The sequence below is a fragment of the Nocardiopsis sp. NPDC058789 genome, assembly GCF_042745575.1.
Classification (GTDB): Bacteria; Actinomycetota; Actinomycetes; order Streptosporangiales; family Streptosporangiaceae; genus Nocardiopsis; species Nocardiopsis eucommiae.
The window spans coordinates 228654-286324 of sequence record NZ_JBHYOW010000009.1; the positions used below are offsets into that span (position 1 = coordinate 228654).

52 protein-coding genes and 3 tRNA genes (1 of these 55 only partly in view) are annotated in these 57671 nt (G+C 71.7%); 18 read left to right on the plus strand and 37 right to left on the minus strand.

All coding sequences use genetic code 11. From position 1 onward, the window contains the following. Positions 1-20: 20 nt before the first annotated feature. The 9 genes from ACFW3L_RS15860 to recG form a co-directional block, all read right to left on the minus strand. Positions 21-212 carry a hypothetical protein gene (locus ACFW3L_RS15860; protein ID WP_017545948.1) on the minus strand — a complete coding sequence of 64 codons (192 nt, stop codon included), beginning with the start codon at positions 210-212 and terminating at the stop codon, positions 21-23. Between the two features lie 371 nt (positions 213-583). Continuing rightward, complete coding sequence (locus ACFW3L_RS15865) at positions 584-871, minus strand: acylphosphatase (protein ID WP_017545947.1); 288 nt, start codon at positions 869-871, stop codon at positions 584-586. 125 nt (positions 872-996) lie between these two features. Further along, on the minus strand, positions 997-1854 hold the full coding sequence (gene mutM, locus ACFW3L_RS15870; RefSeq protein ID WP_378740913.1) for a bifunctional DNA-formamidopyrimidine glycosylase/DNA-(apurinic or apyrimidinic site) lyase: 858 nt from the start codon (positions 1852-1854) through the stop codon (positions 997-999). A gap of 3 nt (positions 1855-1857) precedes the next feature. Beyond that, positions 1858-2610, minus strand: a complete 753-nt coding sequence (gene rnc, locus ACFW3L_RS15875; RefSeq protein ID WP_378740915.1) for a ribonuclease III — start codon at positions 2608-2610, stop codon at positions 1858-1860. Between the two features lie 349 nt (positions 2611-2959). Next, positions 2960-3136 carry a 50S ribosomal protein L32 gene (gene rpmF / locus ACFW3L_RS15880; RefSeq protein WP_013151268.1) on the minus strand — a complete coding sequence of 59 codons (177 nt, stop codon included), beginning with the start codon at positions 3134-3136 and terminating at the stop codon, positions 2960-2962. A 132-nt stretch (positions 3137-3268) separates the two neighbouring features. Beyond that, positions 3269-3814 (minus strand): YceD family protein, encoded by a 546-nt coding sequence (locus tag ACFW3L_RS15885; RefSeq protein WP_378740917.1) that lies wholly within the window; start codon positions 3812-3814, stop codon positions 3269-3271. Positions 3815-4038: 224 nt separating this feature from the next. Next, positions 4039-4527: a pantetheine-phosphate adenylyltransferase gene (gene coaD / locus ACFW3L_RS15890; protein WP_378740919.1), complete on the minus strand. Its 489-nt coding sequence runs from the start codon at positions 4525-4527 to the stop codon at positions 4039-4041. 208 nt (positions 4528-4735) lie between these two features. Continuing rightward, the gene (gene rsmD, locus ACFW3L_RS15895) at positions 4736-5302 is read right to left on the minus strand and encodes a 16S rRNA (guanine(966)-N(2))-methyltransferase RsmD (protein WP_378740921.1); all 567 of its coding nucleotides are present in this window, start codon (positions 5300-5302) and stop codon (positions 4736-4738) included. A gap of 288 nt (positions 5303-5590) precedes the next feature. Then, entirely contained in the window at positions 5591-7798 is a 2208-nt protein-coding gene (gene recG, locus ACFW3L_RS15900) for an ATP-dependent DNA helicase RecG (RefSeq protein WP_378740923.1), read from the minus strand. Between the two features lie 374 nt (positions 7799-8172). On the opposite strand from recG, the gene rpmB reads away from it, so the two are divergent. Next, positions 8173-8358, plus strand: coding sequence for a 50S ribosomal protein L28 (gene rpmB / locus ACFW3L_RS15905; RefSeq protein ID WP_013151263.1), 186 nt, complete (start codon positions 8173-8175; stop codon positions 8356-8358). A gap of 120 nt (positions 8359-8478) precedes the next feature. Here rpmB and ACFW3L_RS15910 read toward each other — a convergent pair whose 3' ends face one another. Together ACFW3L_RS15910 and ACFW3L_RS15915 are read right to left on the minus strand one after the other, a co-directional pair. Next, the gene (locus ACFW3L_RS15910; RefSeq protein WP_378740925.1) at positions 8479-9135 is read right to left on the minus strand and encodes a cellulose binding domain-containing protein; all 657 of its coding nucleotides are present in this window, start codon (positions 9133-9135) and stop codon (positions 8479-8481) included. Positions 9136-9334: 199 nt separating this feature from the next. Then, entirely contained in the window at positions 9335-10321 is a 987-nt protein-coding gene (locus tag ACFW3L_RS15915; RefSeq protein ID WP_378740927.1) for a thiamine-phosphate kinase, read from the minus strand. A gap of 150 nt (positions 10322-10471) precedes the next feature. Between ACFW3L_RS15915 and ACFW3L_RS15920 the strand changes: the two genes are divergently transcribed. Beyond that, positions 10472-10705, plus strand: coding sequence for an Lrp/AsnC family transcriptional regulator (locus ACFW3L_RS15920; protein WP_378740929.1), 234 nt, complete (start codon positions 10472-10474; stop codon positions 10703-10705). A gap of 31 nt (positions 10706-10736) precedes the next feature. Beyond that, entirely contained in the window at positions 10737-11198 is a 462-nt protein-coding gene (locus tag ACFW3L_RS15925; RefSeq protein WP_378741045.1) for a DUF3515 domain-containing protein, read from the plus strand. Between the two features lie 99 nt (positions 11199-11297). Here ACFW3L_RS15925 and ACFW3L_RS15930 read toward each other — a convergent pair whose 3' ends face one another. After that, positions 11298-12071: a DUF3105 domain-containing protein gene (locus ACFW3L_RS15930; protein WP_378740931.1), complete on the minus strand. Its 774-nt coding sequence runs from the start codon at positions 12069-12071 to the stop codon at positions 11298-11300. An 89-nt stretch (positions 12072-12160) separates the two neighbouring features. On the opposite strand from ACFW3L_RS15930, the gene ACFW3L_RS15935 reads away from it, so the two are divergent. The 6 genes from ACFW3L_RS15935 to ACFW3L_RS15960 all read left to right on the plus strand — a co-directional run bounded on the left by ACFW3L_RS15935 (position 12161) and on the right by ACFW3L_RS15960 (position 20335). Further along, complete coding sequence (locus ACFW3L_RS15935; protein WP_378740933.1) at positions 12161-12883, plus strand: DUF305 domain-containing protein; 723 nt, start codon at positions 12161-12163, stop codon at positions 12881-12883. Positions 12884-13184: 301 nt separating this feature from the next. After that, positions 13185-14630 (plus strand): cytochrome ubiquinol oxidase subunit I, encoded by a 1446-nt coding sequence (locus ACFW3L_RS15940; protein ID WP_378740935.1) that lies wholly within the window; start codon positions 13185-13187, stop codon positions 14628-14630. Between the two features lie 12 nt (positions 14631-14642). Next, positions 14643-15713, plus strand: a complete 1071-nt coding sequence (gene cydB, locus ACFW3L_RS15945) for a cytochrome d ubiquinol oxidase subunit II (RefSeq protein ID WP_378740937.1) — start codon at positions 14643-14645, stop codon at positions 15711-15713. 190 nt (positions 15714-15903) lie between these two features. Beyond that, entirely contained in the window at positions 15904-17649 is a 1746-nt protein-coding gene (cydD, locus tag ACFW3L_RS15950; RefSeq protein ID WP_378740939.1) for a thiol reductant ABC exporter subunit CydD, read from the plus strand. Continuing rightward, positions 17646-19409 (plus strand): thiol reductant ABC exporter subunit CydC, encoded by a 1764-nt coding sequence (gene cydC / locus ACFW3L_RS15955; RefSeq protein ID WP_378740942.1) that lies wholly within the window; start codon positions 17646-17648, stop codon positions 19407-19409. The genes cydD and cydC overlap by 4 nt, the downstream gene beginning before the upstream one ends. Before the next feature lie 107 nt (positions 19410-19516). Then, positions 19517-20335, plus strand: coding sequence for an EI24 domain-containing protein (locus tag ACFW3L_RS15960; RefSeq protein ID WP_378740944.1), 819 nt, complete (start codon positions 19517-19519; stop codon positions 20333-20335). An 84-nt stretch (positions 20336-20419) separates the two neighbouring features. Here the strand turns inward: ACFW3L_RS15960 and ACFW3L_RS15965 are convergent, their stop codons facing one another. Genes ACFW3L_RS15965 through ACFW3L_RS15980 form a run of 4 tightly spaced genes read right to left on the minus strand, consistent with a single transcriptional unit; the run spans position 20420 to position 24724 of the window. Next, a complete protein-coding gene (locus ACFW3L_RS15965; protein WP_378740946.1) occupies positions 20420-21544 on the minus strand; it encodes a D-alanine--D-alanine ligase family protein in 1125 nt (374 codons plus the stop codon). Positions 21545-21603: 59 nt separating this feature from the next. Continuing rightward, the gene (locus tag ACFW3L_RS15970; protein WP_378740948.1) at positions 21604-22821 is read right to left on the minus strand and encodes a trans-sulfuration enzyme family protein; all 1218 of its coding nucleotides are present in this window, start codon (positions 22819-22821) and stop codon (positions 21604-21606) included. An 11-nt stretch (positions 22822-22832) separates the two neighbouring features. Then, entirely contained in the window at positions 22833-23897 is a 1065-nt protein-coding gene (locus ACFW3L_RS15975) for an NAD(P)H-dependent glycerol-3-phosphate dehydrogenase (protein WP_378740950.1), read from the minus strand. Next, positions 23894-24724 carry a lysophospholipid acyltransferase family protein gene (locus ACFW3L_RS15980; protein WP_378740952.1) on the minus strand — a complete coding sequence of 277 codons (831 nt, stop codon included), beginning with the start codon at positions 24722-24724 and terminating at the stop codon, positions 23894-23896. Before ACFW3L_RS15980 ends, ACFW3L_RS15975 begins: the two co-directional genes overlap by 4 nt. A gap of 196 nt (positions 24725-24920) precedes the next feature. On the opposite strand from ACFW3L_RS15980, the gene cofC reads away from it, so the two are divergent. Beyond that, a complete protein-coding gene (gene cofC, locus ACFW3L_RS15985) occupies positions 24921-25625 on the plus strand; it encodes a 2-phospho-L-lactate guanylyltransferase (protein ID WP_378740954.1) in 705 nt (234 codons plus the stop codon). Between the two features lie 132 nt (positions 25626-25757). Here cofC and ACFW3L_RS15990 read toward each other — a convergent pair whose 3' ends face one another. The 3 genes from ACFW3L_RS15990 to leuC all read right to left on the minus strand — a co-directional run bounded on the left by ACFW3L_RS15990 (position 25758) and on the right by leuC (position 28420). Then, positions 25758-26039, minus strand: a complete 282-nt coding sequence (locus tag ACFW3L_RS15990) for an HU family DNA-binding protein (protein WP_014910144.1) — start codon at positions 26037-26039, stop codon at positions 25758-25760. Positions 26040-26388: 349 nt separating this feature from the next. Then, the gene (gene leuD, locus ACFW3L_RS15995) at positions 26389-26985 is read right to left on the minus strand and encodes a 3-isopropylmalate dehydratase small subunit (RefSeq protein WP_378740956.1); all 597 of its coding nucleotides are present in this window, start codon (positions 26983-26985) and stop codon (positions 26389-26391) included. A gap of 28 nt (positions 26986-27013) precedes the next feature. After that, complete coding sequence (gene leuC / locus ACFW3L_RS16000; RefSeq protein WP_378740958.1) at positions 27014-28420, minus strand: 3-isopropylmalate dehydratase large subunit; 1407 nt, start codon at positions 28418-28420, stop codon at positions 27014-27016. 179 nt (positions 28421-28599) lie between these two features. Here leuC and ACFW3L_RS16005 point away from each other — a divergent pair, with 179 nt between their 5' ends. From ACFW3L_RS16005 to ACFW3L_RS16030, 6 genes are all read left to right on the plus strand, one after another. After that, on the plus strand, positions 28600-29286 hold the full coding sequence (locus ACFW3L_RS16005) for an IclR family transcriptional regulator (protein WP_281387326.1): 687 nt from the start codon (positions 28600-28602) through the stop codon (positions 29284-29286). Positions 29287-29467: 181 nt separating this feature from the next. Beyond that, positions 29468-30343, plus strand: coding sequence for a M24 family metallopeptidase (locus ACFW3L_RS16010; RefSeq protein WP_378740960.1), 876 nt, complete (start codon positions 29468-29470; stop codon positions 30341-30343). Beyond that, entirely contained in the window at positions 30340-32073 is a 1734-nt protein-coding gene (locus ACFW3L_RS16015) for an SDR family oxidoreductase (RefSeq protein ID WP_378740962.1), read from the plus strand. Before ACFW3L_RS16010 ends, ACFW3L_RS16015 begins: the two co-directional genes overlap by 4 nt. A gap of 58 nt (positions 32074-32131) precedes the next feature. Then, positions 32132-33091, plus strand: coding sequence for a metal-dependent hydrolase (locus tag ACFW3L_RS16020; RefSeq protein WP_378740964.1), 960 nt, complete (start codon positions 32132-32134; stop codon positions 33089-33091). A gap of 131 nt (positions 33092-33222) precedes the next feature. Then, positions 33223-34230 carry a PDR/VanB family oxidoreductase gene (locus tag ACFW3L_RS16025; protein WP_378741048.1) on the plus strand — a complete coding sequence of 336 codons (1008 nt, stop codon included), beginning with the start codon at positions 33223-33225 and terminating at the stop codon, positions 34228-34230. Between the two features lie 171 nt (positions 34231-34401). Further along, positions 34402-35004 carry a TetR/AcrR family transcriptional regulator gene (locus ACFW3L_RS16030; protein ID WP_378740966.1) on the plus strand — a complete coding sequence of 201 codons (603 nt, stop codon included), beginning with the start codon at positions 34402-34404 and terminating at the stop codon, positions 35002-35004. A gap of 73 nt (positions 35005-35077) precedes the next feature. On the opposite strand, the gene ACFW3L_RS16035 is transcribed toward ACFW3L_RS16030, so the two are convergent. From ACFW3L_RS16035 to ACFW3L_RS16060, 6 genes are all read right to left on the minus strand, one after another. Further along, positions 35078-35153: transfer RNA gene (locus ACFW3L_RS16035), tRNA-Glu, on the minus strand. A gap of 123 nt (positions 35154-35276) precedes the next feature. Beyond that, positions 35277-35352: transfer RNA gene (locus tag ACFW3L_RS16040), tRNA-Glu, on the minus strand. A gap of 51 nt (positions 35353-35403) precedes the next feature. Then, positions 35404-35475, minus strand: a tRNA-Gln gene (locus tag ACFW3L_RS16045). A 130-nt stretch (positions 35476-35605) separates the two neighbouring features. Then, complete coding sequence (gene gltX, locus ACFW3L_RS16050) at positions 35606-37054, minus strand: glutamate--tRNA ligase (protein ID WP_378740968.1); 1449 nt, start codon at positions 37052-37054, stop codon at positions 35606-35608. A gap of 86 nt (positions 37055-37140) precedes the next feature. Then, positions 37141-38223, minus strand: a complete 1083-nt coding sequence (locus ACFW3L_RS16055) for an SGNH/GDSL hydrolase family protein (RefSeq protein WP_378740970.1) — start codon at positions 38221-38223, stop codon at positions 37141-37143. A gap of 82 nt (positions 38224-38305) precedes the next feature. After that, complete coding sequence (locus tag ACFW3L_RS16060; RefSeq protein WP_378740973.1) at positions 38306-39106, minus strand: fumarylacetoacetate hydrolase family protein; 801 nt, start codon at positions 39104-39106, stop codon at positions 38306-38308. Positions 39107-39605: 499 nt separating this feature from the next. Between ACFW3L_RS16060 and ACFW3L_RS16065 the strand changes: the two genes are divergently transcribed. Continuing rightward, on the plus strand, positions 39606-40388 hold the full coding sequence (locus ACFW3L_RS16065; protein WP_378740975.1) for a DUF3152 domain-containing protein: 783 nt from the start codon (positions 39606-39608) through the stop codon (positions 40386-40388). 224 nt (positions 40389-40612) lie between these two features. Next, on the plus strand, positions 40613-41038 hold the full coding sequence (locus ACFW3L_RS16070) for a Rieske (2Fe-2S) protein (protein WP_378740977.1): 426 nt from the start codon (positions 40613-40615) through the stop codon (positions 41036-41038). 63 nt (positions 41039-41101) lie between these two features. Here ACFW3L_RS16070 and ACFW3L_RS16075 read toward each other — a convergent pair whose 3' ends face one another. From ACFW3L_RS16075 to serA, 12 genes are all read right to left on the minus strand, one after another. After that, a complete protein-coding gene (locus ACFW3L_RS16075; RefSeq protein ID WP_378740979.1) occupies positions 41102-42505 on the minus strand; it encodes an ABC transporter substrate-binding protein in 1404 nt (467 codons plus the stop codon). A 30-nt stretch (positions 42506-42535) separates the two neighbouring features. After that, positions 42536-43432, minus strand: a complete 897-nt coding sequence (locus ACFW3L_RS16080) for a carbohydrate ABC transporter permease (protein WP_378740981.1) — start codon at positions 43430-43432, stop codon at positions 42536-42538. Further along, on the minus strand, positions 43429-44376 hold the full coding sequence (locus ACFW3L_RS16085; protein WP_378741050.1) for a carbohydrate ABC transporter permease: 948 nt from the start codon (positions 44374-44376) through the stop codon (positions 43429-43431). The genes ACFW3L_RS16080 and ACFW3L_RS16085 overlap by 4 nt, the downstream gene beginning before the upstream one ends. Before the next feature lie 359 nt (positions 44377-44735). Then, a complete protein-coding gene (gene cimA, locus ACFW3L_RS16090) occupies positions 44736-46346 on the minus strand; it encodes a citramalate synthase (RefSeq protein ID WP_378740983.1) in 1611 nt (536 codons plus the stop codon). Between the two features lie 356 nt (positions 46347-46702). After that, positions 46703-47818: a branched-chain amino acid aminotransferase gene (locus tag ACFW3L_RS16095; RefSeq protein WP_378740985.1), complete on the minus strand. Its 1116-nt coding sequence runs from the start codon at positions 47816-47818 to the stop codon at positions 46703-46705. Between the two features lie 201 nt (positions 47819-48019). Continuing rightward, positions 48020-49084, minus strand: coding sequence for a 3-isopropylmalate dehydrogenase (locus tag ACFW3L_RS16100; protein WP_378740987.1), 1065 nt, complete (start codon positions 49082-49084; stop codon positions 48020-48022). Between the two features lie 642 nt (positions 49085-49726). Further along, a complete protein-coding gene (locus tag ACFW3L_RS16105; protein ID WP_378740990.1) occupies positions 49727-51346 on the minus strand; it encodes a glycosyltransferase family 2 protein in 1620 nt (539 codons plus the stop codon). A 16-nt stretch (positions 51347-51362) separates the two neighbouring features. Then, complete coding sequence (locus tag ACFW3L_RS16110; RefSeq protein WP_378740992.1) at positions 51363-52979, minus strand: glycosyltransferase family A protein; 1617 nt, start codon at positions 52977-52979, stop codon at positions 51363-51365. Then, positions 52976-54817, minus strand: a complete 1842-nt coding sequence (locus ACFW3L_RS16115; RefSeq protein WP_378740994.1) for a glycosyltransferase — start codon at positions 54815-54817, stop codon at positions 52976-52978. The genes ACFW3L_RS16110 and ACFW3L_RS16115 overlap by 4 nt, the downstream gene beginning before the upstream one ends. Further along, complete coding sequence (locus ACFW3L_RS16120; RefSeq protein ID WP_378740996.1) at positions 54814-56667, minus strand: glycosyltransferase; 1854 nt, start codon at positions 56665-56667, stop codon at positions 54814-54816. The genes ACFW3L_RS16115 and ACFW3L_RS16120 overlap by 4 nt, the downstream gene beginning before the upstream one ends. Further along, positions 56664-57041 carry a hypothetical protein gene (locus ACFW3L_RS16125; protein ID WP_378740998.1) on the minus strand — a complete coding sequence of 126 codons (378 nt, stop codon included), beginning with the start codon at positions 57039-57041 and terminating at the stop codon, positions 56664-56666. The genes ACFW3L_RS16120 and ACFW3L_RS16125 overlap by 4 nt, the downstream gene beginning before the upstream one ends. 331 nt (positions 57042-57372) lie before the next feature. Then, positions 57373-57671 carry the end of a phosphoglycerate dehydrogenase gene (gene serA, locus ACFW3L_RS16130; protein WP_378741000.1) on the minus strand. Its footprint extends 1291 nt past the window's final position, so only the last 299 of its 1590 coding nucleotides appear in the window; its start codon lies off the right edge, out of view; its stop codon occupies positions 57373-57375.

The window sequence follows — 57671 nt, forward strand, 5'->3', positions numbered from 1 at the left end:
GCCCTCACGACGTCACGGTGTCAGGCGAGCGCGGGCTCGCGGTCGGTCGCGCTGGCGGCGACGTCGGTGACGGCCATGCTGAGCTGGTCGTTCTTCGCCTGAAGACGGCTGATCTCGTCCTCGAGGTCGCGTACCCGCTTCTGAAGCCGTCGCATCTCCGAGACCATACGAGGGTCGGAGCCGCCGACGTGGCCAAACAGAGCCTTCGCCATGATGTGGGTCCTCCACACTGAGTGACCAGTTGGGATGCGCGCATACGTGTCCCCGTGTGTACTCTTCGACCCGGGTTACTCAGGGCCGACGCCACGGTCGGAAGTTGCGCGGTGTGCCTTCCAGAGTCTCACTCCGCGCGCCGCTGGTCAAGATTGGATTACAACAGTCCGTAACGACCACACCCCGGGCCGAAACCACCCGGGCACGTGGCACCGCACGGTCAGAACGTGATCCACCCCCCGGCGGTGACGCCGGTAGCGCGGCCCTCGAACGGCTCGCGCGGTGATCCCCGTGGCTCCCGGCGCCCGTCTGTCGCCCGGTCGCGCCGCCCCACGGTCAATGTTCCTACCGCGTTACCGTTCCAGCATACTCACCGCTCGACGAAACCGTCGAAGGAACCCCCGGGCGGAGCCCAGCGTTCGACCACGGAGTCCACTCTTCCGGGGGTTTCGCCGCTTCTCAGGTGTCCCAGCAGCCTCTCACAGCTCTCCCGTGACCCCTCCGCGACGACCTCCACCCGGCCGTCGTCCAGGTTGGTGGCGGCACCGGTGAGCCCGAGTTCCAGCCCCCGAGCCCGCGTCCACCAGCGGAAACCCACGCCCTGGACCCGCCCCCGCACCCAGGCGGTCAGTCGGATCGGCTCTCCCTCTTGCCCCACGGCCCCGAACTCTCCCTTACCTCACGGAGACACTTTGCTCACCGACACGCCACGTGAGACCACAGACGTATCAAAAAAGGGACGAAATATTACGTTCCGCTCCCCCGGACGGCGACGAACGCGGCTCAGGAGCGGGCGGCGCGCGGCGCACGCTGACAGCTCGGGCAGCTGAACGAGGAGCGGTTCATGAAGGCCTCACGCACGATCAGGGTGCCGCAGCGGCCGCACGGCCGGTCCCGCCGCCCGTAGGCGTTGAGCCCCCGCTCGAAGTACCCGCTCTCACCGTTGACGTTCACGTACAGCCCGTCGAACGTGGTGCCGCCGACCGCCAGGGCCTCGGTCATCACGTCGGTGACGTGTCCGAGCAGTTCCAGGGCCTGGGCGTTGGAGAGCCCCCGCGTGGAACGGGCCCAGTGCAGCCGGGCCCGCCACAGCGCCTCGTCGGCGTAGATGTTGCCCACACCGCTGATCAGTGACTGGTCCAGCAGTGCCCGCTTCACCTCCGTCCGCTTGGCCCGCAGCGCCCTGACGAACGCCTCGGGGACGAACGCGGCGTCCAGCGGATCCAGGGCGATGTGGTCCACCGACGACGGCACCTCGGCGCGCTCGCCCTCACGGTCCAGCAGCAGGTGCCCGAAGGTGCGCTGGTCGACGAAGCGCAGTTCGTTCCCGTCGTCCAGCGGAATCCGCACCCGCAGGTGCCGCTCGTCCGGCTTGCCCTGCGGCTGCACCAGCATCTGCCCGCTCATGCCCAGGTGGGCCAGGAGCATGTCGCCGCTGTCCAGCACCAGCCACATGTACTTTCCGCGACGGCGCACCGCCGTGGGGGTCTGCCCGCCGAGCCGCGCCGCGAAGTCGGCGGGGCCGGGCACGTGACGGCGGACCGAGCGCGTGTGCAGCACCTCGACGGCGCCGATCCGGCGCCCCACGGCGTGCTCGGCCAGACCGCGCCGGACCACCTCGACCTCGGGGAGTTCGGGCACGCCTCAGCCCCGCCCGCTACCGCTGGAGCCGTCCCTGGCCTGCTCGGCGGCGCGGTCCGCGCGGGCCCGGATGGCCTTCCACGCGGACTCCGCGGCCTGCTGCTCGGCCTCCTTCTTGCTGCGTCCCTCGCCCAGGCCGTAGCTCTCGCCCGCGACCCGCACGGTGGCGCGGAAGGTCTTCTGGTGGTCGGGGCCGCTCTCGTCCACGTGGTACTCGGGCACACCCAGCATCTCGGCGGCGGTGAGCTCCTGGAGCGAGGTCTTCCAGTCCAGCCCGGCGCCCAGCCCGGAGGCGGTGGCGATCAGCGGGTCGAAGAGGCGGTGCACGAACTCCGAGGCGGTGTCCAGGCCGCGGTCCAGGTAGACCGCGCCGATGATGGCCTCCAGGGTGTCCGCGAGGATCGACGACTTGTCGCGCCCCCCGGTGCCCTCCTCGCCCCGGCCCAGCCGGATGTACTCACCGATGCCCAGACCGCGCGCGACGTCCGCCAGGGCCCGCATGTTGACGACGGCGGCGCGCAGCTTGGCCAGCTGGCCCTCGGGCAGGTCCGGGTGCTTGCGGAAGAGGGTGTCGGTGACCACGAGGCCGAGCACGGAGTCCCCCAGGAACTCCAGGCGCTCGTTGGTGGGCAGACCACCCTTCTCGTACGCGTAGGAGCGGTGGGTCAGGGCCCGGAGCAGGATCTTCGGGTCCACCTCCACCCCGATCGCACGGTGGAACGACCTGGCCTCGGAGACGGAGAGTTGACTTGCCACGCGAGTTCGCTTCCCTGTTGGGCGCGCCGGGCGGCGGCGCGCGGAGGTGGAGGTGTCCCCCGAGCCGTCCAGGACGCTCGAAAACGAGGTGATCGTCGCGGGAGGTCACTCCCCCGGCGGCCACCACGATCTCGGGAGCCCCTGTGGGACCGGGATCACCGGTGTCGGACACCACGGATCATGGTGTTCCCACGGTCCGTCGGTTTCACTCTACAAAGCCCTGGGGACGGTGGCCCCCGGGACGGCCGTTCCCGGACAGCACTTCGGGGCGGATCCCTCAGAGGGTTCCGCCCCGATGATGTCCGGGAGTACGGGATCGGGCAGCTGCCCGAAGCCTGGCACGTCCGGGTTAGGCCGGGTTGGTGACCTGGCGGTTGTTGTAGGTGCCGCAGGTCGGGCACGCGATGTGGGGCTGCTTCGGGTCACGGCAGCGCGGGCAGTTGACCAGCACCGGGCGCGACGCCTTCCACTGGGAACGGCGGGTCCGGGTGTTGCTCCGCGACATCTTCCGCTTCGGGACGGCCACTTCAATCCTCCTGGGTCACCCCCGCGGTCGCGGGAGGTCGCTTATCTGGTCACCCCGCGCGCTGTGGCGGGGAGGGTGTGCTCCGGTCGTCGGCGGTTCCCCGTGGGGGCCGCGCGCGATCGGTTCACTGACTCACTGCTGGTCGGGCTTCTCCGCGATGTCGCGAAGTGCTTCCCAACGCGGGTCGACACCGTCGCCGTGACCGTGGTCCGGCCCGGCGTCGGCGAGCTTGACACCGCACTCGGCGCACAGGCCGGGGCAGTCCGGGCCGCACAGCGGTGAGAGTGGGAGCGCGAGCACGACGGCGTCTCGGATCACTGGTTCGAGGTCGAGCAGATCGCCCTCTAGATAGTAGTCCTCATCATCGCCGTCCGCGTCCTCGTCACTGGGGACGCTCACTTCGTCGTCGCCGGTGTACCGGTACATCTCCTGGAAGCCCGCCTCCAGCTCCTCGGAGAGGGGGTCGAGGCAGCGGGAGCACTCCGCCGTGAGGTGACCGCTGACGGTCCCGGTGACGAGGACGCCCTCCATCACCGCCTCCAGGCGCAGGTCCAGCTCGATCTCCTGGCCCTTGGGCACGCTGGCCATCGCCGTCTCGAACGCGTCGGGGACGGTCACGATTCGGTTGACGGTACGCATCGACCCCGGCTGGCGGCCCAGCTGGCGGGTGTCGACCACGTACGGGTCGCGGGCATCTAGACGAGACAGGGTGATCGCGCTTTCAGGAGAGTTCCGGGTGCCGGGCACACGGCCGCCGACATGGTGCTGATTCGGGCTGTCGCGGTGGTGCTGACCGGCCTGAGCGCACGCCGAGGACCGGCGACGCCCATGGTCGAACCCAGATTCTACCTACCATGTCCCCGACCACCCAAATCAGCCCCCCGAAGCCACCCCCGCGGGGGTCATCCCTGGGCGCGTTCGGCGTACTTCTCCCTGAGGCGCTCCTGGACGTGGGGCGTGACCAGACTGGAGACGTCGCCCCGGTGCTGGGCGATCTCGCGGACCAGGCTGGACGACAGGAACGAGTACTGCGGGTTGGCCGTCATGAAGACGGTCTCCACGCCGGAGAGCCGGTAGTTCATCTGCGCGATCTGGAGTTCGTAGTCGAAGTCACTGACCGAACGGAGGCTGCGCACGATGGTCTCGATGCCGTTGTCGCGGCAGAAGTCGACGAGGAGCCCGTCGAACTCGCTGACCCGGACGTTGTCGAACTCGGCGGTGCCCTCGGTGAGCATGTCGAGCTTCTCGGGGACGGTGAAGAGCCCCCGCTTGTTGACGTTGTTGAGCACGGCGGCGATGACCTCGTCGTACTGCTTGGCGGCTCGCCCGATGATGTCGATGTGTCCGTAGGTGACCGGGTCGAAGGAGCCCGGACAGACGACTCGGCGCACGGTGGATCGCCCCTCTCAGGTACTACTCACGGGTACAGCGATCGTAGGGGCTCACTCCCGTCCCATTTCGGGCAACTCCCACTTAGCGGTCCCCCGTGTCCGCTTTCACACCCGGCGCGGCCACGGTGAGGGCCGACGCCACCGGGTCGTCTGAACCTTCCCCCGCGTGACGCCGGAAAACGTAGCGAACGTGGCGTATGCCCGATATCTACTCGGTGGTGCGGGCGTACCAGAGGATCGCCTCGCCGTACTTGCGGCTGCGGTCCAGCTCGATCCCCCCTGGCCAGGCCGGTTCGGCACCGCGCTTGGACCGCTCCACCACGAGCATCGCGGACGGGGCCAGCCACCCGTGCTCGACCAGGGACGACAGCACGGAGGCGACCTCGTCGTCGGTGACCGCGTAGGGCGGGTCGGCCACCACGAGGTCGTAGGGGGCGCCGAGGTTGCCGCGCGCCAGCACCCGCTCGACCCGGTCGGCGGCGAGTTCCGCCCCGGGGAGCCGCAGTGTGGCGATGTTCTCCCTCACCACCCGGGCCGCCTTGTGGTCGGCCTCCACCAGCAGGGCGTGCGCGGCACCGCGGGAGAGGGCTTCCAGGCCGATCGCCCCGGACCCCGCGTAGAGGTCCATCACCCGGAGCCCGTCGAGGGAGCCGAGGTCGGACTGGACGGAGGAGAACAGCGCCTCGCGGGCCCTGTCACTGGTGGGTCGGGTGGTGCGGCCGTCGGGGGCGGAGATGCGCCGTCCGCCCGCCGCCCCGGCGATGATGCGGGTCATGGCCCCCACGGTAGTGCGCCCCGGGGCACGCCGAGGCGGGCGGAGGCGGAGGCTCCCCCGATATCGAGTCAACACCGGGGCGGGCAGGCACGCCAGTGGTGGCCTCCCCGCCTGTGGACAAACACGTTCCGCAGTCCTGTGGACGACCGGGGACCACCGACCTCCTGTGGAAACCGGACCCGCCCTGGGGACGGCCGGTATCCGCAGCAGAACCGCGCCGGGAGACCCCGCCTGCGCACCGAGCCCGGGGACCGGGGCCCGTCGTCGGTGGACGCGGGCCGCCACTGCTCAGGTCTTGTCCAGGTACTCCGCGCGTTCCTCGGGAAGCAGGGCCGCCAGGGCGTCGGCCAACGGCCGGTGGCCGGTCAGGCCCGGATCCTCGGCCACCAGGCGGGTGGCCTCCTCACGGGCCTCCCCGATCAGCTCCTCGTCCTTGACCAGCGTGAGCATGCGCAGGCTCGAACGCGCCCCGGACTGGGCGTCTCCGAGCACGTCGCCCTCCCGGCGCATCTCCAGGTCGGCGCGGGACAGCTCGAACCCGTCCGTGGTCGAGGCGACGGCGGCCAGCCGCTCACGCGCGGGGCTGCCCTCCTCCGCCTCGGTGACCAGCAGGCACAGCCCGGGCAGCTGGCCACGGCCGACCCGGCCGCGCAGCTGGTGCAGCTGGGAGATCCCGAACCGGTCGGCGTCCATGATCGCCATGACCGTGGCGTTGGGCACGTCCACGCCCACCTCGATGACGGTGGTGGACACGACCACGTCGGTCTGGCCGGAGGTCAGGCGGCGCATCACCGCCTCCTTGTCGTCCGGGGCCATCCGCCCGTGCAGCGCCTCCACCCGCACGTCCGCCAGCGGCCCCTCCCGGAGGCGGGCGAGCACGTCCAGCACCGCCAGCGGGGGCCGGGCGCCCGGGGGCGCGTCCTCGGGCGGGGCCTCGACCTCGTCACCGGTCTCCCCGCCGGGTCCGTCGCCGATCCGGGGGCAGACCACGAAGGCCTGGCGCCCCTGGCCCACCTCCTCGCGGACGCGTTCCCAGGCGCGGGTGAGGAAGTGCGGCTTCTCGTGGGCGGGGACCACGTGGGTGGAGATCGGCGCGCGTCCCCGGGGCAGCTGGGTGAGTGCCACCACGTCCAGGTCGCCGTAGACGGTCATCGCGACGGTCCTCGGGATGGGCGTGGCGGTCATCACCAGCACGTGCGGGCGACCGTCCGTGGCCTTCTCACGCAGGGCGTCGCGCTGCTCCACGCCGAAGCGGTGCTGCTCGTCCACGACCACCAGGCCGAGGTCGGCGAAGGAGACGTGCTCCTGGAGCAGGGCGTGGGTGCCGACGACGATCCCCGCCTGGCCCGAGGCCGCCTCCAGCAGGGCCTCGCGCCGGGCGGCGGTGTTCATGGACCCGGTGAGCAGGGCGACGCGGGTCGCGGTGTCGGCGCCGTCGATCTGCCCGGCCCGGCCGAGCGCCCCGAGCATGGCGCTGATGGAGCGGTGGTGCTGCTGGGCCAGGACCTCGGTGGGGGCCAGCATGACCGCCTGGCCGCCCGAGTCCACCACCCGCAGCATCGCGCGCAGCGCCACCAGGGTCTTGCCCGCGCCGACGTCACCCTGGAGGAGGCAGTGCATGGGATGGGTGGCGTTCAACCGTTCGGCCAGCCGTGCACCGACCTCCTCCTGGCCCTCGGTCAGCGTGAACGGGAGCTGGGCGTCGAAGGCGTCGAGGATCCCGCCGTCGGTGCCGGGCCGGGGCCGGGCGGGCAGCTCCTCGGCCTGCTGGCGCCGCTGGGCGAGGGCCAGCTGGAGCACGAAGGCCTCGTCCCACTTCAGGCGGCGCCGGGCGGTCCCGACCTCGGCCCACTCGGCGGGCCGGTGGATCTGGACGAGCGCCCGGTGGACGCCGAGGAGCCCCTTGCGGTCGCGCAGTTCGGGCGGGAGGGGGTCGGGGATGTCCACGGCGTAGTCGAGGGCGACCCCGACCGACCGGGCGATGGTGGCGGAGTCCAGCCCCTTGACCGCCGGGTAGACGGGGATGAGCTCGTTGGCGTACGCCCGCGCGGCCTCGCCTTCCAGGCCCTCGTCGTCCAGGAGCACGTACTCCGGGTGGTCGAGCTGGCGTCGGCCCTTGAAGGTGGAGACCCGGCCGGAGAACATGGCCAGCCGCCCGGGCACCAGGGTGTTCTGGTGGTGGGACCCCCGGTTGAAGAAGGTCAGGTGCAGACGGCCGGTGCCGTCGGTGACGGTGGCCTCCATCATGTCCATGCGGCGGCGGCCCTGGCGGGCGGGGATGGTGCGCCGCCGGGCGTCCAGGACCTTGGCCTGCACGGTGACGTCCTCGCCCTCGCGCAGGAGCGCGAGGTCGGTGAGTTCGCCCCGGCGGTCGTACCTGCGCGGGTAGTAGCGCAGCAGGTCACCGAGGGTGTGGAGGTCGAGTTTGTCGGCGAGTGCCTTCGCCGTCCTGCCGCCGAGCGGTCCTTTGCGCAGCGGCTCGTCCCAGGTGCTCACTGTGGTTCCCGTCCTGGCCTCGTGGGGTCGCCCGTCACTGTCACCGTAGACCTCCGGTGTGACGACCGGGGTCAAGCCAAGCTTGACGTCCGCCCGTCCCAACCGGGGTATACTCGTCAGAGTTCATCGCGTTTTCGCCATGCCCGCGTGGCTGATCTCGATGCTCCGGTGGGTGTGTGAGGCCTCGGCCGCGCCGTTCCCCGCCGTTGCGCGTACGGACGCCCGCCAGTGGTCTGATTTCACCTTCGGGCATGTCCTTCGTGTACTCTTCCCCGGTTGGCGTCCTCGCCAGCCTGCCCACCCGGCCTCCTCTGGCCGGATGACCTCTCGCGTGCGGCGACGTGCGCGATCCCGAGCACTTGAATGGAGTTACCGTGGCTTCCGTCTGCGACGTCTGCGGCAAGGGACCAGGGTTCGGTAACAGTGTTTCCCACTCGCACCGTCGCACCCGCCGCCGCTGGAACCCCAACATCCAGACCGTTCGCACCCGCGTGGGCGGCACGCCCAAGCGTGTGAACGCGTGCACCTCGTGCATCAAGGCTGGCAAGGTGACCCGCTAGGGTCCCTCCCACCCGTAGTTCTCGAAGGGCCCTCCGACTCCGGTCGGGGGGCCTTCGTGCTGTCCGGAACCGGTGCCCGGGTGAAGCGCGTGGCGCGAGCGGCGATCGGAGCCAGCGGAGCTACAGGTCACACACGTGGCCGTTGAGGGAGCACCGCACGGGGCTCTGGGAGGCACCGATCGCGTCGAAGGTCAGCGTGGCCGACTCCCCAGGCTCCAGGTGTCCCTCGGTCCCGGACTGGCGGGCCAGGATGCCGTCCTCCAACGGCTCCCAGTCCGCGTCGTGGACCTCGGTGACGTCGGCGCTCTCGAAGGCCAGGGCCAGCTCCCACGCGTCGAGCCGGCTCCGCGAGGTGTTGGTGACGGTCACCCGGCCGGTGAAGCCGACCGCCGTCGCCTCCAGCACCCGGTACGAGACGGCCGTGGGGTCCGACCCGGCCTGGGTCTGTGGTCCGGTGCTCCCCTCCCCGGACGAGGCACCGCCCCGGTCCGGGCGCGGGGAGGCGTCCTGGGTGGGGTCGGCCCCCCCGTCCTGCGGGCCGGGGGCCTCCGTCGCACCGGGCGGGCCGCCGAACTGAAGGTAGATCTGTGTGGTGCTGTAGCCGAACAGGAGCAGCCCGAGGATCACCCCGGAGACGACGAGGACGTTGAGCAGCCTCGGCGGTTCGACCCGTTTGGGCACCGTGCTCTCCAGGAGTCCGCCGAACCGCCGCAGCGCCCCGGCGTTCTCCGGTTCGCTGCGGTGGGCTCCACGACGATGGCCGTGCCGCCTAGCCATGCCGCCCCATGTGCCGCCCTCCGACGTCGTTCCGCTCGCCCTGCTCACCCCGGGCCGACGGCCACGCGGACCAGGGTCCTCACCTCGGTGGATCGCCGCGGGTTCGGGCCCCGCGAGGCCGGACCACTGTCCGTAGGCCAACGCTGACCGCGATGGCAAAGCCTAGCGCCCCAGCCAAACAGGACAAATCCAAACGGGCTCAGTCCCGTCGGAAATGATCCCACCCACCGCGCTCGACCACGTTTCCGTCCACCGTGACGGAGGGCCGTCCGCCCTCCTCAGGTGCCTCGCCCACGGTCCCCACGCGGTGCCAGTGCTCCGGGAGCACGACCTCCGGGGGGAAGACCGCCGCGAGCGCGTGGTCCTCGCCGCCGGCCACCATCAGGCGACGGGCGGCTTCCTCAGCCTTCCCCGCAGAAGCCCCGAGTACACGGACGGCTTCGAGGAGTGCGGATTCGGGCCGCAACCCCTCCGACTCCAGGCGGACGCTGACGCCACTGGCCCGGCAGACGTGTCCGAGGTCCTGGACGAGACCGTCGCTCACGTCGAGCATGGCGGTCGCGCCGAGCCGGGACGCCTCGGGACCCGCGAGATAGGGCGGGCTCGGCCTGCGGTGCTCGGACAGGCACGCCGCCGGTCCGTCGACGCCCCGCTCCAGGAGGGCCAGCCCGGCGGCGGACAGGCCGAGGTGACCGGTGTAGGCGACCACGTCCCCGGGGCGGGCACCGTCACGGCGGACCGGGGCGCGCCCCTCCAGGTCGCCCAGGGCGGTGACGGCGATGGTCAGGGTGTCCGATCCCACCGTGTCGCCGCCCACCACCGCTCCCCCGGCCCTGGCGCACTCGTCGCGCACGCCGAGGGTGAACTCCTCGGCCCAGGCCAGGGGGAGTTCCGGGGGCGCGGCGAAGCCGATGAGCAGCCCCGTGGGGCGCGCTCCCATGGCCGCGACGTCGGCGTAGTTCTGCGCCACGGCGCGGTGCCCGACGTCGCGGGCGGTGGACCAGTCCCGCCGGAAGTGGCGGCCCTCGACGAGGAGGTCCGTGGTCGCGACCGTGCGCCCGTCGGGCGCGGCCACGACCGCGGCGTCGTCGCCGGGTCCGAGGATTACGTCGTCCGTCCTGGGGAATTGGCTCGTCACGCGCTTGATCAGAGCGAACTCACCAAGACCCCCAATGGTGCTCAACACACAGATCAGGGTACGGTGACGCTCCGGCGCAGAGGTCTAGACCCCGTGGTCAGGCCCCACGTTCGTGATCCGTTCGTCATCGGCTGTGCCCTCCGGCCGGGGCCACGTCCGCTCGCCACCCCACAGGCCCGGCACGAAGGAGAAGTCAACATGGTGCAGGCATACATCCTGATCCAGACCGAGGTGGGCCAGTCCGCCGAGGTCGCGGAGCGCGTGCGCGGGATCGCGGGGGTCGACCAGGCGAACGACGTCACCGGTCCCTACGATGTGATCGTGCAGGCGCGGGCGGAGGACATGGACGCCCTGGGCTCCCTCGTCGTCGCCCGGATTCAGCGTCTGGACGGCATCGCCCGTACCCTTACCTGTCCCATCGTCAACATCTGAGGTCGACCGAGTCGACGGAGCGAGGTTGCCCGTGCACAAGCGCTACTTCGGAGCGGCCCTCGCCGTCGTCCTGGTGACGGCCGGTTGCGGCGGCCAGACCGTGCAGATGCAGCCCCCCGAGACGGACGGTCAGACCGCGGAGGCGTGTGGCGCGCTGGTCGCGGACCTCCCGGAGACGCTGCTCGGCGCCGACCGCGCGACCGTTCAGCCCGAGTCGGAGATCATGGCCGCCTGGGGCGACCCGCCCATCGGGCTGCGCTGCGGTGTGCCCCGGCCCGCCTCCCTGGAGATGGACTCGATCCTGGAGGAGGTCAACGGTGTGGCGTGGCTTCCCCAGCCCGAGGACGCCCCCACCGTGTACACGGCGGTCGAGCGCGAGGCCTACGTCGAGCTGACGGTTCCGCCCTCCTACGGCGCCCCCGCCCCCGCGCTCAGCGAACTGAGCGACCTGATCTCCGAGCACCTGGAAGAGCGCGCCGACAGCGGTCGGTGACCGCTTCGGGGGGCGCCCACCTCCCGACACACGTGTGGGGCCGCAGGCGGGAAGGTCGCCTGCGGCCCCACGTTCGCGTTCCGGGGGGATGTCTCGGCCCTACTCCGTGTCCTCTTCGGGAGCGGCGCTGGGCTCGTCGGTGGTCTCGGAGTCGGTGTCCTCGTTGTCGGCGTCGGAGCCGGACTCGTCGCTGTCCGCGCCTTCCAGGGACTCGGCGTCCGGGCCGTCCTCCGCGATCTCGGCCTCGATCTCGGCGGCGGTGAACGAAATGGAGCCGGAGCAGGCGGCGCCGGGCTCGGGGACGTCCTGGCCGCGCTCGTAGTACTGGACGTAGCGGGCGAGGTCCTCGTCGTCCGCGCTGTCGGCGGTGATCTGGCGGCCCCAGCTGGAGGCGACGATCGGCGCGTCCATCTCACCCTCGTAGGGGCTGATGACCAGGTAGTCGCCGGGGTTGTAGAAACCCTGGAGCGCCTCGATCTGGTCCTCCGCGATGTCCGGTTCGTAGGTGATCCAGACCGCGCCGTGCTCCAGGGAGTGGACGGCGAACTCCGGCATCAGCGGCTCGGTGTACACCCCGCAGTTCTGCCACCTGTTCCAGTGCTGGCCGCCGACCGGCGGGGACTGCGCGTAGTCCACGCGCTGGCCGTCCGGAACGTGGTTGTACTCGTCGATGGCGTACTCCTGCACGCCGGAGATGTTGCGGGAGCGGAACTCCATGAAGACCGCGGTTCCCAGGAGACCCAGGACCGCCGCGGAGGCTACGCTGATCCCTGCGATCTTGAGGATCTTGGCGCGGCGTTCCTTCTTGCGCTGCTCTTCCCGCAGGGCGGCGGCGCGAGCGCGACGCTCCTCCGCCTTCGTCTTCTTGGCCACTGGTTCTCCTGGGCTGGATGTGGTCGAAAGGGACTTTCCTATCCTCTACTTTGGCATCAGAGTGGTGCGATTTGACCAGGGTGGTTCAGATGGGGCATGTGACCGGGGCGGCGTCCGACGACACCGACCGTGCCGACGAGGAGTCGTACGAGGACGGAACGGCCGAGTCCGACGCGAACCCGGAGGACGAGGGCGACACCTCCGCTCCCTCCTCGCCGGGACGTTCGGTTCCGCTCTGGATGACCGTGACGTTGGTCGCCCTCGCCCTGGTCGGGGGGCTGCTCCTGGGCCGCCCGTCGTACCCGCTGGACACCAGCGCCGACGCCGGTTTCCTGCGTGACATGAGCACCCACCACGCCCAGGCCGTGGACATGGCGCTGCTCGTCATGGACAGGACCGACGACGTCGAGGTGCACACGATCGCCACGGACATGGCGCGGACCCAGCAGGCGCAGATCGGGATGATGCAGGGGTGGCTGAGCTCGTGGGGTCTGACCGCCCGCGCCTCCGAGCCCCCGATGACCTGGATGGCCGCCCACGACCACGGCGGCGGTGAGGGCGTGGTGCCCGAGACCATGCCGGGCTGGGCCACCGAGGAGGAGATGGTCCGGCTCACCGACGCCGAGGGCGAGGAGGCCGAGGTCCTCTTCCTGGAGCTGATGATCGCCCACCACCTCGGCGGGATCGACATGGCCGAGGCCGAGGTGGAGCTCGGCAACGAGGACCTGGTCACGACCTTCGCCCAGGGCATGGTCGACGCGCAGCAGTCCGAGGTGGACAACATGGAGCGGCTGCTGGAGCTGCGCCGGTAACGTCCCGCCGCCGCGCGGGAGCCCTGCCTCGGGAGGACGACGGGCGGGCGAGGAGACACGGTGTCACGGCGCGTCCCCGGAGACGGGGGCGCGCCGTCGTGCTGTCCCGGGGCGTTCCCGTCGTCCGAGGCGTTGGCTGTGCCACCGGGGTCCTCACCGGTCGCGCGGGGACGTTCCCGGCTCCCGCCCGACCGCCCCCTCCCCGACGTGTCCGGTCTCTCAGGGGGGCGCCCCCACATACGACAAGCCGTAGCACTACAGTTCGTAGTACTACCGGCAGTCGGTAATTGAGAGGGCGGGCATGGAAGCACTAGACCTGGCGAGGTGGCAGTTCGGCGTCACCACGATCTACCACTTCCTCTTCGTCCCCCTGACGATCGGGCTGTCGTTCATCGTGGCCGTGCTCCAGACCTTCTGGTACCGCACCGGACGACACGAGTACCTCCAGGCCACCCAGTTCTTCGGCAAGCTGTTCCTGATCAACTTCGCCATGGGCGTGGTCACCGGGATCGTGCAGGAGTTCCAGTTCGGCATGAACTGGAGCGAGTACTCGCGCTTCGTCGGGGACGTCTTCGGGGCGCCCCTCGCGATGGAGGCCCTCCTCGCCTTCTTCCTGGAGTCCACGTTCATCGGGCTGTGGATCTTCGGGTGGCACCGCCTGCCGCGCGGCGTCCACCTGGCCTGCATCTGGGTGGTCGCGGTCGGCACCAACCTGTCGGCGTACTTCATCCTGGCCGCCAACGCCTGGATGCGCCGCCCGGTCGGCTACGAGGTCAACCCGGAGAACGGCCGCGCCGAACTCAACGACATCTGGGCCGTGCTCAGCAACGACCAGGCCTGGTCCACGTACCTGCACACCGTCTCGGCCGCCTTCGTCACCGCCGGACTCTTCGTGGTCGCGGTCAGCGCCTTCAAGCTGTGGCGCAACACCCGGCACGACGACACCGGCGAGGTCGGCGTCACCCCGCCCAAGCGGGACCTCGCGCTCTTCCGCTCCACCCTGAAGGTCGGCCTGGTCTTCACTCTGCTGGCCGGGGCGCTCACGTTCGTCTCGGGCGACCACCAGGCCAAGCTCGCCGCCGAGTACGAACCCATGAAGCTCGCCGCCGCCGAAGCCCTGTGGGAGACGGAGGAGGGCGCGCCCTTCTCCACCTTCGCGGTCGGCGACACCGAAGCCCGGTACAACCCGATCGACGTCGGCGTCCCCAACATCCTGAGCTTCCTGGCCACCGGGCACTTCGACGGCGAGGTGCACGGGATGAACAACCTCCAGGAGGCCTACGAGGAGTACTACGGGCCGGGGGACTACATCCCCAACGTGTTCGTCGTGTACTGGGCCTTCCGCCTGATGATGGGCTTCGGGATCTTCGGGGTGGCCGTGGCCGCCCTGGGGCTGTGGCTCACCCGGGGACGGACGCGCCTGCCGAGGAGCCGGTGGTTCTACTACGCCGCGATCGCCGCGCTGCCCTCCGCCCTGCTCGCCAACATCTTCGGGTGGGTGCTCACCGAGATGGGACGCCAGCCCTGGACCGTCCACGGCGAACTGCTCACCGCGAACAGCGTCTCCCCCGGGGTCAGCCTCGGGACGGTCGCCATGAGCCTGGGCATCTTCACCGCCGTGTACGGGCTGCTGTTCGTCATCGAGGTCGGCCTGCTGTGGAAGTACGTCAAGAAGGGCCCCTCGCACCTCGTCCCGGATCTGGAGAACGACGAGGACGAGTCCCAGATCCCCCACTTCAGCTACTAGGAGCCAACGACCATGGAACTGGCCGTCATCTGGTTCGTCGCCATCGCGGTCCTGTGGATCGGGTACTTCGTCCTGGAGGGATTCGACTTCGGGGTGGGCACCCTGCTGCCCTTCATGGGCAGGCGCAACTCCGTGGACCGACGGGTCACCATCAACTCCATCGGCCCGGTCTGGGACGCCAACGAGGTGTGGCTGCTCACGGCGGGCGGCGCCATGTTCGCCGCCTTCCCCGCCTGGTACGCGTCCCTGTTCAGCGGGTTCTACGTGCCGCTGTTCCTCATCCTCATCGCGCTCATCCTGCGCGGCGTGGCCTTCGAGTACCGGGGCAAGCGCGACGACCCCCGCTGGCAGGACTGGTGGGACCGGGCGATCTTCTTCGGCAGCTCCGTCCCCGCCTTCCTGTGGGGCGTCGCCTTCGCCAACATCGTCCGGGGCGTGGCGATGGACTCCGACCACATCGTGACCGCGTCCCTGCTGGACCTGCTCAACCCGTACGCCCTGCTCGGCGGGGTGACGACGCTGTCGCTGTTCACCCTGCACGGCGCCGTCTTCCTGACCCTCAAGACCGACGGGCCGGTCCGGGTCCGCGCCCGCCGGGCCACGCTGGTGGCCGCCTGCGTCGCGGTCCCCGCGGGCGCCGGGTTCCTGCTCTGGACCCAGTTCGCCCACGGCAAGCCGTGGACACTGCCGCTCGTGCTGATCGCAGCCCTGGCGCTGGTGGCCGGTGTGGTCGCCTCCTGGTACCGGCGCGAGGGATGGTCGTTCGTGGCCACGGCGGTGACCATCCTGGCCGCCGTGACCGCGCTGTTCGGGGCGCTGTTCCCCGACGTGCTCCCGTCCACCACCGACGCGGCCTTCAGCCTCACCGTCGAGAACGCCTCCTCCGCCGACTACACGCTCACCGTGATGTCGTGGGTGGCGCTGGTGTTCCTGCCGCTGGTGATCGGCTACCAGTCCTGGAGCTACTGGGTCTTCCGCAAGCGGGTCACCCGCGAACAGGTCAGCCTGTCCGCCCACGCCCCCGCCGCCCACGCCGCCACCCCCGGCACCACCGGTGGAGGCGGACCGGACCAGGCCTCCTGACCGGGGCCGGTCCCGTGTCGCCGTGCCCTCCGCCTCCCGCGTCGCCCCGGGTCGCGGAGGGTACGGCCCGACCGGGGGCCGACCCGGATACTGGAACCGGGCCCCGCACCCTGCCCCCGCGTACACGACGCATCCGCCCCACCAGCCCCACCGGTCCGGCCGGGCTCCGACGCCACGAGGTTCCTCGCAGATGAAACCGCTCGATCCACGACTGGTGCGCACCGCGGACGCGGTCAGGACCCACCTGGCCGTCACCGTCGTCAGCGGGGTGCTGATCACGGGCCTCATCCTCGCCCAGGCCTGGCTGCTCGCCCGGGTCATCACCGGGGTCTGGGCCGGAGAGGGGCTGGACGCCCTGGGCTGGATGATCGCCTCGGTGGCCGCCGTCGCGGTCGTCCGCGCCCTGCTGTCCTACCTCGCGGAGGCCTCCGCCCTGCACAGCGCCGCCCGCACGAAGTCACAGCTGCGGCGGCGGCTGGTCGCCCACGTGACCGGTTCGGGCAAGGTGTGGCTGGCGGAGGGCGGCGACCGGGAGGACGGGTCGCCCCGGGCCGGGGAACTCGTCACCCTGGCCACCCGGGGCCTGGACGCCCTCGACGAGTACTTCTCCCGCTACCTGCCCCAGCTCGTCCTGGCCTGCATCGTGCCGTTCGCGGTGCTGGCCGTCGTGTTCTGGGCGGACTGGATCTCCGGGATCGTCATCCTGGTGACGCTGCCGCTCATCCCGATCTTCATGGCGCTGATCGGCATGCACACCCAGCAGCGCACCGAACGCCAGTGGCGGCTGCTGAGCCGGTTGGGCGGGCACTTCCTCGACGTGGTGGAGGGGCTGCCGACCCTCGCGGTGTTCCGCCGCGCCAAGGCGCAGGCCGCGATCATCCGGAAGGTCGGGGAGGACCACCGGTCCGCGACCATGGGCACGCTGCGGATCGCGTTCCTCTCGGCCTTCGCCCTGGAGCTCCTGGCGACCCTCGCGGTGGCGCTGGTCGCCGTCGAGGTGGGGCTGCGCCTGCTGGGCGGGCACATGGACTACCAGACCGCCCTGCTGGTCCTGATCCTCGCCCCCGAGGCCTACCTGCCGCTGCGCGAGGTGGGGGCCCGCTTCCACGCGAGCATGGAGGGCGTGGCCGCCGCCGACCAGGTCTTCACCGAGCTGGATCGCAAGCGCGGGTCGCGGTCTCCGGACGGGGGCGGCGAGGAGCGGCCGACCCCGGCTCCGACCGGCGTCCCCTCCCCCGCCGCCTCGGGCGACATCCGGTTCGAGGGGGTGGGGCTGCTGTACCCGGGGCGCGAGGTGCCCGCCCTGTCCGGGCTGGACCTGACCGTCCGGTCCGGGGAGCACCTGCTGCTCACCGGCCCCAGCGGGTCCGGCAAGACCACCCTGCTGTCCCTCCTGCTGCGGCTCGGGGAACCCACCGAGGGGCGGATCAGCGTACGGGCGCCCGGGGGCGAGTGGACCCCGATGGACGACGTACCCCCCGACGACTGGCGGCTCGGCGTCGCCTGGGTCCCCCAGCACCCCTACCTGTTCGACGTGTCCGTCGCGGACAACATCCGGCTGGGCGCGCCCGACGCCGACATGGAGCGGGTGCGGGAGGCGGCCCGGCTGGCCGAGGCCGACACGTTCGTCTCCGCGCTCCCCGAGGGCTACGGGACCCGACTGGGCGAGCGGGGCGCGCGTCTGTCCGCCGGGCAGCGGCAGCGGATCGCCCTGGCCCGGGCGCTGTGCCGGGACGCGCCGCTGGTCCTGCTGGACGAGCCCACCGCGCACCTCGACCCCGAGAACGCCAGGGCGGTACGGACCGCCGTGGCCCGCCTGCTGGAGGGACGCACCGCCGTGATCGTCGCGCATGACACCGCATGGGCCGAGTCCGCACTCGGGGCCCGCCTCCGGACCGCCGCGCTTCCCCTGCTCACCCGGGAGGCCCGCCGATGAGCGCCGGGACGGCCCCGCCGGAGGTCGGTGGGCGGGAACGGCGCCGGGACCCGCTGCGCCGGATGATCGGTCTGGCCCGGCCCCGGAGCGCACGGTTCGCGCTGGGCGTGCTGCTCGGCGCCGCCGCCACCGGGTCGGGCGTGGCCCTGCTGGGCGTGGCCGCGTGGATGCTGGCGACCGCCGCCGACCACCCGTCGATCACCGCGCTGAGCGTGGCCGTGGTCGCCACCCGGGCGCTGGGGGTGAGCAAGGGCGTCACCCGCTACCTGGAACGGCTGGTCACCCACGACGCGGCGTTCCGGACCCTGGCCGAGGTGCGGGTCCGGGTGTACGAGCGGTTGGCCCGCACCGAACCGTTCGGCCGGTTCCGCTCCGGCGACCTGGTGTCGCGCCTGGTCAACGACACCGAGGCCACCCTCGACCTGCTGGTGCGCGGCCTCACCCCACCGTTGGTGTCGGTGGTCACCGGTGGGGCCACGGTGCTGTTCCTGACCGTGGTGTACGTCCCCGGGGGCCTGCTGCTCGCCGCGGGCCTGCTGCTCGCCGGACTCGCGGTGCCGCTGGCCGCCGCAGCGCTGGGGCGCGGCCCCGGACGGCGGGAGGCCCGCGCACGGGGCCGACTCTCCACGACCCTGGTCGACACCCTCCAGGGTGCTCCGGACCTGGTCGCCTACGGGGCCATGGAGCGTCAGGTGGCCCGGGTGAACGAGGCGGACGCCGAGCTCACGCGCGTGGCCCGACGGGACGCGGCCACCCTGGGGCTGAGTGCCGGGGCCACCGCCCTCATCACCGGGCTGACCGTGTGGGGCGCGCTCTTCCTGGGTGTGCTCGCCGTGGAGGAGGGGACGATCGGCCCGACCGCGCTGGCGGTGCTGGTGCTGACGACACTGGCCGCCTTCGAGATCGTCGCCCCGCTGCCCGCCGTCGCGGCCCGGCTGGGTGCGATCCGGGCCAGTGGCGAGCGACTGTTCGGCGTCCTGGACACGCCTCCCGCGGTCGCGCCGCCCGCGAGGGAGGGCCTGGAGATCGACCCTGACGCCGACGCCACGGTGCGGATCCGCGACCTGCGCGTGCGGTACGGCCCCGAGGAGCCGTGGGCGCTGGACGGGGTGGACCTGGAGATCCCCGCCGGGGAGACGGTCGCGGTGGTCGGTCCGAGCGGCGCGGGCAAGAGCACGCTCGCCTCGGTGCTGCTGCGCTTCCGGGACCCGGACGGCGGTCGTGTGGAGATCGGCGGGGTGGACGTGACCGACTACCCGGCCGACGAGGTCCGCCGGGTGGTGAGCGGGGTCCCCCAGGACCCGCACGTGTTCGCCTCCACGCTCCGGGAGAACCTGCGCCTGGCGAGCCCGGGAGCCGGGGACGAGGAGCTGTGGGCGGCGCTGCGCAGGGCGCGGCTGGCCGGTGAGGTCGAGGCGATGCCCAAGGGCCTGGACACCCAGGTGGGGTCGCACGGCATGGGCCTGAGCGGCGGGATGCGGCAGCGGCTGGCGCTGGCCCGCGCGGTGCTGGCCGCGCCGCGCGTGCTGGTGTTGGACGAGCCGACCGCGCACCTGGACCCGGACACCCGCGACGCTGTGGTGGACGACCTGCTCGACGCCGCCGAGGGGTTCTCGACCCTGCTCATCACCCACGACCTCACCGGGCTGGACCGGGTGGACCGCGTCCACGTGGTCCGCGACGGCCGGGTGATCCAGTCCGGAACGCACGCGGAGCTGATGGAGCAGGAAGGCTGGTACCGCGCCGTAGGCGTCCGTTGAGGGTGGTGGCGGGCGACGGGCGGGCTGGTACCGCGCCGTAGGCGTCCGTTGAGGGCGGTGGCGGGCGACGAGTGGAACCGGCCCTTCCGGGGCGCTAGTGTTCGCCCGTGAATCCCGTACGTGAGGTCTTCGGTGGTTTCGGCGTTCTGCTGCGCGGTCTGGCGATCGTGCTCCGTAAACCACGCCTGTTCCTGTTGGGCGCGCTGCCCGCTCTCGTGACGTCCCTGCTGTTCCTGGCGGCGCTGATCACGCTCGCGGTGAACCTGACGGACCTGGTCGCGTGGGCGACGCCGTTCGCCCGTGAGTGGGACACCGTCTGGCAGGGGCTGCTGCGCGGAGCCCTGTCCGTGGGTCTGCTCGCCGGGGCGGTCCTGATCATGGTGGTGGCGTTCACGACCGTCACCCTGACCCTGGGCGCGCCCGTCTACGACCGGATCGCGGAGCTGGTCGAACAGGAGCTGGGCGGGGCGCCCGAGGCACAGGACGAGTCCCTGGCCGCCGGGGTGGCCCGGGCGATCCGGCAGTCCCTGGGAATCGTGCTGGTCTCCCTCGTGGTGACCGTCTGCGCGTTCCTGCTGGGGCTGATCCCGCTGCTCGGCTGGCTGATCGGACCGGTCCTGACCGCCGTGATGGGCGGCTGGCTCCTGTGCATCGAACTGACGGCCAGCGCCTTCGACCGCCGTGGCCTGCTGCTCGTAAGCGACCGGCGCCGCTTCATGGGGACCCGGCGCTGGCGCGCCCTGGGCTTCGCGGTCCCCACCTACTTCCTGCTCGCGATCCCGTTCGTCGCCGTGGCGGTGTTCCCGGCGGCGACCGCCGGCGGGACCATCCTCGCGCGCGAGCTGCTGCCCGAGACGCCCCAGGAGCCGAGCACGTCGCCGGACTCCGACCCGAACCCGCCCGAGACACCGCAGAAGCCCCAGTAGCCACCTCAGGCCTCTGTGGGACCTCGACACACGAGGGGGCGGACGACTCCGGGTCGTCCGCCCCCTCCTCTCGTTCCCGTGCGGTCAGCGCAGGCCGGGGTCACGGCGCAGCGCCGTGGTGATCATGCGCTCGACGAGGGCGGCGTAGTCCAGGCCGGTGGCGCCCCACATCTGCGGGAAGGCCGACGACGGCGTGAAACCGGGCATCGTGTTGAGCTCGTTCACGAGGATCCGGCCGTCCTCGGTGTAGAAGAAGTCCACCCGGGCCAGCCCCTCGCAGCCCATGGCCTCGAAGACGTCGGCGGCCATCGCGCGCAGGCGGGCGGTGGCCTCCTCCGGGATCTCGGCGGGGATGGTGAGACCGCTCGTGGACAGGTACTTGGCCTCGAAGTCGTAGAAGTCGAAACCCTCGGCCACGTGCACCTCGGCGGGGAACGAGACGTCGGGGGTGCCGCCGTCCTCGGACTCCAGCACCCCGCACTCGATCTCGCGGCCGATGACCTGCGCCTCGACCAGCACCTTGGGGTCGTGCTCGCGGGCGGCCTCGACGGCGGCGACCACGGCGTCGGTGTCCGAGGAGTCCCGCACCTTGCTGATGCCGACGCTGCTCCCGGCGCGGGCGGGCTTGACGAACACCGTCCGGCCCAGCTCCGCGACGTCGTCCAGGACCTTCTTGCGCTCGGTCCGCCAGGTGCGCTCGGTGATCGCCACGTAGTCGCTGGTGGGGATGGAGTTGCCGACCAGCAGGGCCTTCATGAAGACCTTGTCCATGGCGGCGGCGCTGGAGAACACCCCGGCGCCCGCGTAGCGCACGCCCATCATCTCGAAGAGGCCCTGGATGGTGCCGTCCTCACCGAAGGGGCCGTGCAGCAGCGGCAGGACCACGTCGACCTCGGCCAGCCGCCGCGTGCCCTGGTCGGGGCTGACGGTCATGAGCTGGCCCGCCGTGTCGAAGGGCAGGGCGATGTCCGTGCCCTCCTCCGAGACGGTCGGCAGGGCCTTGGTCGCCGCGTCGATGCGCAGGCTCTCGGGATCGCCCGAGGTCAGGACCCAGTTGCCGGTGGGCGTGATCCCCACCGGGACGACCTCGTATCGGTCCTGGTCGATCACGGACAGGACGCTGCCCGCCGTGACGCAGGAGATCTCGTGCTCGGAACTACGACCGCCGAAGACGACGGCGACCCGAATCTTGCGCTGCTCGGACGACATGCTGCCTGACCCTATCTCGCCTGCTGATGAATCCGGTACGGGTGAAAAGCGCCCGTGTGTCACTTTCCCCCGTCGAGAGCCGCGAGGGCGTCCTCGATGAGGTCCCGGGGGTCCTCCAGGCCGATGGAGAACCGGACCGCGCCCGGGGAGACACCGGCGGCGGTCAGCTCGGCCTCGCTCATGTTCCGGTGCGAGGTCGACGCCACGTGCCCCGCCAGCGTGTGCGTGCCGCCGAGCGAGGCCGCGATGGTGGCCAGCTCCAGGCGGTCCGCGAAGGCCATGCCCTCGTCCCGGCCGCCGCGCGGGTGCACGGTGACCACGGCCCCGTGGCGGCCCTCGTCGAAGAGCTTGCCCGCGAGCTCGTGCCCGGGGTGCGAGGGCAGCGACGGGTGGTCGACCCGCTCCACCAGGGGGTGCCCCTCCAGGGCCCGGGCGAAGGCCGCGGCGGTCGCGCACTGGCGCTCGACCCGCAGCGGCAGGGTCTCCAGCCCCCGGTGCAGCAGGTAGGCCTCGTCCGGGGCCAGGCACGGCCCGAGGTCGATCCGGGCGGCGCGGACGCGGTCGATCAGGGCGGGGGCGGCCACGGCCACGCCGCCGGTGGTGTCGCTGTGCCCGCCCAGGTACTTGGTGGCCGAGTGCACGACGACGTCCGCGCCGAACTCCAGCGGGCGGCAGACCGCCGGGGAGGCGAACGTGGAGTCCACCACCAGGGCGGCGCCCGCCGCACGCGCGATCCGCGCCAGGCCGGGCAGGTCGGAGACGGTCATGGCCGGGTTGGACAGGGTCTCGGTGAACACCACCCGGGTCTCGGGGGTGACCGCCGCGGCCACGGCGTCGAGGTCGGTGACGTCCACGAAGTCCGTGCGCACGCCGAACCGGCGCATCAGCCGGTCCAGCAGCGAGTAGGTGTTGCCGTAGATCGAGCGGGAGGCCACCACGTGCGCCCCTGCCTCGGTGAGGGCGAGCAGCACGGTGCTGAGGGCCGCCATGCCGGAGGCGAAGGCCTGGCCGCGCACCCGGTCCGGGAGCCCCGCGCCCTCCAGCGCCGCGACCGCGTCCGCGAAGGCGTCCACGGTGGGGCTGTCGATGCGGGCGTAGGAGTAGCCGTCACGCGTACCGGCCAGCACGTCCGCGAACCCCTGCGAGGTGTCGAACGCGTAGGTGGTGGCGCGGTGGACGGGCATCCGCATGGGGCGTTCGGTGGGGACGGGGGCCTCCGGGGCCCGTACCGCCCGCGTGTGCTCCCCCGCGCTCCCGGAACCGGGTGTGTGTGTCATCGTGCTCGCTCTCAGACCCCGTAGCGCTCCGGCTTGGTGCTGCGTGACATGAACGCCAGCAGCGCCTGGGCCGGACTCATGTCGTGGTGCATCATCTTGACGACGGCCTCGGTGATGGGCATGTCGACCCCGTGGGTCCACCCGAGTTCGAGGATGGACTCGGAGGACTTGACCCCCTCCGCCGTCTGCTTCGTCTCCGCGACGACCTGTTCGAGGGTCTTGCCCGCGCCCAGTTTCTCACCGAAGGTCCGGTTCCGCGACAGCGGGGACGAGCATGTCGCCACCAGGTCGCCCATCCCGGCCAGACCGGACAGGGTGTGCTCGTCCGCGCCGAGCGTGACCGCGAGCCGGGTGGTCTCGGCCAGGCCCCGCGTGATCAGCGAGGCCTTGGTGTTGTCACCGAACCCCATGCCCTCCGCGACGCCGACCGCCAGGCCGATCACGTTCTTCATCGCGCCGCCGATCTCCACGCCCACCAGGTCGGTGCTGGTGTAGGGGCGGAAGTACGCGGACTTGAAGAGCCCCTGGAGGTGGACGGCGGTCTCCTCGTGCGGGCAGGCCACCACGGCGGTGGCGGGCTGGCGCTCGATGATCTCCCGGGCCAGGTTGGGGCCGGACACGACCGCGATCCGCTCCCGGGGCAGACCCAGGACCTCACCGACGACCTGGCTCATCCGCATGAGGGTGCCGAGCTCGACGCCCTTCATGAGGCTGACGACCACCGCGTCCTCCGCGATGTGCCCGCGCCAGGAGGCGAGGTTCTCCCGCAGGGTCTGCGAGGGGACGGCCAGCACCACGACCCGGGCGCCGGTGAGCGCCTCGGCCGGGTCCGTGGTGGCGCGCAGCCCCCCGTTGAGCGTGACCCCCGGGAAGTAGTCCGGGTTCTCCGAGGACTCGTTGACCGCGTCGACCACCTCGGCCCGGCGGCCCCACAGGACCACCTCGGCCACGGGGCCCTCGCCGTTCTTGCGCGCCAGGTCGGCCGCGTCCGCGACGATGTTGGCGAACGTGGTCCCCCAGGACCCGCTGCCCAGAACCGCGACCTTCACGTTCTCAGCGCTCATCTGGTCGCTCATGCCCCCGTGCTGTTCTTCCCGTTGTCGGTGTCGGCGCCCGCGTCCTCGGCGCCCACGATGTCGTTCCCGGCCTCCTCGCGCTCCGCGCGCCGGGCCTCGGCCTCCTGCTGGCGGGCCTTCCGGTAGTCGAAGGGCTCGGCGGGCGGCTGCTCACCGCGGATGCCCGCCTGGAGGGCGGTGATGTCGGCCATGATCGCCCGGGTGGCGCCGTCGAGGACGGTCGCGGTGAGCGGCTGGTCCCGGAACTCGGACAGGTCCACCGGCGGACCGGCGCTGAACTGGATGCGCTTGCGCGGGGGCAGCAGACGGGGCTTCTTCTCGCCGTAGGGCAGGATCTCCTGCTCACCCCAGTGCGCGACCGGGACGACCGGGACACCCGTGGTCAGGGCCAGCCGGGCCACGCCGTTCTTGGCGGTCATCGGCCACAGCTCGGGGTCGCGGGTGCAGGTGCCCTCCGGGTAGAAGATCACCGACGAACCGTCCTGGACCAGCGCCTTCTCCGCCTCACCCAGTGCCTTGACCGCGTCGGCGCTGCCGCGCTTGATCGGGATCTGGCCGGTGCTCCTGGCCACCGAGCGGACCACGGGGATCTTCATGACCCCGTCCTTCATGGTGAAGGTCGGCCAGCGGCGGGCACCGATGTAGAGGAAGTGCGCGACGGTCAGGGGGTCGGTCACCGACAGGTGGTTGGCGGCGATGATCACCCCGCCCTGGGCGGGCACGTTCTCGGTGCCCTTCCACTCGGGCTTGGTCACGAACCACAGGACGAACCGGACGATGCGGGACACGACCCACTTGACCCATCGCGATTCTCGTTGCTTGGCCACGGGGGACTCCTCACTTCTCGCTCCCGGCCCGGTCCGGACCACGGAAGCTCAACCGACTCAGTCTAGGACGTGTACCGAAGTTCCGGGTGACGCCGTCTCCGGCCCGGACGGACACACCCAGGGCGCCCGCGCCGCGCCGTACCCCGAAGGCCTACCCTCGTCACTGTCGTGGCCGTATCGACGTCCCGGGGGAAGCGTGACCGGCTTTGGAGAGCGTGACGGGGCCTCGCACCTCGGGGCGCGCTGGTCCCTGATCGTTCCAGTGAAGCACCTCGGTCGCGCCAAGACACGACTGGCCCGGGCCGCCGGGGACCTGCGGGAGGAACTGGCGCTCGCGATCGCCTGCGACACGGTGGCCGCCGCACTGGCGTGCGCGGCGACGGCGGCGGTGTTCGCCGTCACCGAGGACCCGCGTGCGCGCGCCGAACTGACGGAGCTGGGCGCGGCGGTGGTCGGCGGCGAGCCGGGCGGAGGTCTCAACCCCGCCCTGGAGCACGGGGCGCGGGTCGCCGCGGCCGGGTTCCCGGGGTTCGGCGTGTGCGCGCTCTCGGCCGACCTGCCCGCGCTGCGCCCGGAGGAGCTGGAGCGGGTCCTGACAGCCGCCTCGACCCACGGACGGTCGTTCCTGGCGGACACGCCCGGAGCGGGGACCACCCTGCTGGCCGCGGCGCCCGGCGGTCGACTGGCCCCGGCCTTCGAGGGGGCCTCACGCGCGCGTCACCTGGCCGGTGGAGCTCGGGAGCTGCTGATCCCCGACGTGGCGTCGGTCCGGCGGGACGTGGACACCCCTGAGGACCTGGCGGCCGTCGCGGAGATGGGCGTGGGCCCCCGGACGAGCGCGCTGCTGGAGCGTCTCCCGACCGGTCACGCGGACCGGACGCACGGGCGGGCCCGGTCCTGAGGCCGACGCCGGGACGCAGGGACCGCCCACGGGCGGCGACGACGTGCCCGGACCGGCCCCGGACAGCACTCCGCCCGGGCCCCTCGTGGGAACCCGGGCGGGTGCGTCCTGACCGCCTGGCGGCGGTGAGGGCTACTTCTTGTCGCCGTTGACGAGCGCCTTGAAGTCAGCGCCAGCGCGGAACTTCGGAACGAAGCTCGCGGGGACGTTGATCGTGGCGCCAGTGGCGGGGTTGCGCGCGGTACGAGCCGCACGCTCGGACTTCTCGAAAACGCCGAAGCCCGTGATGGCGACCTTGTCGCCCGACGCCACGGTGGCCTGAATGGTCTCAAGCACAGCGTTGACCGCTTCGGTCGCGGTCTTCTTGTCTCCGAGACGGTCGGAGATCGCGTCGATCAGGTCACGCTTGTTCATAAGGTTCCTCCGGTTCCCCCTTGCTCGCACGAAATTAGGGGAAGCAGAGGCCCTTACACAAATACAAACGCCCACGGGCAAGGCGTGTCGGGCCCCTTCCGACCTGCGAGGTCACCCTGCGCGACGGTGGGGAAGCATGGGGCGGGGGTGGTGAACCAGCCCCTTTTGCCCCCTTCTGTGGTCCTCAAAAGCCTACGTATAACCGGATTCCGGGCTCCGGCCACGCCGCGCTTAAGGACACAAAGACCGTAAGCGAGCGCTCACGTCAAGTAAAGGTAAAATTATTCGGGACCGGGGGTGCGCTGAGTCACAGCGACCCCCGATCCCGTGTCGGAGCGGCGTTCCGGAGCTAGAGCGTGACCGGCTTCCAGGGCTCCCTCGTGGTCTCGAACGCGCCGATCTCGTCCGTGTGACGGAGCGTCAGCGCGATGTCGTCCAGACCCTCCAGCAGACGCCAGCGGGTGTAGTCGTCGAGCTCGAACGGCTCCCGCACGTCCGCCCCCGGAGCGCGCACCTCGCGGGCGACGAGGTCCACGGTCACCTCGGTGGCGGGGTCGGCCTCGACGGCCGCCCACAGCCGGTCGATGACCTCCTGCGGCAGCAGGACGGTCAGCAGGCCGCCCTTGAGCGAGTTGCCCCGGAAGATGTCCGCGAAGCGCGAGGACAGCACGGCCCTGAAGCCGTAGTCCTGGAGCGCCCACACGGCGTGCTCACGGGAGGAACCGGTACCGAAGTCCGGCCCGGCCACCAGGACGGACGCGCCCTCGTACTCGGGACGGTTGAGCACGAAGTCCGGGTCGGACTTGCGCCACTCGGCGAACAGGCCGTCCTCGAACCCCGTGCGGCTGACCCGCTTGAGGTAGACGGCGGGGATGATCTGGTCGGTGTCGACGTTGCTGGAGCGCAGCGGGACGGCCCGACCGGTGTGGACGTCGAACTTCTCCATGGGAGGACTCTCCTGACGGGGTCGGGGACTACTGCGGGTCCAGGTCGGCGGGCGAGGACAGGGTGCCGCGCACGGCGGTGGCGGCGGCGACCTGCGGCGACACGAGGTGGGTGCGACCGCCCCGGCCCTGGCGCCCCTCGAAGTTGCGGTTGGAGGTGGAGGCGCTGCGCTCGCCCGGCTTGAGCTGGTCCGGGTTCATGCCGAGGCACATCGAGCAGCCCGCCTCGCGCCACTCGGCGCCCGCGTCGAGGAAGACCTGCCCCAGGCCCTCCTCGTTGGCCTGCTCCTTGACCCGCATGGAACCGGGCACCACGAGCATCCGGACGCCGTCCGCGACCCTGCGTCCGCGCACGATCTCGGCGGCCGCCCGCAGGTCCTCGATCCGGCCGTTGGTGCACGAGCCGAGGAAGACGGTGTCCACCCGCACCTCGCGCATCGGCGTCCCCGGCGCGAGGTCCATGTACCTGAGGGCCTTCTCGGCGGAGGCGCGCGCGGAGGGGTCCTCGTAGGACGCGGGGTCGGGCACCTCGGCGTCCAGCGGCACGCCCTGACCCGGGTTGGTGCCCCAGGTGACGAACGGGCTGAGCTCGTCGGCGTCCAGGACCACCTCGGCGTCGAACTCGGCACCCTCGTCGGTGCGCAGGCTCTTCCAGTGCTCGACGGCGGCGTCGAAGTCCGCGCCCTGAGGAGCGTGCGGGCGGCCCTGGACGTAGTCGAAGGTGGTCTGGTCCGGGGCGATCATCCCGGCGCGGGCGCCCGCCTCGATGGACATGTTGCACACCGTCATGCGGGCCTCCATGGACAGGGCCTCGATGGCCTCGCCCCGGTACTCGATGACGTAGCCCTGGCCGCCCCCGGTGCCGATCTTCGCGATCACGGCGAGGATGATGTCCTTGGCGGACACCCCGGGCCGGAGCGTGCCGTTGACGGTGACGGCCATGGTCCGGAACGGCTGCATGGGCAGGGTCTGGGTGGCCAGGACGTGCTCGACCTGGCTGGTGCCGATACCGAAGGCCAGGGCGCCGAACGCGCCGTGGGTGCTGGTGTGGCTGTCTCCGCAGACCACGGTCATGCCGGGCTGGGTGAGGCCGAGCTGGGGGCCGACCACGTGCACCACGCCCTGGTCGATGTCGCCCATGGGGTGCAGGCGCACACCGAAGTCGGAGCAGTTCTTGCGCAGGGTCTCGACCTGCTTGCGGGAGACCGGGTCCGCGATGGGGGCCAGGAGGTCCATCGTCGGGACGTTGTGGTCCTCGGTGGCGATGGTCAGGTCCGGGCGGCGCACGCCGCGACCCGCCAGGCGCAGGCCCTCGAAGGCCTGCGGACTGGTCACCTCGTGGACGAGGTGGAGGTCGATGTAGAGCAGGTCCGGCTCGCCGTCGGCACGCCGGACGACGTGCTCCTCCCAGACCTTCTCGGCCATCGTGCGTGCCATGGGCGATCGCCCCTCTCGTGTGTCGCGTCTCGTGCTCGCCTCGTCACGGGGTGCTTCGCCAGGGCCGCGGGCCTCGCGCACGGATGTGCGGCCGACTTGCATTCCATATTTCGAGACGGCAATATCAAGCCATGGACAACTCTAGCTCATCCAGCGGTGTCGGTGTCCTGGACAAGACGATGTCCGTCCTCGACGCCCTGGAGTCGGGGCCCGCGTCGCTGGCCCAGCTGGTCCAGATCACCGGTCTGGCCCGCCCCACCGCCCACCGTCTCGCCGTCGCCCTGGAACGGCACCGCATGGTCACCAGGGACAGCCAGGGCAGGTTCGTGCTCGGGCCGCGCCTGGGAGAGCTGTCGATCGCCACCGGCGAGGACCGCCTGCTCGCCGTGGCCGCGCCCGTCCTGGTCCAGCTGCGCGACCTGACCGGCGAGAGCGCCCAGCTCTACCGCCGCCAGGGCGACCTGCGCGTGTGCGTGGCAGCCTCCGAACGCAGCAGCGGCCTGCGCGACACCGTCCCGGTCGGCAGCGAACTGCCCATGAACGCCGGTTCGGCCGCCCAGGTCCTGCTGGCCTGGGAGGACTCCGACCGCATCCGCCGCTCGCTCGTGGGCGCCCGCTTCACCGCCGCCAGCCTCGCCCAGGTACGGCGCCGCCGCTGGGCCCAGAGCGTCGCGGAACGCGAGCAGGGCGTGGCCTCGGTCTCCGCTCCGGTGTCCGGCCCGGGCGGCCGCGTGATCGGGGCGGTGTCCGTCTCCGGTCCCATAGAGCGTCTGACCCGCTCCCCCGGCCGCATCCACTCGCAGGCCGTGGTGTCCGCCGCCGAGAAGATCAGCGAGTCACTGCACACCTACGAGGGCTCGCACTAGGCGCCCGACCACCACACCACCCCGGACCCGCACACCCCCTCCCCCACAGGAACGCGCACTGGCCGCGTCCGCCGAACCCGGCGGGCGCGGCCTCCGTCGTCCCCGGGGCGCCTCCGCGAGGGGCTCCGAAAGAGCGGCCCCGCCTCTGGACTCTTATTGACACTCTGTCTAACATGACGGAATGTCTCACAAGAACGTGACCGGGAACACAGACACCCGGGTCGAGCTCGACGCCTTCCGTGAGCTGCAACAGCTCGCCTACCAGGCCGCCAGCGACGTGGCGGCCACCCTCGAACCCGGTGTGACCGAACGCGAGGCCGCCCGGCGCGTCCGTGAACACCTGGAGGCGCGCGGCGTCCAGGACTGGTTCCACACCCCCTTCGCCTGGTTCGGGGACCGCACCGCCTTCCGGAACTTCCGCGTGCCGCTCCAGTTCTTCCCCACCGGACGTCGGTTGGAGGAGGGCATGCCCTTCATCCTCGACTGCGCCCCCGTCCGGGACGGCTACGTCGCGGACATCGGCTACTCCGGTTACCTGGGCGAGAACGCCCTGCACGACCTCCTCATGGACGACCTGCGCGCGCACCGGGACCTGATCGTGGAGCGGGTCGGGGCGGGCGACACCCTCCAGGACGTGTACCGCGCCGTGGACGCCCTCATCCGCGAACAGGGCCACGACAACCGGCACCGGGTCTACCCCGGCCGCGTCATCGCGCACCGGGTGGGCAGGGTCAGGTCCCGGCTGCCCCGGGCGATCGTCGCGGGGTTCGGCGTCCGCTCCCTCCAGACCCTGGTCGGGGACCTCGTCGTCGAACGCCTGCACCACCGCTCACCCCTGTGGGCGGACGGCGACGTCTCCGCGCACCCCGCCACCCCCGGCCTGTGGGCGGTCGAGCCCCACATCGGCTTCCGCGACATCGGGGTGAAGTTCGAGGAGATCCTCGTCGTCGCCGAGGACGGCGCCCACTGGCTCGACGACGACCTGCCGCACGTCCGCCGCTGGGCCCGGACGGCCCCCACCACCGCCGCGACCAGCCAGGAGACCGCGACCGTATGAGCACCCGCCCGCAGCACCGCGTCACCGCCACCGACGGCCAGCGCCTGGCCGTCTACTCCGCCGGGGACCCCGCCCGCCCCACCCTCGTCCTGGTCCACGGCTACCCGGACAACGCCACCGTCTGGGACGCCCTCGTCCACGACCTGGCCGCCGACCACCACGTCGTCACCTACGACGTCCGGGGCGCCGGGCGCTCCACCGCCCCCGACGACCGCTCCGGCTACCTGCTGGACCAGCTCGCGGACGACCTGCGCGCCGTGGTCGACTCCGTCAGCCCGGACCACCCCGTGCACGTGGTCGCGCACGACTGGGGCTCCATCCAGGCCTGGCACGCGGTCACCGAGCCCGAGCACTCCCCCCGCTTCGCGTCCTTCACCTCGATCTCCGGCCCCGACCTCGACCACGCGGGCCACTGGCTCCGAAAGGCCCCGGACGGGGTCCGCACCGTGCTGCGCCAGGCCGTGCGCTCCAGTTACATCGGGTTCTTCGGCACCCCCGGGCTGCCCGAGGCCGCCTGGCTCAGCGGGATCGGCGGCCTGGCCCTGGCCGGTCTGGAACGCGTCGGCGGCGGCCCCCGCGTGCCCGCCCGACGCGCCACCCGCGACTACCTCAACGGGCTGGCCCTGTACCGCGCCAACATGCTCCGCCGCTTCACCCGCCCCACCGAACGCCGCACCAGCGTGCCGGTGCAGGCCCTGGCCCCCACCCACGACGCGTTCATGGTCGACCAGCTCCAGTCCAACGCCGGGCGCTGGGTGGACGACTTCCGGTTCCACCGCTTCCAGGGCGGGCACTGGTCGGTCCGCTCCCGGCCCGCCCCCGTCGCCCGCCGCGTCCGCGCGTTCGTGGCCGAGATCGAGTCCGGGGCGCCCCGCCCGGTCCGCAACCTCACCGCCCAGCAGGCCCGCCGTCACGGCGGCGCGTTCGCCGGTCAGGTCGCCGTGATCACCGGGGCGGGCAGCGGTATCGGACGCTGTCTCGCCTTCGAGCTGGCCGAGCGCGGGGCGCGGATCGTCGCGGTCGACGTCAACGGGCCCGCCGCCGAACGGACCGCCGCGCTCTGTTCCCTGGTCACACCCGGCTCCGCGGCCCAGCGCGTGGACGTCACCGACGCCGCCGCCATGCACGCGCTCGCCGCGTGGGTGCGTGACGAGTACGGGGTGCCCGACATGGTGGTGAACAACGCCGGGATCGGTGTGGCCGGCCCCTTCCTGGAGGCCAGCACGGAGGACCTCGAACGGGTCGTGGACACCAACCTGTGGGGCGTGATCCACGGCGTCCGCGCCTTCGCGCCGATGATGGTGGAGGGCGGAGGCGGGGGCCGGATCGTCAACACGGCCTCGGCCGCCTCCTACCTGCCCTCACGCCTGTACGGCGCCTACTCGGCCACCAAGGCGGCGGTCCTCGGCCTGAGCCGTTCCCTGCGCGGTGAGCTCGCGGGCCGGGGGGTGTCCGTCACGGCGGTCTGCCCGGGCCTGATCGACACCGGGATCATCTCCAGCGCCCGCCTCTCCGGCATGGGCGAGGTGTCCCGGGCCAAGGAGCGGCTCAACCGGCTGTACCGGCTGCGCGGCTACACCCCGGAGAGGGCGGCGCGACGGATCGCCGACGCCGTCGAGTCCGACCCGGAGATCGTCCCGGTCACCAGTGAGGCCCACATCGGCCTGGCCCTGTCCCGGCTCTCTCCCGCCGCCCTGCGCGCGTACGCCCGGCTGGCGCCGCCGTCCTGAGCCGCTCCCGCCCCTCACTCCGACCCCTCGCCCCCTCGACTCGCCACGGAGGCCGACCATGAGCGGTGACGACGCGCTCGCGCCCACCACACCCGCACGGACCGGCGTGGACGAGCCCGACCGGCTCGTCCTGCACGCCCGCGACGTCCAGTTCGACTGGAGCACACTGGACCTGCACTGGATCCCCGGCGAACCCTTCGCCACCCACGTCATCAACGTCCTCCACCTGCTGCTGCCGGAGGGGGAACGCTGGTTCGTCGAGGTCTTCAAGCAGGCCGTCCCGCACATCACCGACGACGAGCTCCGCGAGCAGGTCCTCGGCTTCATCGGCCAGGAGGCCGTGCACGCCGAGGCCCACGCGGGCGTCCTCGACCACATGGACGCGCACGGGCTGGACCCGCGCCCCTACGTGGAACAGATCGCCTGGATGTTCCGGGTCGTGCTCGGGGACCGCGACCTGACCGGCGACCGCGAGTTCGCCTGGCTGCGGACCCGGCTCGCGGTGATCGCCGGGATCGAGCACTACACCGCCGTCCTGGGCCAGTGGGTGCTGGACGCCCGCGCGCTGGACGAGGTGGGCACCGACCCCACCATGCTGGACCTGCTGCGCTGGCACGGCGCGGAGGAGGTGGAGCACCGCGCCGTCGCCCACGACCTCTACGCGCACCTGGACGGCGGCTATCCGCGCCGCGCCCTGGCCATGGGGGTGGCCGCCTTCGCCCTGGCCGCGCTGTGGGTGCGCGGGGTCCGGTTCCTGGTCGCCAACGACCCCTATCTCCGGGGCCGGATCGGGGGACGCGCGCCGAAGGCCTCCTGGGCCCTGCGGGACGGTCGGCGCGGCCTGATCCCGCACCTGGGCCGGCTGGCCCGCGCCATCCCCGAGTACCTCCGCCGCAGGTACCACCCCTCGCACTACGGCTCCACCAGCCAGGCCGTCGCCTACCTGGCGGTCTCCCCCGCCGCCCGGGCCGCGGACGCCGCGGAGCGGGAGGCGGCACGCGGGGAGGGGTCCCGGTGACGGGCGCAACCCCTCGGGACGCGGACGGCCCGGACCGGGGCGACCGGCGGATCGCGCACAGCGCCGAGTCCTACGCGGACCCGCGCTCCCCGGTGTCGCTGTTCGGGCGGTCCGAGCGCCCGGACCGGTTCATGCTGACCCTGGAGCGCCTGGCCTCGCGGATCGAACCGGTCACCTCGCGCTGGCGGCCCGGTCGTCCTCCGCCGACGCCCGCCGGGGACCTTCCGGTACGGGTCGCCCGGGTGGAGCGCCCCGCCCCGGACGTCGTGGCCCTCACGCTGGTCCCCGTCCGCCCCGGCACGACGCTGCCGCGCTGGCAGCCGGGCCACCACGTGGACGTGGTGCTCGGGGACGGCGTCGTGCGGCAGTACTCCCTGTGCGGCGACCCGGAGGACCGCTCCTCCTACCGGATCGCGGTGCGACGGATCGAGGACGGCAGGGGTTCGGGCCTGGCGCACGCGCTCACCGAGGGGGACGCGCTCGCGCTGCGCGGGCCGCGCAACGCCTTCCCGTTCACCCGGGCCCAGCGGTACCTCTTCGTGGCGGGCGGGATCGGGATCACCCCGATCCTGCCGATGGTCCGGGCGGCGCACGCCGCCGACCGACCGTTCCGGTTCGTCTACACCGGCCGGAGCAGGGAGAGCATGCCCTTCCTGGACCAGATCCCCGCACCGTCCGGGAACGCGGACGTGGCGGTGCGCCCCGACGACGAACACGGTGGCCCCGACGCCGACGCGCTCCTGGCCGGGATCACCCCGGGCACCGCCGTGTACGTGTGCGGACCGGCCCCGCTGATCGACGCGCTGCGGTGCCGGGTGCCCCCGGGCACCCCGTTCTTCTCCGAACGCTTCTCGCCCCCGCCCGTCGTGGACGGCCGCCGCTTCGAGGTGCGCCTGGGCCGCTCCGGGCCGGTGCTCACCGTGCCGGAGGACGAGTCCGCGCTGGACACGGTGCTCAGGGCCCGCCCGGAGACCGCCTACTCGTGCCGCCAGGGCTTCTGCGGCACCTGCCGGGTGGGGCTGCTGTCCGGGACGCCCGACGACCGGGACCGGCCCACCGGCGGCTCCCCTCGCGGCGCGGGGTTCGCCCTGTGCGTCTCCCGCGCGGAGGAGGGCGAGCGGCTGGTGCTGGACCTGTGAGGGGGTCCCGGGGGCGGTAGTTTCGAGGAGGACCCCGACGGCGGGGGCGCGGCGAGGGTTCGGGAGGTAGCGGCAGCGGTGGTGTCCCACAGGACCGACCGTCACCAGGCGCGGGTGACGGGTTCGGCGGGCCCGGTCCACGGACCGGGGACCCGGCGGCGGCCACGTCGCATGGCGCCGCACGAACGCCGGGCGGACCTGATCCGGACGGCGCTGCGCGTGTTCGCGCGGCGCCCGCCCGGTGACGTCACCCCGGAGGAGATCGCCGAGGAGGCCGACGTCTCCCGGGCCCTGGTGTACCGGTACTTCCCCAACATGGCCGAGCTGCGCAGGGCCGCCCTGGAACAGGCCATGTCCGAGCTCATGTCGCGGCTGGCGCCGCCCGAGGACCTGCCGCCGGCGGAGCAGCTGCGGGCGGCGCTGCGCACCTTCGTCGACTTCGCGGACTCCTACGCCCCGTCCTACGCCGCCCTGCTCAACGGGGGATCGGTGATCTCCACGGAGGAGACCGAGGCCCAGATCGACCGTGTCCGCGACGGCGTGCGCGCGCTGATCCTGGAGCGGGTCGGCGTCACGGACCCCTCACCCCTGCTGCTGTTGGCACTGCGCTGCTGGGTGTCGGCGGTGGAGACCGCGGTGATGTCCTGGCTGCGGGAACGCCAGATGTCCCGTGACGAGCTCGCGGACTGGCTTCTCGACCAGCTCACCGCCATGCTGCTCGCCGCCGGGGGCCCCGGGGAGGAACGGGAGCTCCTGGCCGCCCACACGGGCTGAGCGCCGACGGCGGCCCGGCCATCACCGCCGGAAACGACGGAAGGCCCCATCCAGTGGATGGAGCCTTCTCCGTTGGTACCCCCGAGCGGATTCGAACCGCCGTTACCGCCTTGAGAGGGCGGCGTCCTAGGCCACTAGACGACGGGGGCCTACGCGGTCGCGCGGACCGCTGGTCCGCGTGAACCGTAACTCTACGATACCCGCGCGAACCGGACACCGGTGACAAGCACCGGCCAACAGGAAGGATCCACGGGGTGGAGACTTCCTGCCGTTGGTACCCCCGAGCGGATTCGAACCGCCGTTACCGCCTTGAGAGGGCGGCGTCCTAGGCCACTAGACGACGGGGGCGCACCTTGGGTCACTGACCCTGTGCCGACCACGGCGAACCGTGATCATGCGCTGGCCTACCAGGACTCGAACCTAGACTAACTGAACCAGAATCAGTCGTGCTGCCGATTACACCATAGGCCAATGCTTTCGGAGGACCCGGTCGCTCTCGCTTCCCTGTCCCCCTTGGCGACGTGTTAACTCTAGCGGACATTCGGAGTGCTCGCGAACCGGAAACGGGGTGGCCGGTCTGTGGCCCCGACCACCCCGGCGGTCAGCTCCCGGCGGCGGCCTTCTCCTCGGCGCGCAGGCGTTCCAGGGCTGCCTCCAGGCGTGCCTGGACCCGCTCACGGCCCAGCAGTTCCAGGGACTCGAACAGCGGCAGACCCACCGTGCGACCCGTGACGGCCACACGCACCGGGGCCTGGGCCTTGCCCAGCTTCAGGCCGAGCGACGTCCCGGTCTCCTCCGTGGCGTCCTTGAGGGCCTCGGCCGTCCACTCCAGCCCGGGGTCGGCGTAGCGCGCCAGGGCGGCCTCCACCATCTCCTTGCCGATGCCCGGCTTCATCGCCTTCTTCCAGCTCTTCTCGTCCTCGGCGGGCTCCCTGAGGAACAGGAAGTCCACGTTGGGGACGATCTCGCTGAGCACCGCCACGCGGCTCTGGGCCAGCGGGGCGACGGCGGCGAAGACCTCGGGGTCGTAGTCGGCGGCGTCCCAGGGGGTGCCCTCGCCGGTGAGCCAGGGCTGGCAGCGCTCGACGAACGCGTCGACGTCCAGCGCGCGGATGTACTCGCCGTTGAACGCGCGCAGCTTCTTCTCGTCGAAGAACGCGCTGGAGCTGTTGACGTCCTGGACGCGGAAGAGCGGCATCATCTCCGACCACGGCATGATCTCGCGGTCCTCACCCGGCGCCCAACCCAGCAGCATCAGGTAGTTGACCATCGCCTCGGCCAGGTAGCCCTCCTCCTGGTAGGACTCCAGGGCGACCTTGTCGCGGCGCTTGGACAGCTTCTTGCGCTGTTCGTTGACGATGACGGGAAGGTGCGCCCACACCGGCGGGGTCAGGTCCAGCGCCTCCCAGAGCAGCTGCTGCTTGGGGGTGTTGGACAGGTGCTCCTCGCCTCGGATGACGTGCGTGATCCGCATCTCGACATCGTCGAGGACGTTGGCCAGCACGAACAGCGGGGAGCCGTCGGCGCGGGCGATCACGAAGTCCTCGATGGCGGCGTGGTCGAACTCCACGTCGCCACGGATCTGGTCGCGGACGACCGTGGGGCCGCCCTCGGGCACGCGGAAGCGCAGCGCCCGGCCGGGGCCCGGCTCCAGACCCCGGTCGCGGCAGAAGCCGTCGTAGCCCAGGTTCGGGTTGTCGCGGCGCTCCTGCACCTGCTCGCGGGTGCAGTCGCAGTAGTAGGCGCGGCCGGAGCGGTACAGCTCCTGCGCGGTCTCGCGGTGTTTCTCGACGTAGGCCGACTGGAAGTAGGGCCCCTCGAAGTGCGGGTCGCTCTCGTCGATGCCGATCCAGGACATCGCGCGGATGATGCCGTCGGTCCACTCGGGACGGTTGCGGGCGGCGTCGGTGTCCTCGATGCGCAGGACCATGCGGCCCTCGGGCTGCTGCTGGGCCAGGGCCCAGTTGAACAGGGCGGAGCGCGCACCGCCGACGTGGAACATGCCCGTGGGGGACGGGGCGAAGCGGGTACGAATCGGAGTCTCAGTCACGGTTCCGAGGATATCGGTGGCCCGGGATGACCTGTGGGAAGTCCCGGAGAGGGCGACGGGACGGGACGGAGTCGCCGAGACGCCGGTCAGGGCCGGATCGGCAGCGGCCGGGCGTGTGCGGGGCCCAGACCGAACTCGCGGGAGAGGGCGTCGGCGAACCCGGCGGCGATCTTGATCTCACCGTCGTCGTTGGGGTGGGTGCCGTCGTAGGTGTCCGTGTAGGGGTCCCAGGACTCCGCCGCCGCCAGGTCGAAGCTGGCCACCGGCGACTCCTCCGTGGACAGGTCGGCGGCCACCGAGCGGACGAGTTCGTTGTACACGTACACGCGCAGCGCGAAGCCCTGGTCCTGGTCCGCGAGGGTGATGGGCAGCGCCTCGGCAAAGAGGACGCGGATCTCCGGGTTGGCCTCGCGGGCCGCGTTGACGTAGGAGCTCAGCCGCTGCTCCATGTCCTCGGCAGTGATGGGGTGCAGCAGGTCGTTGATGCCGATCATCACGCACAGCACGTCCGGCCGGTGGGCGGCGACGTCGGCCTCGATGGTGGTGAGGGCGTCGGCCAGGGTGCGCCCCCAGCGGGCGTTGTGGTCCTGGTCGAAGTCCGGGTCGCGGTAGGTGACGCCGTCCTCGGCGTCGGAGGGGTCGGGGAGGCCCGGGAACTCGGAGGGCTCTGGCCGTGCCGTGGGGGCGCGGTCCTCCACCGGCCGGTCCGCACGCCGTTCCTCGGGGCTCCCGAGGAGGCCGCCCTGTCCGCCACCGGACTCGACCTCTCCCTCGCCCCCCGGCTCGACCTCTCCTCCCGATTCGGCCTGCCCGTCGCCGCCGAAGAGCTCGGGCGGGATGATCTGCTCGGGTGTGGCGGGCTGGGAGTAGGGACCGACGAAGTCCAGGTTCCCCACGTGCGGCTCGAGGTGGTTCCACAGGTGGAAGCGCCAGGTCCGGTCGCCGCCCGCACCGTGGGTCATGGAGTCCCCGGCGAGCATCACGCGCACCCGTGACCGGTCCTCCAGCCAGGCACCCCTGTCGGCCTCCTCCACGGAGTCGGGGGCGCCCAGGCCGGGCCGGGTGACCAGCCACAGGGCGGAGCCCACCAGCGCCAGGACCAGGGTGAGGACCCCGGCGAGGATCGCGGGGCGGCCGAGGCCGGGCCGTCGTGCCAGTCGAGGTGCCAAGGGGTTCGGACCTTCCGCTCGGTGGGTCGGTGGGCGCCTCCGCGCGCGGGCCAGTGGCGCGCCCGCGCGCGGAGGGACGGGATCAGTCCCGGGTGACCACCCTGTTGGTGATGGTGCCCAGGCGCTCCACGGTGACGGCGACTTCCTGGCCGACCTCGACCGGGCCCACTCCGGCGGGGGTGCCGGTCAGGACCACGTCGCCCGGAAGGAGCGTCATGAAGGAGGTGACGTAGGAGATGATGCCCGGAATGTCGTGGATGAACTGTGACGTACGTCCATCCTGGCGGACCTCACCGTCCACGGTCGTGGTGACCGCGAGGTCCTGGGCCTCCTCGATGCTCAGGCCCGTGGTGATCCACGGCCCGATCGGGCAGAAGGAGTCGAATCCCTTGGCCCGCGTCCACTGCTTGTCGGTCTTCTGGAGGTCGCGGGCGGTGACGTCGTTGGCCACCGTGTACCCGAAGATGACGTCCTTGGCGCGCTCGCGCGGCACCTCGCGACAGGGGCGGGAGATGACGATGGCCAGTTCTCCCTCGTAGCTGACCCACTCCGAGACCGAGGGGTAGAACACGGGGTCGTACGGTCCGGTGACGGCGGTGGACGGCTTCAGGAAGACCACCGGTTCGTCGGTGGACTCCCCCGTGACCTCCTGCATCTCCGCCACGTGGTCGGCGTAGTTCTTGCCGATACACACCACCTTGGTGGGCAGGACCGGCGACAGCAGGCGCACGTCGGAGAGCCTGGCCCGCTCACCCGTCAGTTTGATGTCCCCCAGCAGAGGGTGTCCCGTCAGCCGGGCCACGAACTCCTCTCCGCTGTCCGTGTCCGTCTCGACCAGGCCGAACCCGACCTCGTCACCGGCCGCGAACCGTGCGATACGCACCTGATGCCTCCCAGCAGCCCTCTTGCTCGTTCTTGCCGTTTGCAGCGTAGCGGCGCCCGACGCGACGGCGCCCGGTACGTCCGGGTGTGCGGAGCCCGAGGCGAACACCGAGAGTGACGAGTTGTTCACGATAAGGCGGAGGCAATCGCCCGAAGGCGTGACACACCCACCCTTCGCGGAACGCGACCTGGCCCTCCTCGGGGGCGAACTCTGGCATGCTGGGATCGTGGTCCGAAGCCCTCGGGAACCGTCGTTCCGGAGGTCGGCGACACCACCGGTGTGCGTGGCGACTCCGTTCGGGCCACCGCGGCACTCGTCCGTCCGTGTGGGGGCGTCTCCACCGACCGTGCTGGTCGGAGCGGTCCCACGACCGCCGGGCGGTGGGAGGCCACGCACCCCCGCCGAGGTTCCGGCGGCACCACAGTCCACTGTCGAGAGGTTGAGCCTCGTGCCCGCTTCCGCTCCTCGAGCCAAGCACCGCCGACGCCGCCGTTACCCCATGGGACTGGCCCTCGGGCTGTGCCTGGTCTCGGGGGCGTCCGCCGTGCTGATGGTCAGCGTGCCCGAGCCCGGATCCGAGCTCGACTCCCCCGAGGAGACCTCCGCCACGGGCCCCGTGGGCGACGGCGTACCCGAGGACGGCGCCCGCCGGCACCCCGGTTCCGAGGACGCCGGATCCGACGCGACGGACCCCTCCCCCAGCGCGTCACCGACCGACGAGGACGACCTCCCCCTCCTGCTGCGCTCGGTGGTGGAGGAGGTCGACACCGCCGACGGCGATCTCAAGGTGATGAAGGGCGAGGGCGACGTCATGGGTGAGGGCCCCCTCACCACCTTCGCCGTGGAGGTGGAGAAGGGCCTGCCCGGCCGCAACGGGGACTTCGTGGACGCCGTCGAGGAGATCCTCGGAGATCCCCGCAGTTGGGGCAACGACGGGGACCGCTCCCTCCAGCGGGTGGACGGCGACGACGCGGACATCCGGGTGCTGCTGGCCGCGCCGGACACGGTGGACCGCCTGTGCGCGCCGCTGAACACCAACGGGTACGTGTCCTGCGCCAACGGCAACCGCGCCATCATCAACCAGAACCGCTGGGTGTCGGGTGTCGAGGACTTCGGTGACGACCTGGAGACCTACCGGATCTACCTGATCAACCACGAGGTGGGCCACACCCTCGGCCACGGGCACGTCGACTGCCCCGGCGAGGGGGAGCTCGCCCCCGTCATGCAGCAGCAGACGCTGGGTCTCCAGGGCTGCGAGGCCAACGGCTGGGTGCACCCCTAGATCGTGTTCCGCGGATCGTTCCGCTCCCGGGGGACCTGGCTGGTTCTCCGGACACGGAGGCGCCGCACCGTGTTCCATGGGGGTGGCCCCACCGACCGGGGCCGTACGTCGCCCGCCACGGGGCCCGCGCCCCGTGCGGGGGTCCGCCCGCGCCGCGTCGGGCGAGAGAGTGAGGCCGTATGTGTGACTGCCGCGCAGCCCGAGGCGGGACCGTCGATCCCGGGGTGACCAGACGCTCCGTGTTCGGTGTCGCCGGGGGCGGGGCCCTGGCCGGGGTGTTGACCGCCTGCGGCGGATCCGAGGACGGCGGGGACGGTGACGGCCCCGACGAGCAGGGACCGGACACCGGCCAGGAGGGCGCGGACGCCCCGATCGCCACCACCGAGGAGATCCCCGTGGGCGAGGGGGCCGTCCTCAGCGAGCACGAAGTGGTCGTCACCCAGCCCGAGGAGGGTGTCTTCCGCGCCTTCTCCACCGCCTGCACACACGAGGGCTGCCCGGTCGACCAGGTCGTCGACGGACAGATCCTGTGCCCCTGCCACGGCAGCCGCTTCTCGGTCGAGGACGGCTCCCCGACCGAGGGACCGGCGCGGAGCCCCCTGGAGGAGGTCGCGATCAGGGTCGACGGCGACTCGATCGTCCTCGCCTGAGCAACCACGGGAGGGGCCGTGGTGGTGTCACCACCACGGCCCCTCCCCCGTCACCGGGCCGGGTCAGTCCTCGACCGAGGCGTTGTACTCACCGATGGTGCGGGACACGCCCTCGGCCGCGTCGGCCATGGCCTGTTCGGCCGAGGTGTCGCTCGTGAGGGCGGTCTCCCAGCCCTCCTCGGCGGCGACGCGGGCCTCGGACATCACGCCCATCATGCAGCCCGCCGTGTTCTCGTTGATCTCCGAGTCCGCCAGCTGGGCGGCGGCCACGGAGAACTGCGGGAACTCCTCGGCGCGCTCGGAGGCCTCCGGCCCGTCGTAGCCCTCGGTGTTCACGGCCAGGTATCCGGTCCCGGCGTGCCAGACCGACTGCGACTCCGGGGTCAGCAGGAACTGGACGAACTCCCAGGACCCGCGGATCTCCTCGGGGGTGTGGCCCTCGCCGTTGATCCACAGGGACGCGCCACCGATGATCGACCCGCCCGGGTCGTCCGCGCTGACCAGCGGGAAGTACCCGGCGCCGACCTCGAAGTCGGACTGCTCGATGAAGCCGCCCAGGGAGCCGGTGGACTCCAGGGTCATCGCGGCGCGGCCGGAGGTGAACGCGGCCTGGCCGTCGTCGGTGTTGCGACCGATCTGGACCGCCAGCTCGTCCTCGATCATCTGGTCCCACCACTCGACGAGCTCGACGATCTTCGGGTCGTCGAAGAGCACCTCGGAGGCGCGGCCGTCACGGCCGTTGGAGGCGTCGCAGTACGGGACGGCGGAGCGCGCCATGAACTGCTCGATGAACCACCCGTACACGGAGGCGCCGAAGCCGTACTGGACCACGGTGCCGTCGTCGTCCCTGACGGTGAGCTCCTCGGCGGCCTCCCGGATCCCGGCGAGGTCGGTGGGCGGCGCGTCCGGGTCGAGTCCGGCCTCCTCGAACGCGTCCCGGTTGACGTACATCAGCGGGGTCGAGTTGTTGAAGGGGAACGACCGCAGCTCCCCGCCGACGGTGAAGTAGTTGAGGAGCGCGTCCTCGATCGAGGACGTGTCGTAGTCGTCCACGTCGAGGAAGGACTGCGCGGGGACGGTCTGCGCCGAGTCGATCATGAACTGCGTGCCGAGGTCGAAGATCATGATCATCTCGGCGGTGTCGCCCTGCTGGATCGCCGCGCGGTGGCTGGCCAGGGCCTCGTCGTACTGGCCCTGGAACGAGCCGGTGACCTGCACACGGCCCTCGTTCTGGGCGTTGAAGTCGTCGATGAGCCCGTCCAGCACCTGGCCGTTGGTGGCGTCCATGCTGTGCCAGAACTCGACCTGGACCGCCTCGTCGAGGTCGTCCAGGACCTCCGGACCGGGCGCGGTGAGGTCGCCGCCGCCACCGCCGCCACCGTCTCCGGAACACGCGCTGAGGGCCAGGCCGAGGCCGGCGAGCAGGGCCGCGGCCCGCACACCGCGACGTCGGGGGATACGTGTCATGGGTTCTTCGTCTCCACTGGGTTTCGGGTCCTACTTGACCGCGCCCGCGGTGAGGCCCCGGACGATGAAGCGCTGTCCGAAGATCACGAGGGCGAGGGTGGGGATGACGGACAGGGCCGCGCCCGCCAGGACGAGGCCGGGGTTGGCGGCCTCACCCGCCTTGAGGCTGTTCAGACCGATCTGGAGGGTCTGCATCTCGGTGCTGCGGGTGATGATCAGCGGCCAGAAGTACATGTTCCAGCTGGTGATGAACACGTACATGCCGACGGCGGTCAGGGCCGGCTTGCTGAGCGGCATGAGGATGGTCCACAGGAACCTGAGGTGTCCCATGCCGTCGATGCGCGCGGCGTCGTACAGCTCCCGGGGGAACTGTTTGAAGCTCTGGCGCAGCAGGAAGGTGCCGAACGCGTAGGCGAGGAAGGGCAGCACCAGGCCCGCGTAGGTGTTGCCCAGCCCCCACCCCGTCAGGGTGAGGTAGTTGGGGATGAAGGTCGCCTCGGCGGGGACCATCAGCGTGGACAGGAACAGGGCGAAGACGACCGCGCTCCCCCGGAACCGCAGGAAGACGAACGCGTACGCGGCCAGGGCCGACGTCACCAGCTGGCAGACCGTGATGATCCCGGCCATGACCAGCGAGTTCGTGTACATGCGCAGCAGCGGCACGGCGGCGAGCGCGCCCTGGATGTTCTCGAAGTGCACGCCGGTGGGGAGCAGGCGCGGCGGGAACGTGGACAGCTCCCCCGGCTCCATGAGGGTTCCCACGAACACGTAGTAGACGGGGAACAGCACCGGGATCAGCAGCGCCGCCAGCATGAGGTACAGCAGGGCGCGGCCGACGACGTGCCCGACCCCGTGCCGGTGGCGGGCGCGGACCGGCTCGTTCCGGGAGAGCTGGTCGGCGGTGGCCGTCGCGGAGGTCCGGCTCATGAGTAGTGCACCTTCCGCTCGATGACACCGAACTGGACGACGGTGCACACCAGGACCACGACGAGGAGCACGAGCGCCTGGGCGCTGGCCCGGCCGAAGTCGCTGGTTCCGTAGGCGAAGGCGTCCTGGTAGATGGAGTAGACGAGGGTGGTCGTGGACCCGACCGGCCCTCCCGCGGTGAGGATGTGGATCTGCCCGAAGCTCTGGAGCGCGTTGATCGTGGAGATGACGATCAGGAAGAAGAGCTGGGGCCCGAGCATCGGGATGGTGACGTCCCAGGCCAGGCGCGGCCCGGTGGCGCCGTCGATGCGGGCGGCCTCGTTGACCTCCTTGGGGATGGAGCCGACCCCGGCGGCGAGCACGAGGACCCCGTACCCGAGGTTCATCCACACCGTGGTGAGGGCGACCGACCACAGGGCCATCTCCTGGGAGGTCAGCCACGGGACCTGGTCGAGGCCCATCCGGTAGAGGACGCCGTTGAGAACGCTGTTCCCGGGGCTGTAGAAGACCGCGAAGATCACGGAGGCGCTGGCCACGGAGAAGGCGAAGGGCAGCGCGAAGGCGCCGCGCAGGAACCGCTGGGCCCGGAGCACGCCCTCCAGGAGGAGGACGACCGCGAGGGCGCCCACGACGCCGGGGACGACGACGCCGAGGGTGAACACCAGGGTGGTGAGCAGGACCCGCCCGAACTCGGGTGAGGCCATCTCCGCGAAGTGGCTCAGCCCGACGAAGCGGTTGGGCTGGCCGATGATGTCGTTGCCGTGCATCGACAGGTAGACGGTGCGGCCCAGCGGATAGACCAGGAAGAGCGCGAAGACCGCCACGGAGGGGCCGAGGAAGCCCCAGGCGAGGATCGCGTCCCGACCGGGGCGGGCGCGTTTGTTCGAGGACGTGGGGGAGGGTGTCGACGCGGCGCGGCGTTCTGTCACCGAACCGTGGGTCACACCGTTCCCCCCGTCCCGTCGGATGGTGGGTGAGGACACGCCCCGAAGTCTTCACGGGGCGAGTGACCCGCGGTTCGCGGGCAGACGAACGGCGCGCCAACGAAAGCGCGCGCCTTGGTTATGACCGGCATCTATCACCACTCGTACATTTCGGACATCGTCAAAGTCCGCAGTATCGAGTGACCGGGGACACACTGGCTATGACCCCGAGGACAGGTCTGTCTTACCTCTGAGTAAGACTCGACCGCCTGACCTCGACTTTCGAGATCAGGCGGTCGTGTGACGTGGGGGTTACGCCCGTGGCGATCACGTCACCGGGACGACACCGGAGCGGTGGTGGCGGCACACCGGCGCGGGGATCAGCCCCGGGGGTAGCCCTGCCGCAGCAGCCCGTAGGTGATGGCCTGTTCCAGCGCCACCCACGAGGCGTCGACGACGTTGGGGCCCACGCCCACGGTCGTCCACTCCTCGGTGCCGTCACTGAAGCTGACGAGGATGCGGGTGATCGCGTTGGTGCCCGACGTCCCCTCCAGAATGCGGACCTTGTAGTCGGTCAGCTCCAGCCCGGCCAGCGCCGTGTACACGTTCTCCATCGAACTGCGCAGCGCCCGGTCCAGGGCGTTGACCGGACCGTTGCCCTCGGCGGTGGCGATGATTCGCTCACCCTTGACCCGGAGCTTGACGGTGGCCTCGCTGAGGCTCTCGTACTCGTTGGACAGCGGGCTGGACCCCACGGCCGGGCGGCGCTCGGTGAGCACCCGCCAGGACTCGGTGTCGAAGTAGCGGACCGGCGAACCCAGTTCCTCGCGCAGCAGCAGTTCCAGAGAGGCGTCGGCCGCCTCGAAGCTGTACCCGGACAGTTCGAGGCTCTTGACGCGCTCCACGACCCGGCCGGACAGCTCCCGGTCGCCGGACAGGTCCAGGCCCAGCTCCCGCGCCTTGAGCTCGATGGACGCGCGCCCGGCCATGTCGGAGACGAGCATGCGCATGCGGTTGCCGACCAGCTCCGGGTCGGTGTGCTGGTACAGGTCGGGGTCGACCTTGATCGCCGAGGCGTGCAGGCCGGCCTTGTGCGCGAAGGCCGACACCCCCACGTAGGGCTGGTGGGTGTCCGGGGCCAGGTTCACGATCTCCGCGATGGCGGTGGACACCCGGGTCATCTCGGCCAGGCATCCCTCGGGCAGGACCTCCATGCCGCGTTTGAGGCCCAGCGCGCCGACCACCGAGAAGAGGTTGGCGTTGCCCACCCGCTCGCCGTAGCCGTTGGCCGTGCACTGGACGTGCGTGGCCCCCGCGTCCACGGCGGCGAGGGTGTTGGCGACCGCGCAGCCGGTGTCGTCCTGGGCGTGGATGCCCAGGCGGGCGCCGGTGGCCTCCAGCACCTCGGTCACCACGCGCGTGACGTCCGAGGGGAGCATGCCGCCGTTGGTGTCGCACAGGACGACGACGTCGGCCCCGGCGTCGGAGGCGGCGCGGACCACGGAGAGGGCGTACTCCGGGTCGTGGTGGTAGCCGTCGAAGAAGTGCTCGCAGTCCACGAACACGCGCTGCCCGTGCTCGCGCAGGTGAGCGACCGTGTCCGCGACCATGGCGAGGTTCTCGTCGAGGGTCGTGCGCAGGGCGCGTTCGACGTGCCGGTCGTCACTCTTGGCGACAAGGGTGACGACCGACGCGCCGCTGTCGCGCAGTGCGGCCACCTGGGGATCGTCGGCGGCCCTCACACCGGGTCGGCGGGTCGCGCCGAACGCGGTGAGTCGCGCGTGCTCCAGCGTCAGCTCTCGTGAAGCCCGCTGGAAGAACTCGGTGTCCTTGGGGTTGGCGCCCGGCCAGCCGCCCTCGATGAACGCGACCCCGAAGTCGTCGAGCAGCTTCGCGATGGCCAGCTTGTCGGAGACCCTCAGGTTGATCCCCTCGCGCTGGGCTCCGTCGCGCAGCGTGGTGTCGAAGACGTGGAAACTGTCGTCCCTCATGGGTGGAACTCCCGGTCGGTGCTGTGTGTGGCGGCCCCGGCCAACAAAAAAGACCCCTCGTGGACACGAGAGGTCAGCGCGCTGGCAGGGTCCGGTTTCTTCCCTGCGTCTACGCGGGAAGTCGTCAGCCAGCGCGCCCCAAAATAATGACTACCTGGGACAGCATGTGGTCAGTGTGCCACACGACCCCGGTGGAGTCGCAGCTCGGAGCCAAGATGTCTCACTGGGCGAGACGAATAATCCTCATACCGGACACTCCGGGCGCTTCGCATGGCTTTGGACGAGCCGTGGAACGCGTCAGGGGCCGCCCCGGGCGTCCGGTGGCGGCCCCTGAGGGGACGGGGGGTCCGGGCTTGCTAGAAGCGGGTGATCCAGCCGTGGCGGTCCTCGCGCAGGCCGGTCTGGAGTCCCACCAGCTCCTCGCGCAGGCGCATGGTGACCGGACCGGGCTGGCCGTCACCGATGGTGAACTCGCCGTCGTCGCTCTTCACGTGGCCGACCGGGGTGACCACGGCGGCGGTGCCGCAGGCGAAGACCTCGGTCATCTCACCCGACTCGGCGGCCGCCCTCCACTCCTCGATGGACAGCGGCTCCTCCTCCGCGGGGATGCCCAGGTCCGGGGCGAGGCTGAGCAGCGACTCACGGGTGATGCCGGGCAGCAGCGTGCCGGTCAGCGGAGGCGTGCGCAGGCGGGCGTTCTCGCCCTCACCGAACACGAACCACAGGTTCATGCCGCCCATCTCCTCGACCCAGCGGTGCTCGCGGGCGTCGAGCCACACGACCTGGTCGCAGCCTTTCTCCACGGCCTGGGCCTGGGCCAGGAAACTCGCGGCGTAGTTGCCCGCGAACTTCGCGGCGCCCGTTCCGCCGGGGGCGGCGCGGGTGAAGTCCTTGGACAGCCAGACCGTCACCGGCTTGACGCCGCCGGAGAAGTAGGAGCCCACCGGAGAGGCGATGAGCAGGTAGACATAGCTGCGCGAGGGGTTGTTGACGCCCAGGCCCACGTCCGTGGCGACCATGAACGGGCGCAGGTAGAGGCTGAAGTACTCCTTGGACGGAACCCAGTCGCCGTCGTGTTCGAGCAGCAGCTCGATGGACTTGAGGAAGAGCTCCTCGGGCAGCGCGGGCATCGCCATCCGCGCCGCGCTCCTGTTGAAGCGGGCGGCGTTGGCCTCGGGGCGGAACGACGCGAGCGCACCGTCCGGGTGGCGGTAGGCCTTGAGCCCCTCGAAGATCTCCTGCGCGTAGTGCAGGGCGGCCGTGGCGGGGTCCAGGGTCAGCGGACCGTAGGGCTCCAGCCTGGCGTCGTGCCAGCCCTTGCCCTCCGTGTAGCGGATGCTCACCATGTGGTCGGTGAACACCTGACCGAACCCGGGGTTCTCCAGCAGTGCCTCCCGTTCCCGCGGGGTCTTCCGCTGGTCGGAGAGCTGGATGTCGAACGTCAACCCAGTGGTGGTGGTGTTGTTGTTCATGTCGTCGGTGGTCCTCTCGGATGCAACCGGTCGGCAGCGCCGCCGACCTGGGATCTAGTGTGTCGGAAAGGCGCACCCGGTGCCAGGTCGGGTCACACGGACAGCGGGCGCGCGGAGGGGTCTCCGGCGCGCCCGCTGACGATCACGGTTGTCTCGTTCGTCGGCCGCGCCTCGGAAGTGGCAGGGCCGACGTCGATGGTGTCAGCCCTGCTCGGCTACTCGCGCGGCGAGGTCGTCGCCGATCCGGGAGGTGGTGCGGACGGCACCGTCCTGGGCGCGGGTCTTGAGGTCGGCGGAGACGGCGTCCTCGATCCGGCGGGCCGCCTCGGGCACGCCCAGGTGGTCCAGCATGGTCGCCGCGGAGAGCACGGTGGCGGTCGGGTCGGCCTTGCCCTGACCGGCGATGTCCGGCGCGGAGCCGTGGACCGGCTCGAACATGCTGGGGGCGGTGCGGTCCGGGTTGATGCTGCCGCTCGCGGCCAGGCCGATGCCTCCGGTGATGGCGGCGCCGATGTCCGTGATGATGTCACCGAAGAGGTTGTCGGTGACGACCACGTCGAAGCGGCCGGGCTGGTTGACGAAGTACATCGCGGCGGCGTCCACGTGGCAGTAGTCCACGGTGACCTGCGGGTACTCGGCGCCGACCTCCTTGACTGTGCGCTGCCACAGCTCGCCCGCGAAGGTGAGGACGTTGTCCTTGTGCACCAGGGTCAGCTTGCGGCGGGGGCGGTTCGCGGCCTTCTCGAAGGCGTAGCGGACCAGGCGCTCCACACCGAAGCGGGTGTTGACGCTGTCCTGCGTGGCGATCTCGTGCGGGGTTCCCCTGCGGAGCACGCCTCCGGCGCCCGCGTAGGGGCCCTCGGTGCCCTCGCGCACGACGAGCATGTCGATGTCCTCGGGGGCCACACCCGCCAGGGGGCTGTCCACCCCGGGGTAGAGGCGCACGGGACGCAGGTTGACGTAGTGGTCGAAGTCGAAGCGCAGGCGGAGCAGCAGACCGCGCTCCAGGACGCCGCTGGGGACGGACGGGTCGCCGACGGCCCCCAGGAAGATCGCCTCGTGCTCGCGCAGTTCGGCGGCGACCGAGTCGGGCAGCGTCTCGCCGGTGCGGTGCCAGAGCCTGGCACCGAGCTCGTACTCGGTGGTCTCGACGGCCAGGTCGTACCGGGCGGCCGCGACCTCCAGCACCTTGAGACCCTCAGCGACCACCTCGGAGCCGATCCCGTCACCGGGGATGACGGCCAGTTTCACGGTGCGAGCTGCCATTGGACTGCCTCTAACTCGGACGTGACCCCACCACGGTCGTCTCACCTGGCGAGATCAAAGGAACAGTAGGTGAGACAACTGTACCGGCCCAGGTGACCGGTACAGTCGTCCGACCTCGGCTCGCTCAGTCGCGGCGGTTGATCGCGTCCTGAAGGGCGCGGTGGATCTCGTCGTCGGAGTCGGGCGTGGACGGGTACTCGATCAGGTCGTACATGTGATCCTCCGGAGGCTCTGCGTGACGGCGGGAGCGTACGGCTCGGCCGTCGGCGGTCGACGGTGGTGCGCCCCGAGGGTCCGACGGCGGCGAGGCCGGGTCGATCCGGACGGGCGCGGTGTGGGCGACGTTGTCCACGACAGATGGGACAGGAGCTCGCCCCGGCGGGATCGTCTGCCGGAGGCGCCGACACGACCCGGACGCGGAGCACCGCGTCGGGTGGCGCCCGGACAAGGGTGGCGCCCGGGCGGCGGATGGGCGCTGGACCGTGGTGCACGGCGGTGAGCCGACACCACTGACTCCTAGGACGTCAGAATATCGGAGGTCCAACTATATGACCAGAGATTCTCACATTGTGAGACGCTTCGGCGTTTCGCCTGTTCACACGAGTGCCATGACGACCTCGAAACGCGGCGCCGAAGCAGGTCTCACCTCCGCAGGCCCAGGAACAGGAGCCAGGTGCCGCGCCCCTGGGTGAGCGCACGGACGCGGCGCTCCCATCGCTCGGCCTCCGTCCGCCAGCGCGTCGTCTCCCGCTCGGCCCGGCGCATCTTCCTGTTCCAGTCCTTCGGCGGACCGTCGCCGTCCCGCTCGTCCTCGACCAGGACCCCGGCCCGGTCCAGTACGTGGACGCCCCACAGGGCCGCCACCGCCGCGTCCCGGTCCACCGCGTCCACCCCCAGGTGCCGCGCGCGGGCGAAGGCCGCGGTGCGCTCCAGCCTCAGGAAGTGGGTACGTCCCCCGGAGCCGCGCACCCTGACCAGCCCGGCGCCCTCCCGGTCCGCCGCCCCGGTCAGGGCCCGCACCATCCGCCGCGTCGGGCGCAGACCGGGTGACAGCAGCAGCCTGAAGGGGACGTCGGGGTCGGTCTCCGGCTCGGACTCCGTCAGCCGCACCCTCGGTTCGCACCGGTAGTGCTCGTGGAGGAGCCGCACGTCCAGCGCCGGGTCGTCGATGGTGGCGTGCCGCCCCGGGGTCACCCTCGACCACTCCCCCACCAACGTGACCCGCACGTCGGCCACGTCACCGGCCAACAGGTCGTCCACCGTCGCGGTCACGTCGTCGAACCCCCGGCCCGCCGTGTCGACCACGACATCGACGAAGGGCACCTGCCAGGTCCGCGCCGGGGCGACGCGGCGGGAGTTCAGCCGTGGCACGCGGTTCTCCATGAACGGGCGCCGGAAGCGCGCCGCCTCACCCCCTCGCAGCTCGGTCGTCGGACGCCCCAGGTGCAGGCCGGTGGCCGCCGGCTCGGGAACGAACACCGCGCCCCGTTGTGAGAGCCGGTAGCCGAGTTCGCTGTCCTCACCCATGACCAGCCCGGACGCCGATCCTCCGGCGGTGGAGTACAGCTCGCGCGGCAGCGAGGCGGTGGCCCCGGTGAACACCTGCCAGGCCCGGTGCCCGGCGGAACGCAGCCCGTCGGTGCGCTCCAGGAGCTCCGTGATCCAGTCCATGGTGTCCGTGTCGCCGCCCGTGAGATCCGCGTACCTCCCACCGCGCACGTGTTCGTACACCTCGGGCGGGGTGAGCCCGCCGTCGGGCCCGTCCCCGAACTCGACCCGGCCCATGACCACGAGGTAGTCGGCCAGGTGGTGCCAGCGCATCTGCGCCTCGACGTGCTCACGGCCGACCAGCACGTCGGCGTCCAACCGCATCACGACGGACGCCCCGGTGGCGGCCACCCCGGCGTCGAGCGCGTGCCCGGGGCCCCACCCGTGCTCGGGCGCGACGACGAGACGGGTGTGCTCGGGGCGGATCGGCGGCAGCCGCAACGCGGGATCGCTGCCGTCGTCCACCACGACGACCTCCGTCAGGTCGGCCGGGTACGTCTGGGCGGTCAGGGCGGCCAGGGTCAGGTCGAGCCGCTCCTGCCCCCCGTACGCCGGTATGACCACGCCCACCGTCATCTGCGGCTCCCACTCCCCCAGGGCCGGCGGCTCCAGCACCGAGTAGTCGTTGCGGACCACCCGGGGCCGCCCCTGCGGGTCCCCTCCTCGCACGGTTCCGGAACCGGTCCCCGCGTCGCGCACGCCCTCGTTCACCATGTGCCGTCCCACGTCCTCAACCGATGATCCGGTACAGGAGCCGACCGGTTCGGCTCCTGGTCAACCAGCGGAACCGACCCTCCAGGCGCTCGGCTCGGAGCCGCTCCGACTCCGCCCGTGCCCGGGCCTCCTCCAGCCGCTCCCGCCAATCCCCCGGCGGTTCCGCCACCGCCTTCGCGGGGCGTGCCCCCTCCGGTTCCCGCTGCGTGGACAGCACCGCGTCGCCGTCGATCCAGTGCACTCCGGCCACCCGGTCCAGCAGGTCGTCCAGGTCCTCCCCCGCCACCCGCAGCCTCCGCGCTCGGGCGAGGGCCGCCACGCGTTCCAGCCGGGGTCCGCCCAGGTCGTCGTCGGGTCCCGTGGCGCGCACGAGCCCCGCGTGGGTCTCCTCGGCCAGGCCGATCATGTGTTTCAGTGCGTGCGGGGTCAGGGGCTGCCCGGGCAGGGCCCGCAGCACGAAGGGGACGTCGGGGTCGGTCGTCGGCTCCGACTCGGCCAGTCGCACCCTCGGTTCACACCGGTAGTGCTCGTGGAGCAGGCGCACGTCCAGGTCCGGGTCGTCCAGAACCCGGTGCCGTCCCGGGGTCACCCGCTCCCACTCACCCACCAACGTGACGCGGACGTCGGCCACCTCACCGGCCAGCAGCGCGTCCACCGTCTCCGCGACCTCGTCGAACCCCGCCCCCACGGTGTCGACCACCGCGTCGACCAGCGGCACCTCCCACTGGCGTCCGGTCAGGGCACGACGCTCCTCGGCGAGGGGGAGCCGATTGCCGACGAAGGGGCGACGGAACCGGCCGCCCTCCTCCCTGCGGGTCTCCATCTGCGGGAGTCCCAGATGCCAGCTCCCGGCCTCCGGTTCGGGGACGAAGACCGCCCCGTTCTGGGCGAACCGGTATCCGAGGTGGGTGTCCTCTCCCAGGACGAGCGCGGACGCGGCCCCGCCCGACTCCTCGAAGAAGGCGCGCCGCACGGACCCGGTCCCACCGATGAAGTAGTGGAAGCCCTGGTGGCCGACCTCGCGCAGGAACTTCGTACGCTTGTAGGCGCGCCGCAGCCAGCGCAGTTCCTCACCCGGGCCGGCCACCAGCGCCTCGGGATCGCCCCGGCGCACCGCGTCGAGGACGGCCGCCGGGAACAGGGCCCCGGGCACGTGGTCGACACAGCGCAGATGCCCGGTGACCGCGACGTAGTCGGCCAGGTGGTGCCAGCGCATCTGCGCCTCGAGGTGCTCGCGGAACGCGATCATGTCCGCGTCGAAGAACAACAGCACGTCCGCGTCGGTGGAGGCCGCGCCCGTGTTCAGCGCGTGCCCCCGCGCCCACCCGCCGGGCTCGTTGGGCACGATCCGGGTGTGCTCGGGGCGGATCGGCGGCAGACGCAACGCGGGATCGCTGCCGTCGTCCACCACCACGACCTCCGTCAGGGCGGACGGATAGCTCTGCGCGGCCATCGACGCCAGGGTCAGGTCGAGCTTCTCCTGCCCGCCGTACGCCGGGACGACCACGCACACCGACAGAGTGGGCTCCCACTCCCCCAGGGACGGCGGTTCCAGTACCGAGTAGTCGTTGCGGCGGACGAACGGACGGAGTGTCGGCGGCGCCTCCGCCGGACCGCCCTGCACAAGCGTCATCGGTCACTCCCAGCTGTCGGAGAGTCGGGTGTGGTCGTCTCGGTCGTCGGTGCCGGGGCGTCCTCCGGGCTGGACTCCAGCAGTGCGCTGGGGCGCCAACCGCGCCACTGGCGCAGGGGTTCGCGCAGGAAGTAGCCGGAGGTCTCACTCCAGGTGTGGCCGGTTCCCCTGCGCCGGATCACGCATCCCAGACCGTGGATGCGGTAGGTGGAACCGCCCGCGTCCCGCACGTCGTCGAGGAGCCCGGCGTCCTCGTCGACCCGGAGGGGCCGGAAACCGCCCACCTCCTCCAGGGTCGTGCGGTCGGTGAGGATCGAGGCGCCGGTGACGTGCTGGGCGAAGACCTCGGACGGGACCAGACGCCGCACGGTCAGGCCGAGGTGCTCCAGGTGGTGGAACTCCGCCGCGCACCCCACGAGTTCGGCACCGGAGTAGCGGCGGGCCAGCACGAGGTCGGAGAGGTGATCGGGCCCGTACCAGTCGTCGTCGTCCATCTTCGCCACCAGGGTTCCGCTGGCCCGCGCGATCGCGCCGTTCAGCACCGAACCGAAGACCAGGTCGCCCGGCGGCTCCCAGACCAGCAGGGATCGGCCGCCCCTCCGGTACTCCGCGATCGCGGCCGCGACCCCGGGAGCGTCCACCGCGAAGCCGTGCAGGGCCAGCACGACCTCCACGTCCACGCCCCGTTGGCGGGCCACCTGCCGCAACGCGAACCCGACCATCTCGGGACGCCGCGTGCACAGCACCACCGACACCGAGGGCTCCGGCGGAGCCACCGGGCCGCCCGCCTCCGCGAGGAGCCGGGCCCGACCGTGCGCACCATGGAGGCGCAGGGCCGCGCGCCGCAACCGGACGCTGTGCTCCTCGCGGACGAGTTCGTCCGCGAGCCCCTCCTCGGGCGCGTTCGCGAGGAGGTCGTGCAGCTCCTTCCCCAGCGGGCGCGCCCAGAGCGGCGGGCGGGAGCCCAGGAGGGGTACGCCCGCGGCGGCGAGCCCGGCCACCGCCCGCACCGCCGCCAACGGGCCGCTGTGGCGACCCCACTCCACCCGCACCGCACGCAGGTCACGCAGCTCCGCGACGTCCAGGTCCGACACGGCGCCGTCCTCCGGCACCCGCCAACGCACACCGTTCCCCGCAACCAGCACCCAACGCCCACCACGGGAGACGAGGCGGCCCACACGAGGCGTCGACGTCCGGCTGAAACCCCTCGGGTTCACCACCCGCTCGTCCACCACCGGAACGTCCCCCACCGACAGCCGGGCGGTCCCGGCCGCCCGAGCCACCGCCCCCCGGCCGCCCAGGTGCAGCCAGGAAGGGTCGGTCACCACCCGGTTCCGAGCGCTGGGCGGCGCGGCCCAGCCGGGCCCCCGCCTGCCCCCCGTCAGTCCCCGGGCGACGGCGTCCAGCACCAGTGCCGCCTCGACCGGGTCGGCGAAGGAGAACTCCCACAGCCAGCCCTCGTCCGGCAGTCGTCGTGTCCGCGAGTACAGCAGACCGGCCCACTGCCCGAGCCCCGGCGGGGAGGGCAGCGGCGGTGACTGGCGCGGTGCCGTGCTCCGGACCGCGATACCGAACCCGGTCGCGTCGGGGAGCCGCTCGGCGCGCGGGACGGCGGCACGCAGGTCGGCGGCGGTCACGGCGACGAGGACGAGCAGGTCGACCGGGCGCTTCGCCCGTCCGCCCGTCCCGCCCCGGCCCCGCCCCAGGTCGACGAGTGGGCTCCCGGACTCGCCCACCAGCGCCGTGGCGGTCGCGGCGGCACCCGGGCCGGTATGGGCGACCAGGACCCTCCGCGCCCCGTGCGCCCGCCGCGCGCGGGTCAACAGTGCCTCGATCACCGGGTCGCCCCCGCGAAGCGGATCCGCTCCTCCTCCGCCTCGGCCAGATCCGTCCAGGTCCCGGCCAGCACGGTGGTCGGCAGGTCCTCCGGATCGGGCTCCAGGAGGGCGCTGGGCCGCCACCCCGGAAGCTGCTGTTCACCGCACAGCCGCAGGAAGTAACCCGCGCCGACACCCCAGGTGTGGCCGCCCGCCTTGCGCCGCAGGACGTAGTTGCAGCCGTGCCCCCGGTGGATGCGGGCCCCCATCCGCTCGATCGCCGCCAGCAGGTGCGTGTCCTCGGCGGTCGACACCCGGGCGAACCCGCCCGCCTCCTCCAGCGTCCTGCGGTCCGTCATCAGGGTGCCTCCGGCCGCCCGGTGCCACAGGGTGTCGGTCTTCCCGGCCAGACGCACCGTGCGGTCGAGGGATTCCAGGTAGACGAAGGAGACGATGCTCCCGACGAGGTCGGCCCCCGAGTAGCGGCGGGCCAGCACGAGGTCGGACAGGTGCTCGGGCCCGTACCAGTCGTCGTCGTCCATCTTCGCCACCAGGGTTCCGCTGGCCCGCGCGATCGCACCGTTCAGCACCGAACCGAAGACCAGGTCCTCCGGCGGCTCCCAGACCACGGCCGAACGGCCGCCCCGCCGGAACTCCGCGATCGCGGCCGCGACCCCGGGAGCCTCCGCCGAGAACCCGTGCAGGGCCAGCACGACCTCCACGTCCACGCCCCGCTGGCGGGCCACCTGCCGCAACGCGAACCCGACCATCTCGGGACGCCGCGTACACAGCACCACCGACACCGAGGGCTCCGCCGGAACCGGAGGACCTCCCGCGTCCGCGAGGAGCCGGGCCCGACCGTGCGCACCATGGAGGCGCAGGGCCGCACGCCGCAACCGGACGCTGTGCTCCTCACGCGACTGCGGGTCCACCATCAGCCGTTCCTCCACGGAGGTGACGAGATCCGACAGTTCCCCACCCAGGCACCGCGCCCATCCGGGCACCGGGCCGCTCACCAGCGGAATCCCCGCGGCGGCGAGCCCTGCCACCGCCCGCACCGCCGCCAACGGGCCGCTGTGGCGACCCCACTCCACCCGCACCGCACGCAGATCGCGCAGACCCGCCACGTCCACGTCCGACACGGCGCCGTCCTCCGGCACCCGCCAACGCACACCGTTCCCCGCGACCAGCACCCAACGCCCACCACGCGAGACCAACCGGCCCACACGCGGGGTGGAACCATGCCTGAAGCCCATCGGGTTCACCACCCGCTCGTCCACCACCGGAACGTCCTCCACCGACAGTTCGCGGAGCGCAGGACGGGCCGACAGCGCGCCGGGACGGCCCAGAACCGCCCAGGTGGGTACCGTGGCGGGAACGACGTCCGGATCCTGCCTCCTCGGCGGGGCCTGGCCCCGCCGACCACCCACCATCGCCTGCGCGACCGCCCTCAGGACCGCCCCCGAATCGACCGGATCAGTGAAGGCGAACGAGCACGACCAGCCCCGTCCCTGGAGACGGCCCACCTGGAAGTGGAGCAGGCCCTCCCACTGGCCCAGGCCAGGCGGGGTGGGCAGGGGCGGCCCGGTGTGCCGGGCCGAGGCGGCGACCACCACCCGCAGGTCGGCAGCCGAGGGCAGTCCCGCGCTCAGCGGGACCGCCGCGCGCAGGTCCGCCGTGGTGCCCGCGAGGACCACGACGCGTTCGACCGGCCCGTCGAACTCGCGCCCGTCCGCCTTCCGGAGGTCGACCACCTCCACCCCGTCCCCGGGTACGTCGGGTCCGGGATCGGTCCCCTCACCGATGTGGCACAGCACCAGGCGCCCCGGACCACGCCCACGGAGGGCCTCGTTCAGGGCCCCCTCCCTCACGAGACCACCCGGCTGTGCACGGTGGAGCCCTTGATGACCTGGACCTCGGACAGCCGACCGCTCATCTCCGTGCGCAGGTCGGCCACCGACTCGGCCACCGTGTCCAACCGGTCGGTCAGGTCGTCGGCGCGGCCGAACATCTCGGCCCGGTTCTCACCCGCGATCTCCGCGACCTCGCGCACCTGGCGGTCGAGGCCGCGTCGCAGGTGTCTGATCTGCGCGGCCGTGCGCCGCGTCTGCAGAACCAGCAGGGCGACCAGTCCGGAGAGCCCCGCGAGAGCGGTGATCTCCACGGCCGACCACAGATCGACCCACCCCGCGAGGAACAGTGATCCGAAGGTCCCGGAGACCACGACCATCGAGGCCAATGCCACGAGAACACGTCGCTGCCGCAGAATACGCAATTCACACCCCATTCGCACGGAACACCGGATGGCCGGGAACCGACTCCCGAGGATGCCGAACACGGCCGGTTCGGGGACAGAGTTCCACCGCACCGACGGAAGCGAAGAACCAGGCAGGCGCGTGTCTCCGGTTGTTTACCGATCCCTGACGCACATTTTGGAGGGACGCCCGAAAAGGGGAATCGAATATCAAAGATTCATTTGTGACGCATTCTCGTGACACGAAAAAGGGACCACCCCGACCGGATGTCGAATTTTCGATATCCGGGAGGGACGGTCCCTTTCGGACCGACTCGGGCCGTCAGTCCTCCAGATCGATCTGACGTGCGATCTCGGCGTCGATCTCGGCGGAGATCGAGGTCAGGATGTCGTCCGGCACCGCGGAGTCCACGGTGAGGGCGATCAGCGCCTTGCCGCCCTCCTGGTCCCGGATGACCTGCATGCCCGCGATGTTGACCTCCGCGTCACCGAGCAGCGCGCCGACCTTGCCGACGATCCCCGGGCGGTCCTCGTAGGAGAGGAACACCATGTGCTCGTCGAGGCCGATCTCCATCGTGTAGTTGTTGATCTCCACCAGCTTCTCGGACTGGCGCGGGCCGG

Coding starts and splice junctions, on each gene's coding strand:
- leuC (WP_378740958.1), bottom strand. CDS start 28,420: ATGGCACGCACGATGGCCGAGAAGGTCTGGGAGGAGCACGTCGTCCGG.
- ACFW3L_RS16005 (WP_281387326.1), top strand. CDS start 28,600: ATGTCCGTCCTCGACGCCCTGGAGTCGGGGCCCGCGTCGCTGGCCCAG.
- ACFW3L_RS15940 (WP_378740935.1), top strand. CDS start 13,185: ATGGAAGCACTAGACCTGGCGAGGTGGCAGTTCGGCGTCACCACGATC.
- ACFW3L_RS16020 (WP_378740964.1), top strand. CDS start 32,132: ATGAGCGGTGACGACGCGCTCGCGCCCACCACACCCGCACGGACCGGC.
- ACFW3L_RS16080 (WP_378740981.1), bottom strand. CDS start 43,432: ATGAGCCGGACCTCCGCGACGGCCACCGCCGACCAGCTCTCCCGGAAC.
- ACFW3L_RS16065 (WP_378740975.1), top strand. CDS start 39,606: ATGGGACTGGCCCTCGGGCTGTGCCTGGTCTCGGGGGCGTCCGCCGTG.
- ACFW3L_RS16025 (WP_378741048.1), top strand. CDS start 33,223: ATGCTGACCCTGGAGCGCCTGGCCTCGCGGATCGAACCGGTCACCTCG.
- ACFW3L_RS16105 (WP_378740990.1), bottom strand. CDS start 51,346: ATGGTGAACGAGGGCGTGCGCGACGCGGGGACCGGTTCCGGAACCGTG.
- cydB (WP_378740937.1), top strand. CDS start 14,643: ATGGAACTGGCCGTCATCTGGTTCGTCGCCATCGCGGTCCTGTGGATC.
- ACFW3L_RS15970 (WP_378740948.1), bottom strand. CDS start 22,821: ATGACACACACACCCGGTTCCGGGAGCGCGGGGGAGCACACGCGGGCG.
- cimA (WP_378740983.1), bottom strand. CDS start 46,346: ATGAGGGACGACAGTTTCCACGTCTTCGACACCACGCTGCGCGACGGA.
- ACFW3L_RS15935 (WP_378740933.1), top strand. CDS start 12,161: ATGGGGCATGTGACCGGGGCGGCGTCCGACGACACCGACCGTGCCGAC.
- ACFW3L_RS15990 (WP_014910144.1), bottom strand. CDS start 26,039: ATGAACAAGCGTGACCTGATCGACGCGATCTCCGACCGTCTCGGAGAC.
- ACFW3L_RS16095 (WP_378740985.1), bottom strand. CDS start 47,818: ATGAACAACAACACCACCACCACTGGGTTGACGTTCGACATCCAGCTC.
- ACFW3L_RS16010 (WP_378740960.1), top strand. CDS start 29,468: ATGTCTCACAAGAACGTGACCGGGAACACAGACACCCGGGTCGAGCTC.
- ACFW3L_RS15910 (WP_378740925.1), bottom strand. CDS start 9,135: ATGGCTAGGCGGCACGGCCATCGTCGTGGAGCCCACCGCAGCGAACCG.
- ACFW3L_RS16110 (WP_378740992.1), bottom strand. CDS start 52,979: ATGACGCTTGTGCAGGGCGGTCCGGCGGAGGCGCCGCCGACACTCCGT.
- cydC (WP_378740942.1), top strand. CDS start 17,646: ATGAGCGCCGGGACGGCCCCGCCGGAGGTCGGTGGGCGGGAACGGCGC.
- leuD (WP_378740956.1), bottom strand. CDS start 26,985: ATGGAGAAGTTCGACGTCCACACCGGTCGGGCCGTCCCGCTGCGCTCC.
- ACFW3L_RS15860 (WP_017545948.1), bottom strand. CDS start 212: ATGGCGAAGGCTCTGTTTGGCCACGTCGGCGGCTCCGACCCTCGTATG.
- ACFW3L_RS16100 (WP_378740987.1), bottom strand. CDS start 49,084: ATGGCAGCTCGCACCGTGAAACTGGCCGTCATCCCCGGTGACGGGATC.
- rsmD (WP_378740921.1), bottom strand. CDS start 5,302: ATGACCCGCATCATCGCCGGGGCGGCGGGCGGACGGCGCATCTCCGCC.
- ACFW3L_RS16075 (WP_378740979.1), bottom strand. CDS start 42,505: ATGACACGTATCCCCCGACGTCGCGGTGTGCGGGCCGCGGCCCTGCTC.
- ACFW3L_RS15975 (WP_378740950.1), bottom strand. CDS start 23,897: ATGAGCGACCAGATGAGCGCTGAGAACGTGAAGGTCGCGGTTCTGGGC.
- ACFW3L_RS16015 (WP_378740962.1), top strand. CDS start 30,340: ATGAGCACCCGCCCGCAGCACCGCGTCACCGCCACCGACGGCCAGCGC.
- cydD (WP_378740939.1), top strand. CDS start 15,904: ATGAAACCGCTCGATCCACGACTGGTGCGCACCGCGGACGCGGTCAGG.
- ACFW3L_RS16030 (WP_378740966.1), top strand. CDS start 34,402: ATGGCGCCGCACGAACGCCGGGCGGACCTGATCCGGACGGCGCTGCGC.
- ACFW3L_RS15920 (WP_378740929.1), top strand. CDS start 10,472: ATGGTGCAGGCATACATCCTGATCCAGACCGAGGTGGGCCAGTCCGCC.
- ACFW3L_RS15965 (WP_378740946.1), bottom strand. CDS start 21,544: ATGTCGTCCGAGCAGCGCAAGATTCGGGTCGCCGTCGTCTTCGGCGGT.